This is a genomic window from Methylovulum miyakonense HT12 (assembly GCF_000384075.1).
GTDB classification, from domain to species: Bacteria; Pseudomonadota; Gammaproteobacteria; order Methylococcales; family Methylomonadaceae; genus Methylovulum; species Methylovulum miyakonense.
This window is the reverse complement of record NZ_KB913025.1, coordinates 925,685-983,355: the sequence shown is the minus strand read 5'-3', so window position 1 is coordinate 983,355 and position 57,671 is coordinate 925,685. Positions and strand designations below refer to the sequence as shown.

Annotated in this window: 58 protein-coding genes and 1 tRNA gene (2 of these 59 running past the window's edge); 28 read left to right on the top strand and 31 right to left on the bottom strand. The window is 50.1% G+C overall.

The genetic code is table 11. From position 1 onward, the window contains the following. The 25 genes from METMI_RS0105180 to METMI_RS0105040 all read right to left on the bottom strand — a co-directional run. Positions 1-459, bottom strand: the 5' portion of a protein-coding gene (locus METMI_RS0105180) for an exonuclease domain-containing protein (protein ID WP_083930176.1). 351 nt of this gene lie to the left of the window's left edge; the window shows 459 of its 810 coding nt (coding positions 1-459); it begins with the start codon at positions 457-459; its stop codon lies beyond the left edge, outside the window. 321 nt (positions 460-780) lie between these two features. Further along, entirely contained in the window at positions 781-5,511 is a 4,731-nt protein-coding gene (locus METMI_RS0105175; RefSeq protein WP_019865192.1) for a DNA polymerase, read from the bottom strand. 69 nt (positions 5,512-5,580) lie between these two features. Next, positions 5,581-6,405 carry a hypothetical protein gene (locus METMI_RS0105170; RefSeq protein WP_019865191.1) on the bottom strand — a complete coding sequence of 275 codons (825 nt, stop codon included), beginning with the start codon at positions 6,403-6,405 and terminating at the stop codon, positions 5,581-5,583. 125 nt (positions 6,406-6,530) lie between these two features. Then, complete coding sequence (locus tag METMI_RS0105165; RefSeq protein ID WP_019865190.1) at positions 6,531-7,154, bottom strand: TSCPD domain-containing protein; 624 nt, start codon at positions 7,152-7,154, stop codon at positions 6,531-6,533. A gap of 332 nt (positions 7,155-7,486) precedes the next feature. After that, positions 7,487-7,636, bottom strand: coding sequence for a hypothetical protein (locus METMI_RS26745; RefSeq protein ID WP_019865188.1), 150 nt, complete (start codon positions 7,634-7,636; stop codon positions 7,487-7,489). Between the two features lie 8 nt (positions 7,637-7,644). Further along, positions 7,645-9,327, bottom strand: a complete 1,683-nt coding sequence (locus METMI_RS0105150) for an SNF2-related protein (RefSeq protein WP_019865187.1) — start codon at positions 9,325-9,327, stop codon at positions 7,645-7,647. Next, the gene (locus METMI_RS0105145) at positions 9,324-12,185 is read right to left on the bottom strand and encodes a hypothetical protein (protein ID WP_156829770.1); all 2,862 of its coding nucleotides are present in this window, start codon (positions 12,183-12,185) and stop codon (positions 9,324-9,326) included. Before METMI_RS0105145 ends, METMI_RS0105150 begins: the two co-directional genes overlap by 4 nt. Before the next feature lie 158 nt (positions 12,186-12,343). Continuing rightward, on the bottom strand, positions 12,344-12,655 hold the full coding sequence (locus METMI_RS0105140) for a hypothetical protein (RefSeq protein ID WP_019865185.1): 312 nt from the start codon (positions 12,653-12,655) through the stop codon (positions 12,344-12,346). Next, positions 12,655-12,960 carry a hypothetical protein gene (locus tag METMI_RS0105135; protein ID WP_019865184.1) on the bottom strand — a complete coding sequence of 102 codons (306 nt, stop codon included), beginning with the start codon at positions 12,958-12,960 and terminating at the stop codon, positions 12,655-12,657. The genes METMI_RS0105140 and METMI_RS0105135 overlap by 1 nt, the downstream gene beginning before the upstream one ends. A 4-nt stretch (positions 12,961-12,964) precedes the next feature. Further along, positions 12,965-13,372: a hypothetical protein gene (locus tag METMI_RS0105130; RefSeq protein ID WP_019865183.1), complete on the bottom strand. Its 408-nt coding sequence runs from the start codon at positions 13,370-13,372 to the stop codon at positions 12,965-12,967. Then, positions 13,365-14,030, bottom strand: coding sequence for a hypothetical protein (locus METMI_RS0105125; RefSeq protein ID WP_051102302.1), 666 nt, complete (start codon positions 14,028-14,030; stop codon positions 13,365-13,367). The genes METMI_RS0105130 and METMI_RS0105125 overlap by 8 nt, the downstream gene beginning before the upstream one ends. An 86-nt stretch (positions 14,031-14,116) precedes the next feature. Next, entirely contained in the window at positions 14,117-15,745 is a 1,629-nt protein-coding gene (locus METMI_RS0105120) for a DUF4942 domain-containing protein (protein WP_029151492.1), read from the bottom strand. A 197-nt stretch (positions 15,746-15,942) separates the two neighbouring features. Beyond that, complete coding sequence (locus tag METMI_RS25285) at positions 15,943-16,317, bottom strand: hypothetical protein (protein WP_156829769.1); 375 nt, start codon at positions 16,315-16,317, stop codon at positions 15,943-15,945. Positions 16,318-17,072: 755 nt separating this feature from the next. Then, positions 17,073-19,121 (bottom strand): NAD-dependent DNA ligase LigA, encoded by a 2,049-nt coding sequence (gene ligA, locus METMI_RS23160; RefSeq protein ID WP_019865178.1) that lies wholly within the window; start codon positions 19,119-19,121, stop codon positions 17,073-17,075. A 130-nt stretch (positions 19,122-19,251) separates the two neighbouring features. Next, a complete protein-coding gene (locus tag METMI_RS0105100) occupies positions 19,252-19,470 on the bottom strand; it encodes a hypothetical protein (RefSeq protein ID WP_156829768.1) in 219 nt (72 codons plus the stop codon). A gap of 462 nt (positions 19,471-19,932) precedes the next feature. Next, complete coding sequence (locus METMI_RS0105095) at positions 19,933-20,871, bottom strand: DUF6745 domain-containing protein (RefSeq protein ID WP_156829767.1); 939 nt, start codon at positions 20,869-20,871, stop codon at positions 19,933-19,935. A 101-nt stretch (positions 20,872-20,972) separates the two neighbouring features. Further along, a complete protein-coding gene (locus METMI_RS0105090) occupies positions 20,973-21,173 on the bottom strand; it encodes a hypothetical protein (protein ID WP_019865175.1) in 201 nt (66 codons plus the stop codon). 438 nt (positions 21,174-21,611) lie between these two features. Next, positions 21,612-22,451: a DUF932 domain-containing protein gene (locus METMI_RS0105075; RefSeq protein ID WP_029151491.1), complete on the bottom strand. Its 840-nt coding sequence runs from the start codon at positions 22,449-22,451 to the stop codon at positions 21,612-21,614. A 280-nt stretch (positions 22,452-22,731) separates the two neighbouring features. Beyond that, a complete protein-coding gene (locus METMI_RS0105070) occupies positions 22,732-23,088 on the bottom strand; it encodes a hypothetical protein (protein ID WP_019865171.1) in 357 nt (118 codons plus the stop codon). Then, positions 23,075-23,395, bottom strand: coding sequence for a hypothetical protein (locus METMI_RS0105065; RefSeq protein ID WP_019865169.1), 321 nt, complete (start codon positions 23,393-23,395; stop codon positions 23,075-23,077). Before METMI_RS0105065 ends, METMI_RS0105070 begins: the two co-directional genes overlap by 14 nt. Before the next feature lie 52 nt (positions 23,396-23,447). Further along, positions 23,448-23,645: a hypothetical protein gene (locus METMI_RS0105060; protein ID WP_019865168.1), complete on the bottom strand. Its 198-nt coding sequence runs from the start codon at positions 23,643-23,645 to the stop codon at positions 23,448-23,450. Between the two features lie 148 nt (positions 23,646-23,793). Continuing rightward, positions 23,794-24,210 (bottom strand): tellurite resistance TerB family protein, encoded by a 417-nt coding sequence (locus tag METMI_RS0105055; protein WP_019865167.1) that lies wholly within the window; start codon positions 24,208-24,210, stop codon positions 23,794-23,796. Positions 24,211-24,482: 272 nt separating this feature from the next. Then, positions 24,483-24,911 carry a hypothetical protein gene (locus tag METMI_RS0105050; RefSeq protein ID WP_019865166.1) on the bottom strand — a complete coding sequence of 143 codons (429 nt, stop codon included), beginning with the start codon at positions 24,909-24,911 and terminating at the stop codon, positions 24,483-24,485. An 82-nt stretch (positions 24,912-24,993) separates the two neighbouring features. After that, complete coding sequence (locus METMI_RS26740) at positions 24,994-25,653, bottom strand: hypothetical protein (protein ID WP_156829766.1); 660 nt, start codon at positions 25,651-25,653, stop codon at positions 24,994-24,996. Positions 25,654-25,706: 53 nt separating this feature from the next. Next, complete coding sequence (locus METMI_RS0105040) at positions 25,707-26,000, bottom strand: hypothetical protein (RefSeq protein WP_019865164.1); 294 nt, start codon at positions 25,998-26,000, stop codon at positions 25,707-25,709. On the opposite strand from METMI_RS0105040, the gene METMI_RS0105035 reads away from it, so the two are divergent. Then, positions 25,999-26,469 (top strand): hypothetical protein, encoded by a 471-nt coding sequence (locus METMI_RS0105035; protein ID WP_019865163.1) that lies wholly within the window; start codon positions 25,999-26,001, stop codon positions 26,467-26,469. The two genes, METMI_RS0105040 and METMI_RS0105035, sit on opposite strands and share 2 nt — an antisense overlap. Positions 26,470-26,546: 77 nt before the next feature. Here METMI_RS0105035 and METMI_RS26735 read toward each other — a convergent pair. The 6 genes from METMI_RS26735 to METMI_RS0104995 all read right to left on the bottom strand — a co-directional run bounded on the left by METMI_RS26735 (position 26,547) and on the right by METMI_RS0104995 (position 32,027). Further along, positions 26,547-26,668, bottom strand: a tRNA-OTHER gene (locus METMI_RS26735). 18 nt (positions 26,669-26,686) lie between these two features. Then, the gene (locus METMI_RS0105030) at positions 26,687-28,288 is read right to left on the bottom strand and encodes a hypothetical protein (protein WP_019865162.1); all 1,602 of its coding nucleotides are present in this window, start codon (positions 28,286-28,288) and stop codon (positions 26,687-26,689) included. Between the two features lie 980 nt (positions 28,289-29,268). Continuing rightward, positions 29,269-29,526, bottom strand: coding sequence for a hypothetical protein (locus tag METMI_RS0105025; protein ID WP_019865161.1), 258 nt, complete (start codon positions 29,524-29,526; stop codon positions 29,269-29,271). A 1-nt stretch (position 29,527) separates the two neighbouring features. Beyond that, positions 29,528-29,659 carry a hypothetical protein gene (locus METMI_RS28115; protein ID WP_019865160.1) on the bottom strand — a complete coding sequence of 44 codons (132 nt, stop codon included), beginning with the start codon at positions 29,657-29,659 and terminating at the stop codon, positions 29,528-29,530. Positions 29,660-29,742: 83 nt separating this feature from the next. Beyond that, positions 29,743-30,327 (bottom strand): KilA-N domain-containing protein, encoded by a 585-nt coding sequence (locus METMI_RS25280; RefSeq protein WP_019865159.1) that lies wholly within the window; start codon positions 30,325-30,327, stop codon positions 29,743-29,745. Positions 30,328-31,202: 875 nt separating this feature from the next. Continuing rightward, positions 31,203-32,027 carry a hypothetical protein gene (locus tag METMI_RS0104995; protein WP_156829765.1) on the bottom strand — a complete coding sequence of 275 codons (825 nt, stop codon included), beginning with the start codon at positions 32,025-32,027 and terminating at the stop codon, positions 31,203-31,205. Between the two features lie 643 nt (positions 32,028-32,670). Here METMI_RS0104995 and METMI_RS0104990 point away from each other — a divergent pair. The 27 genes from METMI_RS0104990 to METMI_RS23140 all read left to right on the top strand — a co-directional run. Further along, the gene (locus tag METMI_RS0104990) at positions 32,671-33,000 is read left to right on the top strand and encodes a hypothetical protein (RefSeq protein WP_029151490.1); all 330 of its coding nucleotides are present in this window, start codon (positions 32,671-32,673) and stop codon (positions 32,998-33,000) included. Between the two features lie 142 nt (positions 33,001-33,142). Then, entirely contained in the window at positions 33,143-33,427 is a 285-nt protein-coding gene (locus METMI_RS0104985) for a hypothetical protein (protein ID WP_019865153.1), read from the top strand. A gap of 25 nt (positions 33,428-33,452) precedes the next feature. Beyond that, a complete protein-coding gene (locus METMI_RS0104980) occupies positions 33,453-34,163 on the top strand; it encodes a hypothetical protein (RefSeq protein ID WP_019865152.1) in 711 nt (236 codons plus the stop codon). 146 nt (positions 34,164-34,309) lie between these two features. Next, positions 34,310-34,744 carry a hypothetical protein gene (locus tag METMI_RS0104975; protein ID WP_019865151.1) on the top strand — a complete coding sequence of 145 codons (435 nt, stop codon included), beginning with the start codon at positions 34,310-34,312 and terminating at the stop codon, positions 34,742-34,744. After that, the gene (locus tag METMI_RS0104970; RefSeq protein WP_019865150.1) at positions 34,744-36,489 is read left to right on the top strand and encodes a phage terminase large subunit family protein; all 1,746 of its coding nucleotides are present in this window, start codon (positions 34,744-34,746) and stop codon (positions 36,487-36,489) included. The genes METMI_RS0104975 and METMI_RS0104970 overlap by 1 nt, the downstream gene beginning before the upstream one ends. 12 nt (positions 36,490-36,501) lie before the next feature. Continuing rightward, positions 36,502-36,732: a hypothetical protein gene (locus METMI_RS0104965; RefSeq protein WP_019865149.1), complete on the top strand. Its 231-nt coding sequence runs from the start codon at positions 36,502-36,504 to the stop codon at positions 36,730-36,732. Next, positions 36,729-36,941 carry a hypothetical protein gene (locus tag METMI_RS0104960; protein WP_019865148.1) on the top strand — a complete coding sequence of 71 codons (213 nt, stop codon included), beginning with the start codon at positions 36,729-36,731 and terminating at the stop codon, positions 36,939-36,941. The genes METMI_RS0104965 and METMI_RS0104960 overlap by 4 nt, the downstream gene beginning before the upstream one ends. A 141-nt stretch (positions 36,942-37,082) precedes the next feature. Further along, entirely contained in the window at positions 37,083-38,522 is a 1,440-nt protein-coding gene (locus METMI_RS0104955) for a hypothetical protein (RefSeq protein WP_232215183.1), read from the top strand. A 26-nt stretch (positions 38,523-38,548) separates the two neighbouring features. Beyond that, positions 38,549-39,178 (top strand): lysozyme family protein, encoded by a 630-nt coding sequence (locus METMI_RS25275; protein WP_019865146.1) that lies wholly within the window; start codon positions 38,549-38,551, stop codon positions 39,176-39,178. Between the two features lie 4 nt (positions 39,179-39,182). Further along, a complete protein-coding gene (locus tag METMI_RS0104945; RefSeq protein ID WP_019865145.1) occupies positions 39,183-39,452 on the top strand; it encodes a hypothetical protein in 270 nt (89 codons plus the stop codon). A 66-nt stretch (positions 39,453-39,518) separates the two neighbouring features. Further along, on the top strand, positions 39,519-40,925 hold the full coding sequence (locus tag METMI_RS0104940) for a S49 family peptidase (RefSeq protein ID WP_019865144.1): 1,407 nt from the start codon (positions 39,519-39,521) through the stop codon (positions 40,923-40,925). Between the two features lie 32 nt (positions 40,926-40,957). Then, on the top strand, positions 40,958-41,455 hold the full coding sequence (locus METMI_RS0104935; RefSeq protein ID WP_019865143.1) for a hypothetical protein: 498 nt from the start codon (positions 40,958-40,960) through the stop codon (positions 41,453-41,455). Between the two features lie 30 nt (positions 41,456-41,485). Then, positions 41,486-42,679 (top strand): hypothetical protein, encoded by a 1,194-nt coding sequence (locus tag METMI_RS0104930; protein ID WP_019865142.1) that lies wholly within the window; start codon positions 41,486-41,488, stop codon positions 42,677-42,679. 71 nt (positions 42,680-42,750) lie between these two features. After that, positions 42,751-43,023, top strand: coding sequence for a hypothetical protein (locus tag METMI_RS0104925; RefSeq protein ID WP_019865141.1), 273 nt, complete (start codon positions 42,751-42,753; stop codon positions 43,021-43,023). A 13-nt stretch (positions 43,024-43,036) separates the two neighbouring features. Further along, on the top strand, positions 43,037-43,573 hold the full coding sequence (locus METMI_RS0104920; protein WP_019865139.1) for a phage tail fiber protein: 537 nt from the start codon (positions 43,037-43,039) through the stop codon (positions 43,571-43,573). A 1-nt stretch (position 43,574) separates the two neighbouring features. Further along, positions 43,575-44,036 (top strand): hypothetical protein, encoded by a 462-nt coding sequence (locus METMI_RS0104915; protein ID WP_019865138.1) that lies wholly within the window; start codon positions 43,575-43,577, stop codon positions 44,034-44,036. A 1-nt stretch (position 44,037) separates the two neighbouring features. Beyond that, positions 44,038-44,763 carry a hypothetical protein gene (locus METMI_RS0104910; RefSeq protein ID WP_040572765.1) on the top strand — a complete coding sequence of 242 codons (726 nt, stop codon included), beginning with the start codon at positions 44,038-44,040 and terminating at the stop codon, positions 44,761-44,763. Next, complete coding sequence (locus tag METMI_RS0104905; protein ID WP_019865136.1) at positions 44,760-45,209, top strand: hypothetical protein; 450 nt, start codon at positions 44,760-44,762, stop codon at positions 45,207-45,209. Before METMI_RS0104910 ends, METMI_RS0104905 begins: the two co-directional genes overlap by 4 nt. A 1-nt stretch (position 45,210) precedes the next feature. Further along, positions 45,211-46,044: a hypothetical protein gene (locus METMI_RS0104900; protein WP_019865135.1), complete on the top strand. Its 834-nt coding sequence runs from the start codon at positions 45,211-45,213 to the stop codon at positions 46,042-46,044. A 60-nt stretch (positions 46,045-46,104) separates the two neighbouring features. Continuing rightward, on the top strand, positions 46,105-46,992 hold the full coding sequence (locus tag METMI_RS0104895) for a hypothetical protein (protein WP_019865134.1): 888 nt from the start codon (positions 46,105-46,107) through the stop codon (positions 46,990-46,992). A gap of 92 nt (positions 46,993-47,084) precedes the next feature. Continuing rightward, a complete protein-coding gene (locus tag METMI_RS0104890) occupies positions 47,085-47,615 on the top strand; it encodes a hypothetical protein (RefSeq protein WP_019865133.1) in 531 nt (176 codons plus the stop codon). 12 nt (positions 47,616-47,627) lie between these two features. Further along, the gene (locus tag METMI_RS0104885; protein ID WP_019865132.1) at positions 47,628-54,023 is read left to right on the top strand and encodes a phage tail tape measure protein; all 6,396 of its coding nucleotides are present in this window, start codon (positions 47,628-47,630) and stop codon (positions 54,021-54,023) included. Between the two features lie 68 nt (positions 54,024-54,091). Then, entirely contained in the window at positions 54,092-55,285 is a 1,194-nt protein-coding gene (locus METMI_RS0104880; RefSeq protein ID WP_019865131.1) for a hypothetical protein, read from the top strand. Then, positions 55,275-56,111 carry a phage BR0599 family protein gene (locus METMI_RS0104875; protein WP_019865130.1) on the top strand — a complete coding sequence of 279 codons (837 nt, stop codon included), beginning with the start codon at positions 55,275-55,277 and terminating at the stop codon, positions 56,109-56,111. Before METMI_RS0104880 ends, METMI_RS0104875 begins: the two co-directional genes overlap by 11 nt. Position 56,112: 1 nt before the next feature. Continuing rightward, positions 56,113-56,457 (top strand): hypothetical protein, encoded by a 345-nt coding sequence (locus METMI_RS0104870; protein ID WP_019865129.1) that lies wholly within the window; start codon positions 56,113-56,115, stop codon positions 56,455-56,457. After that, complete coding sequence (locus METMI_RS0104865; RefSeq protein WP_019865128.1) at positions 56,454-56,660, top strand: hypothetical protein; 207 nt, start codon at positions 56,454-56,456, stop codon at positions 56,658-56,660. Before METMI_RS0104870 ends, METMI_RS0104865 begins: the two co-directional genes overlap by 4 nt. Positions 56,661-56,688: 28 nt before the next feature. Continuing rightward, positions 56,689-57,671, top strand: partial view of a phage tail protein gene (locus tag METMI_RS23140; RefSeq protein ID WP_019865127.1) — the 5' portion only. The gene runs 1,255 nt beyond the window's last position; 983 of the gene's 2,238 nt are visible here — the first part of the coding sequence; it begins with the start codon at positions 56,689-56,691; its stop codon lies off the right edge, out of view.

The window sequence follows — 57,671 nt, the reverse complement described above, 5'->3', positions numbered from 1 at the left end:
GTTATCGGAATTAGGTGCCAACACCCTAGCCATACGGAGTGTGCAAAGAGATAGCGTGTCATCAGGGATGAACACATGCTTCTGCAAGAAATTCCAGTCGAATTTTGTATTATGGCCGCCAAGGATCAGCTGGGTTCCGGCAGCAAACTCGAAAAGTTCCGCCATAACTTCATTTAATAGATTTCGGGTTTTAGGCTTTCCAACTACGGCTTCGTTAGGTATGCCATGCTTCGCTATGGCCTCCTCAGGGATGTGCCGGCCAGGGTCGCAAAGGCTTTCAAATTCGACGATATTTTCGGGGTGGGTGCTTTTGATGGCGATACAGGCGAACTGGCAAACTTCGTCAACCGTTGGGTCAACGCCAGTCGTCTCCGTATCAAACACTACTAGAGTGTAGGGGATCGAGGTATCCATAATGTCTCCGGTTTGGTGTCCGGCATGGAAGGTGCTGTCAACCATGCCGGATAAGTGAGGCTACAATATAAGGTAAGTTGCGCGGATTGTCGATAAGGAATTTATGTCATTTATGCGTTTAGGCACGACAACAACGATTTTATCCCATACCTCACGGGCTTGCGGTTTTCCATCCATTTATCGGTTGACGGCCAGTAATGGATGCGCCTACTGCCCATACGGATAATTAAATGATACCCGTCTTTAAGGGATTCGAACGTAACGCCCCGCGACACCAGGATTTGGGTGTTAAGGGCTTTTGCTTCGGTACGCCGGTCCTTTTTGGATGTGTCCAATGGTTTACGTTGTGCTGATATAAATACCCCCTTAAGCGGCTACTTGTAATATTTGCTGTTTAAACCGTTCTTCATGCTCCGGTATATCCGTCACGTCATACAAGTCTTCAGGCACTTCCGCTAAGTGTTTGAGATCCCGTAAGTCATGGGTTTCGATATAGGAATCCGACCCATAATGAACCCACAACTGCCGTGGCACAGCAAAAGCCTTAGACATTGCCGATTCGATTTTTTCAGGTGTCGGGAACGCCCCGATTTCTACCTGCACCCCAAAGTTGATCCCCAAGGAAGGCTCAGCCAACATCGGCACCGCCATTCCTGGTATATCCCTGGTCATGATGCTGTGGACATTCATGATTAAGTCAACCGCATTGCTGCTGTGTACTGAGAACACCAACTCATCGTAGATCGGAGCTATAAGCACCGCACCAGTGCGTTGTGTTATGCCTTGCTGCCGGATAGCGGTCATCGTGCGCTTCAAGTTATCGGCACAAACTCCTTGGATAAGGTAGTTCACCACTTGGCGGCAGACAGATGCCCATAGCCCTTCGTCTTGGGTGGTAATCTGGTCGAACACATGGCGGCGGTTGCCGAAGGCAGTGGTGACAAACCCTTGCTGGCAGACGAGGTTGATGACGTTTTCACGCCAACGCTCAAACCCATGATACAGCGCTTTTTTATCTGCCAAATATTGTTTGGCCTCTGTGATAGGGCAAATTAACTGCCTGGCAAGCTTGCCGCTACCAATACCATAGGTGCCCCCGAAATTGATGGGTTTCGACGTAACACGCGCATCCTTAGCAGTCTTAGCTAGGGTTTTATCATCTCCAGATAACGCGGCCACCACATCATCGTATGCCCACTTCAACAGACCTGATGCGGTTTGGGTGTGGATGTCTTTCGTGCTTGTTTTAAGGAACCTAGACAATAGGGCTTCGCCCAGCAACGCCTCCACGTCGCCAGATATTACATGTTCGACATCCTTCCCAATATAACAATCCAGCATGGCTTCATCCATCGACAAGGCCGCCGCAATACGAAGCTCCTGCTGGCTCCAGTCTATTGACACAATCAGGTCGTGACCCAACTTTTCGTTAGGTAGGATGCAGTTACGAAACTTAACCCCGTCCCCTCGCTTAGGCCATTGTAGTGGGTTGGGGGACGAACCCGTAGGGCGTCTGGTTTCTGTCCCACAACTGTTAACCTGAGGGTGGATTAGCCCGTCAACGGGATGTTGCCATTTTGGATAAACGTCGTAAAACATGCTGATACGGGTTTGGCATTTTTTCGCCGCCATTAACGCTTCCAAGGCTTCTTTTTTCCAGGAATGGTCTGCACAGTCTTCCGCCAATGCCGTGACTATGGCATCTTCATTGGCTTGGATGGTGGGGGTTACCAGACCCAACGCCTTGCGGGTGTCGCTGATTTCGAAACCACGTAAACGGGCAGGCAAGTCAAACATGCCGTACAGCAGCGCTTTCATTTGCAGGGGGGAGTTAAGGTTCATTTCGAACCCGGTTGAGGACACTTTCACCTTCTCTCCCCTCAAGGTTTTTGCATATTCCTGCCATTCTTTATAGACCTGGTGGGCACGCCCTTCACCTTTAGCGAGTTTGGTTTTGGCGGTGTCGTTGTAAGCTACAGCAGGCACCAACAACCGTAAGAATGTGGCCGCTTCGGGAGAGTTGGACATGTAAGGCTTTGCCCAGTCAGAAACCAGTTGCTGTTTTTTCAAAAAATCGGCTAGCTTATAACCTTGCAACGCGTCGGTCCCAGCTTCCAGTTTTGGTATTCCCAGACCTTCCAGCAGGGGGTTGATGTCGGACGGGGTCATATCAATGGCGGCATCAACGGACGTTTCGACATACGGCTGATAGGTTACCAACCCTTCCAACTTCTTCCGCAGGGCAATAGATTTGGCGGAAATCTCACGGTCACGAACCAGCTCTGCCGGGTCGGCCAGGCCGTTAAATTTGCCCGCCTTGAAGTCGGTATTGACCCGCGCCACCACTTCTTCAACATCTTCCGAGTAGATACGGTCAACACCGGATTCGATGGTCTCTTCAGTTTGGTTTGCTACGATCAGCTCCCTGATCTTAACGATGGACTCATCCAAAGTTTTGCGGTCTTCAATGCCTTGCCGTTCCAATTCATCCCAATCCACCGACACCCCGGCGATGAACCCTTCCGAGATCATCTCAATAGGTTCCATTTCATTGGCCACACAGAAGTCAAACGTGCCTTCGATCTGCATGATCATTTTGTAGAAATCATATAAGTGGGCAGTGACTAGCGGGTCGTCTGCGCCGTATTGGAACACATGCTCGGCGGAGTAGTCGGACATCGTTTTGCCTTTGGCGATCACATCACCGTAATGGGTTTGTCTGTAGTTGAGGTGTAGTAATGCCCGGTCTTTTAAGCCTGCCGGTTGGTTTTCATCGACGTAGCTAGCCATCACCTTGGTGTCGTGGCAATTCGTCAGAAAGGCACCATTAAAATTGCAGCGGAGCACTGTATTTTCGAACATACAGTTTCCGGTAATATGTATCTTGCCTTTCGAACGCACCATAAACGCCCCAGAAGGTACAGAAAAACAAAATACTTTTCCGTTATGTGGCACCTCAACAGGGGTCTGCATTAATTTGGCTCGTGATCTTGGGTACAGTGTCCCTCTAAAGATGTTTTTACCGTTTAGTAGCCCATACCCCTTTTTATTCCCCCCCCATGAACCAGAACACCGCCACCCAGATATATGAGCCATTAATTGGATCGCGTCCACAGTCTCCACATCTATTGAATAAAAGTGAGCACCTTTCTTATATACAGAGCCTCCGTCCCAAAACTTAACCTCATCAAGGATATATTCTCTGGCCTTTATATCCAAAGACAGTACCAGAGTTTTTGTGTAACGTCGTTCTACCCCCAGTAAGCTTCTAAACTTACCTACCAAAGAGCTTGATTGTAGTGTTACACGCACCGACCCATCTGTTTCTTTAACTACAACAGTCTCGATCCCTGCCTCCCTACACAATTCTAGGAGCCGGTCTATCTTTCGTTGTTTTATGAAGTGAAACTTAATCTGCTTAGATCTGTTCACAGGGAAATGCCCATCGGCCCGTATCGCTTCCAATAGCCGAGCCTCGGCCTCCGTCAATTGAACAGAAGGGTGGTTGTATATGCCTGCTAGAGGGATGTATACAGTATTCGGATGATACTCAGATACTTGCTTACAAGGTTCCGCCTTCCACTTAGGGAAGCAGTGATTTGATTGGAAGTACATTCGATGCTCTGGTGTGTAGGTACAAGAGTGGTACAACGTGTCCCACTTCAAAAGAGTGTCAGCGTCCGCCTCTACTTTCTGTGTCGGATGGGCAAAAGACAACTCTCCTGTTGTACTATCCCATTGCATAATTTCTTGGCTGCAATTCGTGTCCTTTATACACGCCCAACCATCTCTAGTTAGAACCTCCACATCCCCAGGTAGGCAGTTTTGAATAGCTATAACTGATTCGTCCGGTATCACCCCCAGTAAATCCAGCAGCGTTTCCCGTGGCAAATTATTAGTGTCTGCATGGTCATACGACACATATATTGTGTGTTCGTAATTTCGCCCGAAGGTAAAACCCGACCCTGTCAATTTGGCAGATAGCATGTCAACAAATTCACGGCCTTTGGTTGCATCACGAAAAGGTTGGTGCTGTAGGTAATCCGTGGTCTCCCAGTCAACGGCGATGACTTCGGATTGTTTGAACGCACTTTCAAAACGAGACAATGGCGGCATGTTGTCCGCTGTAATCAGTGTTTTCGTTGGGAGTACCGGTTTTAGTTTTGGGTAGAGATACCCGCAACCATGTTCAGCCAAGATGCGGTTGACACGCTCTGGACTGGGCAGGCGCTTCGTCCAAATGATGTTATTGAACTTGGTGGTTTTACGCTCGCCGACCAGCTGCGGGGCCAGGTTGGCCAGATTCCAGCCTAGTTTCCACTCGTCACGGCGCTCAAACAAGGCCACCAAGGTTTTGTCCCCTGTTTGGTTGATGACTTCTTGTAAGGTGGCATAACCATCCTTACTAATAATTGAACACAATTCATCTAACCCATCCAATCCGTAGACTTCTGCTAGTTTGGCAAAGGCCACAGGCCCCACGCCTTTTACGCCGCCATAATTATCCGACGAATCCCCAACAATGGATTTCAGCAAGGCCACATGCCGTGGATGAACCGTCATCAACAGTTGCTTGCTGGATCCGCTGCAGTTATAAAGGGCGTACCCGTCGGTGTTGATTTGGGTTTTCAAAAAAACCAGGCAGTCGGGGGAGGACAGTTGCAGTAGGTCCTGGTCTACTGTGTAAATCATCTTAGGACCTGGTAATTTCTCTACCAGATAGGCCAGGATGTCATCCGCCTCAACTCCAGGGATTTCGGCAACCGGTATGCCCAGGCCTTTTAAAAGGTCAATAACGGCATTGACGCAATTGCTATGGTGGATTGACAGCTCCGGGTCTTTACCTGCCCGGTTGGCTTTGTATTCAGGATACAGTGCTTTACGGTATTCATTGCCGCCGTCTCTGACAGCAATAATATCGTTCAGGCGGGTTTCTTGTATGGTTGGCAGCAGGTACATCTCAATAAAATTATTGAGGCAGTGGCCAACGCTGTTGGCCTTTTCACCGCTGGGGAGTGTGATGGGTTCACGGTCGGTGCTGGCATTTAAGGCATGGATAACCATACCCCGTAAATCGAACAGGGTCTTGATGTTCATTAATTATCTCCGGTTAATGTAAAACTCCCCTACACCGTGCTGGGTGTAGGGGGTAGGGGTATCAGTGGGTTATAGCGCCTTGAAGTTCCAAGGATAGAACGACCCTTTATCATGTGGCACCGCTGCCCCAACGCTTGCCACCACCACTTTTTCCGACATATGTTCCTTCAGTTCCTGGGCTGTTTTCCATCCGGCTTTTGCTGCCATGATGTTTAGAACCCCTGTCAGGCGGCCACGGGATGTCGGCGCAATAGACCAGATACGCATTTCACCGTCGTACTCGACTCCCGGCTGGTCAACCACCACTAACACGTCTGTGTAACGGCGCTCTTCGAACGTTGTTCCAAATTGGGAAGAACCACCGCGTTTAACCATTTCTTCTTTCCAATCGGAAACCAGCCGGCCAGACGCAAGGCGAGTTTCGTCAATGCAAAACACCACGTCTTCCAGGTTTGTTCCTGGTTTATACGGGTCTGGGTATTTCGCAGTCATCACGATCTTCTCTGCGGAGGAGAGAAGCCGCCCGCGCATTTCCGTACCATAATCAAAATCATCCATGTCCTTGAAGTGGCCGTCATTCTTCAGGTTGATGATCGGAAATGTACGGGAGTCAACGATAAGGCCGTTGAAACCGGCCTCAGAGAAATCCCTCATCGTAAGATGCCCTCCCGACACAGGTTCTGCCGGTGGGGAAGTTGTGGCCACGGCTGTGTTAGTTGCAGGGACTTCGGCCAACTGTTGGGCTGGGGCTGATGATTCCAACGGCGCAAATGTTTCGAGCACCACAGGGTCCACGGTAGGGGTGTGTGTTGTAGTTTCCTGAACTGATGCGACAGGCACGGTTTCAGTTTCAGGTAAGGTTGTAACAGGTACTACAGGTTTTAATAAAGCCATTTTGTGTCTCCAGTTGTTAAAAAATTACGGTAAAGGATTAAATAACCCGTCCTTTGCGGGTGTGGTGTGCTGGGTTCAATTGTTACTAGCCTGGATTTGTTGTCTCCGGTTATTGTTTTGGGAATCTACCCACACTTGCTATCCCCGCAATTTAAGCAGGTTTGGCACCCGTCCATGACTGTTACAGCTTTCGCCATACATTTGTTACACAGTATCGCCGCCGGTAGAAACCCAGTTTGATTTAATTTCGTCCCAATAAACTGCATCCGTGCCGTATCCATTGGCTCCGGCTTAAGTCTGCCAATAGACTTTAAGTGGGTTTCAATCACTAACCCAATCTCCGCCACCAGTGACGGCATAAATACCCCGCCTTTTTTAAAGTACCCTCCTTTTGGGTCAAAGATGGCACGCAACTCCTCCACAAGGAAGCACACATCACCTCCTTTACGAAACACCGCCGAAATACCCCGCGTCAAGGCCAAAACCCATTGAAAATTTTCCATATTCTTAGAGTTCAGGAATATCTCGTAAGGGTGGAGCTCCTCTTGGGCGGTGCCTTGGTTCAAAACCATGTCGTTGATGGTGATGTACAACGCATGATCCGATTGCGGCGTTTTCACTTTGTAGGTGCTGCCCAGCAACACATCAGGCCGTTTCAGATCCTCGTGCATCTGCTGCACAGTTGGCAGAGGTTCAGCTGCTGTGGTTTTTACTTGGTAGCCGGTAATCTTTTTACCTATCTGTTCCATATAACTCCTTTATCAGTGGATCGTTGTGCTTATAAAATATCTCCGTGGTGTATTGGTCACGCAGAGACACTATGTGCCAGAAATGTTTATATGTAAGGTAGTAAGGGTGTTCGAATAAATACCCGGACAAGATACTCACATAGATCACCAACGTTGGGCCGTTGACATGATCTACACAGTAAACTCTGCCTTTCTCCACTCTGCCAATTGTCAATCGGGCAGTGGCTGCTTTACATACCCCATCTGAATACCGAACACCTGTTTTTAAATGCTCAAAGCACTTAACAATATCTCCAACTTCAATACCTAGAGGGTTGTCTTTTTCAGAAATGTTATTCATCAAAAACTACAGCTTCAATTTCTTCATCGGTCATGGCTTCTAACCTAGCCCAATCGGTTTTGTCTTCAATTTCGCACGTTGTGCCGTCAGGTAGTGTTTGACGGACAACCCCTCTGACTCTCGCAACTGTTATGATCCCCATATTAACTCCTACGCTAGTGAACCCTGTAGCCCTTGTTCCCCCAACAGCTCGGAGATCAAGGCTTTTTTGTCTTGCACAACTTCGTTGGCATTGCTTTCTTTACGGCATAAATCATTGCGCAGCTTAACTGCCACTGTGCCTGTCGGAACTAGCAAATAAATGTTAGTGGTTTCGGTTTGCCCAGATCGGTCGAGACGGGAGACTGCTTGGTCAAAAGCCCCTGGATGCGGACATATATCGGCAAAAATTGCGTAGGAACAGACGTGCTGGAACCCGTCCAACCCAACACCTCCACTTTTGGGGTTGGCGACTAGCGCCTTACATTTTGGATCCTTAATGAACGCAATTTTGGCCGCCTCCCGTTGGTTGTTGGTCACTGTGCCGTTGATAATGACGGGGTTACGGTGTTTGAGGTGTCCGGCTATTGCCGCCACGGACTCCTGATACCAGGCGAACACGATGATTTTCTGCTCCCCTATTGAATCTAATAAGTCGTCGATGGCTGTCAACATGGTGTTGTCTTTGATTGGTTTATCTGTAAATTGGTTTGGGCAGATCAAGATACGCTGAGAAAAGTTATATAGGCTTTGTTGTTGAGTGGCGTCTATCAAGCCGTCCCCTAACTCCAACACCCTTTCGCTTACCAATTTCTTGTACAAGGCACGGTGGGGTGGGCTTAATGTCACCGCCACCTCGGTTACCAGCCGCGTCGGCATATCGGGGAACGCTTGCTGCTTAGTGACACGCCGTCCTTTCGAATACAGTACCCGGTATAAGTGATCCAGGTTTTGGTATCCGATAACTTTTCTAAACTGGGTGTTTGGCAGCAACACGCAGTGCATAGACTCAAATGCCCTGACACTGCCGTACCGGGTAGGGTCTATCAGCTTAATCAGCCCGTATGCGTCCTCGACGTTGGTTTCGATGGGGCTGCCAGTGGCTAAGGTAAGGCCGTTACTGCCGTCCCCCAGGTCCGGTTGGACATAGTCACACACCGCTTGGTGGATCTTAGAAGCAGGGTTCTTGAGTTTATGAGCCTCATCACATACTAGGAAGCTATAGCCTAAGCCTTTTAGTGCGGCGCCTTTTAAATTGAGCGCGGTGACTTCCCCCCCTTGAAAATATTGGTAAGGGTTTCCCGCTACGGCTTGGTCTTGTTGGAATCGCCGCCAGTCCGAAGGTTTTATTTTCAAACCCGCATCTTTGTACGCTTTTTTAAAGCGGCTCACATCCTGCCGGTCATATTCGTTTCCTAAGAAGGTCTCGTACGACATGACCACAACGTCCGGCCAACCTGCGGCGTTGAACGCAGAGATCTGTTTCTGGCGTGTATGCCGCTCCCCATTTACCATCCCGAAACGGACGAAGTCCTGCACCCCTGGAAAATCCCTGGCAAACGAGTTAAAAAACTGCACGACCAAAGCAGGTGGCATAATGGCAACGCCTTTGTTACCGGCACCCACCAGCCACAGCATATACGCCTGCAGCTGTAAGGTCTTACCGGTCCCGCAGTCGTCATAGTTCGCCGCCCTTGGCAGATTGGTGGCCAGGTGGTTTAAGCCTGTGACTTGGTATCGGCGTGGGGCGTAGTTGGGGTTGCCGGACGGTGCCACCGCAACTGCGTGTGCCCAGTCAGGGTAGTCCGTGATCAAAGCGGCTTCGAAGAAAGCGGCCAAGGAGTGTTGGATCATTCCTCAAACCTCCCACAATCATGGTCCCGGCCTTCCAGCTTCGGCACATTGACCTTCACCCACGACAGCACAGGTCCTCCCATCACTGACCCGCGCCGCTCCTTCCCAAGGAAATATTCCTCGTGCTGCATGGCTTGCTCCAACGCCTCAGCGGAGTTGAATTCAGGGTTCTGGCCAAGCCATCGGCATGTGACTAAATACACCGTGAAACACGCGCCCATCTGTAGGTATAAAACGTCCTGGTCGCGTATATAGTGGAGACCTTTACGTAGGCATGGCCTATCTTGGCTATCCAATTTCGCCGCCGCCTGGCCCAGGCGTTCGAAAAATATGTCGATTTCATTGCGGTTCTTCTGGGTATGGATACCTTCCATATTGGAGGTGAACCAACCCCATGTCTCCGTATGGATTGAGTCAAGTTTCTTAGCCACTTCTTCTGAGCCGCCACACCTGTCCACCACCTCGGACATATACGTCAAGCCTGTAAAAACCCAGGTATACATATTGCGGATACGGCTATCAAGCATGTCCGACATTTTTTCATGTACATCAGTGAACATCCCCATCACGGGTTCTTCAGCCAGATAGAGGGCATCCAGCATAATGATGCGGGCGATGGCAAACAAGTTTTGCCATTCGTTGGGGTTGTTGTTCAACGCGGTGAAATTACGGCCATATTCGCGTACGCGGTGTAGATTCTTGTTCAGTTTGACGATGATTGACCGGTTCCAAATTTCCGGCTCGTCCACTTCACAAGTGGACAAGAACGCCATTGGCGACGTGACCTTTTCGTGAATTATGCCGGCGCCATGTTCCCCGGCCACTGTTTTACCTTTGATCGTACCAGTCTGGACAGTGGACTGTTGGGAGCTGGCTTTGAGGATCTCCCGGATTGCTATCCATTTCTGGAAAGGTAACTTAGGTTTAGTGCATTCATCTAACACCCTAACTACGGATGTCGAACTGGTCCCTGCCATCCGCATTGGTACAGGCGTCATCCCTGAAACTACCGGAGGGGTGTTGGTGAGGTAATCCGCTGAACTGAGGGCAGCAAACAATGCTACGGTTTTGGTCTTACCAGCCCCTGACACCCCTTCTACGTTGAGGAGCGGGAACTCTTTTACATTCTGAAAAATATACTCACGCACTTGGGCGGCTATGACCCACCCCAACAACATCCCCACTACTTTCGGTTCGGAGCACCCTAACAAGTGCAGCATGGTTTTATTATACTCAGGGGTGAACCGGCGAGGGCTTTGCCGGTGCTCATGTTTTGCCATCCATTCCACATCCCCGATTAGGCGGAGAGTGCTAGTAAGCCCTGAGGAAGATATTGACCAGCCCGGCTCTACCCAGACTGTCTCTGTTTCAGGGGTGTCCGAACCATCAGGGATAAAAGAATGTCGGCGCAAGCCGACCGAATTTGTTGGTTTCATACCGTTCATACCTTCAGTCAAGTTGCAGATGTAAGTTTTTATCTGCATCACATCGTTGTCGTTAACCACCATCCACATCGGTTTTAAAACCCCGAATGTGGACTTAAACTCCTTCGCGCTCTCGAAAGCGTCACGCCTAAACTCCACGTCCTGGCTCCACCTGCCGTTCATGTGGATGGAGGCGACGCCACTTGTCCAAGCTTCTGAACTACGCCCCCGCAACCCTTTCGGGACATTGAAGTTTTGGATATCCAGAATGAAGTTGGTCAGTTTTCGGGGTTCCCCGTCCCGGTTTGTGATGCTGTAGCCAGCATCCGTAGCCAATACCCTGGACAAGGTCGCCGAGTCGGCTTCTCGTTTCTGATAAATAGGGCAGGATCCGCAAGCACCCTTCATATCCACGGAGGAGCGCATGGCGCCGCAAGAAAACGGCGTGTTCTTTGTCGATGGGGCTACTTGGATCGTTAAGTGACGCTCCCTCTTTTCCGGGGTGTCATAAGAGGAAGAATGCCCGTTTCTGGCAAAGTCTTTCACCATTAGGCCCTGTGTATCCGCAGGTACGGAAGCAGCCCGTAGATAGATGGCCAGTTGCATGGCCAGTCGGTTGTAGTTAACCTCTGGATTGACCTTTTCCCAGTTGACAAGGCGGGATATACATTCAGGGTGTTGGTCGGTACCGAACTCAGCAAGGTCTTCATCCGCTAATCCGGTGACGGTCGTGTCTTCTTTATAGTTTTCAACCTGGGCTTTTGCCAAGTTGAACATCGACATCAAAGGTATGGAAGTTGCCAGGGCAGGGTGTTTCAGCAGAGGTCGAGGGGCAGCAACAAGCTGCTGGTATCTGTCATAGGTCATCAATGCCATGTCCCTGACTGACACCTCGACTTTGTAGGTGCCCTCAGGACGCCTCTTATTGGGAATCCTGACCGTGTGTCCACGGCCTTGGGCATAAAGGCTTTTGTCTATGCCGGTCGCCCCGGTGTCGATCTCGATCCGGTTGACCATTTCCTTATAAATTAAAGGCAGGCCACGGATCATAGCCTTGCCGGAGTGGATTAGCTTGGCCGGGATGACGATATGGAATCCTTTTTTCCCTGATGCCCAGATAGTCAACTGGGCCGGATCACAGCGTTCGGCAAACCACTCGATAATTTGATTAGCTGATTTTATGGAGGCTTCAATGGCCGGCACCAATTCTGCTTCCGTGTCTGACGATTTTCCATGGTCAATATCAATGACCAGATCCCCGAAGTAGCGGAGCTTGGAGATTTCGGTGACACCATCTTCAATGGGGGAGTCCACACACCACGGCACCATGTGCATGGCGGATGTCCTGGCGATTTCTTCTGCTTCGGATTCCAGGCAAACGTGCCATTTCGCCGGCCCTTCGGCGACGGTTCGATAATATCGGTAGGCAGCCACAGCCTACCCCTTAAAAATTCTAGGTGTCCATGTTTGGAGATTTGAAAGGCAATAAGGACTTATTGCCCATAGCTGGGCTGATGGGTGTGTCATGTTCGTCTCCGGTATGTGATCCCCAGTGTGTGCTGCACCGGGGATCAATAGATTACTTTAAAAACTCAGGGAGTGGAATAGTACGCATGAAGTAATTGTATGGCCAACTCGTTGTACCGTCGAGACTTGTCCGGGTCCAGATAATCCGCGTACTGTATAACCTCCTGATATGTAAACTCAATGTCATAATGGCTGGAGTTTACAGCATGGTTGAATTTACCCAACAAAAACCGGGCGGCCAGGGTGTCTTTGGTGACCAGGAGCGCGATGCCGATGCCTTTTGAAAGTTGCTCCAGGGTGTAGGTTCTGGGATTCCCTGACGGCTGGGTTTTATCGTCAGGCGGTCGGTTTGGAAAAAGGGGTATGATTTTGGCCATCAAGTCTCCTCGCTAATTTCAACTTCATGATCGGTGTCTATTATGTCAAAACGGACTACCGGGTTAAATTCCCGCACCAAAGCTTTACGGGTAGCTTTTCCCACACATTCAATATCTTCTATAGTACCTTCAGAAATAGCTATTTGAATTCCTATGTAAGACAGTAGGCTATGTTCGCGGGTGGCGTGGGAATCTAAGGCAAACATATTCTGCTCAAACTCATTCAACTCTGCCGGAGTAAAGATGTTGTCGTCAACGGTTACTTCTATCATTGTTGTTGTGATGACGGTTAAGGTTGCTTTCATATATTTACCACCTTTGGTTTCTACGCCACCAAGGTTTGGTGGGTCTAGGTTTTAATAACACTTGTGACACATCAAGTTTAGATAATTCATTACACGTTGCAAAGGACGTTTGTGGAAACCATTCCGCAACCAAACCCATATCCACTGGAGCCACCGTATAAGGCAACTCGTGCTGGTTGTTGTATAACCAGCCCCAGGCTTCTACCATAATCACTTTTTTGTTACCGACAGGTGCATCGATTAGCTTCAAGTATCGGCGGATGTACCCTATCGGTAGTTCCCCTATAATTGCCGAAGCTCTCACCAAGCCCGGCATAAGTTTAGGCAATATGTTCAAGTCACGTATACGTTCTTGGTCATACGTTTGTGTTAACAAAAGTAACACATCTTGTTCTCCAGAATCTTCACCCATACACCCTCCCGAAATTTCTAAATCCCACCCCATGCACATTGATAACGACATCCGAAGTATCGCCGCCACGGCACAGGCCACAGTTATAGCAGGTCATTTTCTTACCGGCTTCCTCAGAAGCCGGGCAGGTAACTTCTCCGGGCAGTTTTGAGTCGTCAGCTTTTTTAACACGTAAAGTCGCCCACCCTAAAGCCTTAGCTTCTTCCCGATCCTGCTCACTGTCACAGGAGGCCATCATAAACTGCTTAAGGTCTTGGTCACAAGTCCGCCACTGGTGAGTGTAGCCAGTGGTCATGATGGCGCGTTTGCGAATATCGGCAATCACCTCAGTAGGAATCGCCGCCGGGTCACCATACGCTCCAAGGCGAACCGCCCGGTTTTTGAATATGTGCTTTTTGATTTTCTTCAGGTTGGGTTTGGATTTGTATATTTGATACGGTGCGCGGGCGACGGTGACGTAACATGACCGCCCTTTGCCTTCACTCCCTCGTAACGGGCAATTGCCACAGATAGAAACGTCTTCGTTGAAGCGCATTGCATCTAAAGGGTTAACATCTGACCTCAATATCCACGTCTGTAACATGGGGCCAGTTTTGGAGTTGCGGGACGGTTGCTCCGTCCCGGTGAGAACCATGAAGATGGGCTTTCCATCAAGCATGGATGGGCCTTCGTACAATAGATACGACATTGTTGTGGGTCTCCGGTGGGGTGGTTACCAACCCTGTGCTGAGGGTTGGTGTGGGTTTACTTCTTTACTGCTTTCATTAAGGCTACTGACACGCCAGCTCCGTCAAAGGCGTTGTCGATGCGTTCAGACCATGTGATATGGAATCCCGGCAGAATATCTTTGCCAATGTAACTTGCAGGCATAATGGCAACCAGGATGCCATCCTCAGTCAGCCAAGTCGAGGCGTGCTTAACATGTGCTAAAGCACGTCCTTCACTGAACGGAGGGTTCATGATGATTCGCGGCCAAGGTTTAAACAATCTATGGTCATATTTCATGGTCAAAAAGTCTTTGCACAACGTCATATACCCTTTGGCCTTCAGCACTTCGCAACGCAGCTCCGATATTTCCACACAGTCTACTTTGTCGTTGGGGATACGCTCGGCGATCACGTCAGCAATCGCCCCCAGGCCAGCTTCAGGCTCCAGACACTTCATATCCGGTTCCAGCTCCGCCATATCCACCAAACGTTCTGCCAACCACTTAGGGGTAGGGTAGAATTGATGTGACTTGTCGTCCGGTAAACAACCACGGATGATAATTTCTTGGATAATGTCTCTGGCGTTGTAGTCGAACCAAATTTCGCCGTTGCTTTGCACAACACCACCAATAGCTTCTAAAGCAGCTTTTGCTGCAGACAGTGTGGTTGGGTGTTCTTTGGATGTGTATTTAAAACAAAATGAGTGAATTCTTTTAAGGTATTTCTGATGATCCGAGCCGACACGTTGGTAGTTGGATTCATCGAAATAAGTCCCTTCATATAACATCTCCCGTACGTCAGTCGATATTGGCTGCTGGATAAGGCGATACTCTTTAGGTCTGGATTCCGGCTTGGTGCGGAATTTAGATGGGATAGCAGCGGGGTAGAGGCTGGCCAGAACCGCATTCAATCGCCACGCCATGTCAGGGTGGACTTCCAAATGTGCTGTGCCTTTCTTGAATACTTTGATTCTCAAAGCACCTCCATCAAGCTCTACCCATTCGCCAGGGGTGTTCTTTATCCGGTCAATCAGCCTACCGGTGATATGGCCGGACGGGTCTTCCAGACCCATAAACTTCGCCACAATACAACGGAGATCGTGAATGTATCCGGCTTTGTTATACTCGACCGTGCCGTAAGAGCTGATGACGTTTTCAATAATCATCCGTTTGTTGAACCCTTCCGGGGTGTTGGTTACGTGACTTTTCGACAATGCCCGGAACACCCCGTCAACCCGCTCGGAAAAGAACTGGGACCGCATTAAAATTAAATCCATGAGGGTGGCACGCACCGTATCTTCAACAAAATCCGGCGTGGTCATTTCGTGGATTTGTGTATTCCACTCCTCCCTACGTTTTTGTGGCATGAAATCCAACACATCAGTCAAAGCTAATGCTTGTGACCAATAAGCCGAATTAAGGGATGCCACTGCGCCAACAGGATTAAACAATGTGGATGGAGCTACGCTGATATATCGTTCTCCTTTGAGGTTGCCACTCGTGAAGTAGTGGAATACTGAGCTGAGACCATCCAGAACTATATTAGAAACCGATTCAAGTTGAACTCGGTCTCGTTGGTACTTGCTAATTAGCGCATTGATTGCGTCAGTTGATACAGGGGCGAAAAATTGCTCGACTTCGTCGGTAATCAGTTGGGATATTGTCATAGGTATGTCTCCGGTTAGATTGGCCACCATTTTTGTGCTGAAAAATGGTGACCATGGGGTTACTGTTCTTCGATTAAAACTTCGGACTTAGACGGTAAAGTGACAGGTTCTTGCGCATACTTGTGCCGATTGGGATGGTTCAGGTTTGGGTACACGTCAAAGGCATTGAGGGTGTGGTGCGCCCATAAAATCTCCTTCTAAAGGCAGTCAACAGCCAATACCTGCTTGTTAGGCAGGAATAGGGTGTAGTTGGATTCTTGGATTGGCACCCCTCCTCGTTTAAAGGAAGTGTGGGTTTGTGGGTTGTAAGTGACACGGTCACACCCCCAGGGGCGGTTTGTTACAGGGGTGCAGTCTACAAAATACCCAGTAACACCGGCATGGACATTCTTATGTCCGGTACGTATGACGCGCTGGCGGCCTTTTTCGTTGACGACGAACTGGCAGTTGGCTAAACAGAAAAAGGTCAAGTGGGCGGTGACTTTGCGGGTAGTCTGGTCACGGACGGACCAGAGCTGTTTGTGTAAGTTCCAATACACAAACACTTTGTTTGTGGTTAATGTGGTAAACATGGCCATACCTCTATCAATCTGGGGTAGGTGTAGAGAAACCCCAAACACTAGCTCGGTATCCTGGTTGTATGCGATAAAATCCAGACCGTGCCTTTATCGTAGCATGTTCTCCTTTGGTATGTGTTATCTTAGCTCCGCGTCTACAATACAACACACCAGAAGTGTCTTTAAAAACATCCCCTGTAACTTTGTGCGTTTCTCGTATCACCACTGCATCTTCTACAGGTGTTGCCGTGGCGGGTATGCTGATGATAGGGATTAGTGCAACATCTCCTTGTCGGATAATGTCTTTGATGTCGTCGATATGACACTGCCATATTTTTGATAGTACATAATCGACACAGTATTGTGGGTTGGACATAGCTAATTTTGAACGGCATGGGCTATCTACAGCGTGTGCAAACACCTCCCCACTTTCTATCCTACCCAAAAGGTAATAATCTTTCCGTACTCTATTAAACCGCCGAGGGTGGAACTGACATTCTCGGACCTGTACAACAGCTAGTTGTTCAAGTTCGTTGAACCCATACACTGCTATGTTAATAGAGGATCCGCGATTCTTTTTGTCTGCTGCTATACCTGTCTCCCAGCAGCCCTTTCTCTCAGCGTCCATTAACAAAGTCTGGACAAATTGAGGGGGGTTAAGAATACTTCCATAGCTGTTTCTTTGTACGTCGGTCATTGGTTGTCTCCGGTATGTTGGCAACCACCTTTTGTGCTGAAAGGTGGTTGCTGTTGGTTAAATTATTTCTATATTAAGTGAGTCCCATCCCCTCAAACTCACTTTCAGTTAAAACAGACACCCCCAAGCTTTTAGCGGTATCCAGTTTGCTACCTGCCGCTTCCCCTGCCAAAACGTAGTTGGTTTTTTTGGACACAGATCCGGCTACCTTGGCTCCTAACCCTTCTAGCAGGTCTTTGAAGTGGTCGCGGGGTTTGGAAAGTGTGCCGGTGATTACCCAGGTTTGGCCTTTCAGAGGTTGTGGGCGGTCAGCAGACGCTTCTGTCCAAATTACACCCGCACGGATGATTGCGCCAATTTCGAGACGGTTGGCTGTGTTACCGAAGAACTCGACTAAGCTGGTAGCTGTCGCCGTGCCGACATCTTCCACTGTGAGAAAATCCGCCCATTCAGCTTGTCGGATGTTATCCAACGTACCAAAGTGCTTGACCAAGGCTTTGGCGGTGCTTTCTCCTACGTCCGAGATACCCAAGGCGGCGATGAAAGTGTGGAGCTTGGTTTGTTTGGAAGCTTCGATGGCCTTGATGATTTTGTCAGCCACTTTCCAAGAGCAACCTTCCACATCAGCGATGTCGATGCTATTTAAGAGGTAGATGTCTGATATGGTTTTAATTCGGCCTAATCCGTACAGCTTTTCGATTAACGAATCCCCAAGACCAACAATATTCATCCGGTCACGGGAAACGTAATACTGCATTTTGGCCACAGCCTGGGCGGAGCAGCTAAAACTATTGGTGCAGCGGATGGCAACTTGTCCGGTAATTTGTTTTACAGCAGATTTACAACAAGGGCATTCGGTTGGTTTGTTTATTGGTGGGCGATCTGCACATAATGCCAACCGTTTTCCGTTCACTTCGGTAGGTGTTATGGATGTATCCGCTGGTCTGGACACGCCAGTAATCTGTGGAATCACATCCCCAGCCCTTTGAACATACACATGGTCTCCGATGTGCACACCCAAACGAACTATCTCGTCCCAGTTATGAAGTGTGGCATTGCTGACCGTCACGCCGCCGACAAAGACAGGATCCAATCGAGCCACAGGGGTGATGACCCCCGTACGTCCTACTTGCCAATCCACGCCAAGCAGTTTAGTGGTGGCTTTTTCGGCGGGGAATTTACGGGCAACCGCCCAGTTTGGTGATCGGCCTGTGAAACCGAGTTGGCGTTGGTGTTCTAAGTTTGCCAATTTATAAACAATCCCATCTGTCTCCACAGGAAGCAAGTCCCTGAACTCTTCATGGCAGTTGTAGTTAATTTCCATGCTTTCAAATAAGCATATGGAAGTATCTTGATTTGGGATTGCAGCAAACCCCAAGTCAACCAAGCATGCCTGAATGTCCTGATATGAATTCACAAACGGAAAATACCCAAAAAATCCTGGCATATCGCCTAAACCATAGGGGATAAACTCCAGCCCACGACCAGCCGCAACTTTGGAGTCCATTTGGCGAATCGTACCTGCTGCAGCATTGCGAGGGTTGACGAAAGTTTTCTTGCCCTCTGCTTCGAGTTCAGCATTGACCCTTACAAATTCCGCCTTAGGCATAAACACTTCCCCACGCACTTCCAGCACTTCTGGAGGGTTGTCAGTATCCAATTTCAAAGGCACTGAGGGCAGTGTACGAATATTATGAGTTACATCTTCTCCAGCCTCTCCATCCCCTCTAGTTGAGGCGGTCACTAATATGCCGTTCTCATACCGCAACTCTATGGCCAACCCATCCAATTTAGGTTCACTGATAATCACCAAATCTTCTGGGAGCACCCCTAACTTTTCCGCCGCCCGCTCAAAGAATTTGACGGTATCTTCCACAGAAAATGTATTGTCCAAGGACAGCATCGGCACAGTGTGTTTAACTTTCTTGAACTCGCCAATAGGAGTTTCGCCGACCCGCTGTGTAGGTGAGTATGGAACGACCAATTCAGGCTGTTCGGTTTCCATTTGTTTGAGTTGGGCATATGCCGTGTCATATTCGTGGTCAGGGACGGTGGGGTTGTCGTCGATATGGTATTGGCGACTTAATTTGTTGACATAGTTAACCAGCTGTAGGTAGGTCATTGTTTTCTCCGGTTTTAAAATAAGCCGCCAGTGCTGTGGCGGCTGTTATTCTTGAATGTCAGTTGGGTCTGTGGTGTACACGTCCGGCGGGTTTTGGCTATTTGGATAGCTTGGGCAGGGGTTGGAGTGCTCATAATGGAAGCTCCAACACTGTGGTTATGATTTCTTCCGCTGAACTTCTAACCAGTTCAGACACCTGTAAAACTGTCAGGTCATCGAAACCGTTAAATGACTCGATGTCCGGGTAGTTCTCTTCTAACCAATCGGAAAAAAAGGTGTCGGTTTCGACACAGTTGCAGATGTCGTTAATGAAACAGTCCTTCAGCTCTTCCGAGTGTAGTGGACTCATATCAATGACAGGGATACTAGCGGCGGCGTGCCACGCCCGGCGGCGTGCACAGGTTTCATCTATGGTAATCATTGTAGGTCTCCGGTGAGTGCCCCAACCTCAAGTGCTGTTGAAGTTGGGGTTGTTAAGAGGTATTAATCTTCGACGCGCCGCCAACCTTGTGGCGTGTATTCGCGTTGGCGGCGGATCTCGTAGACTCCAGCAGGGATCTGGATGGCTTCGTGGGTGTCAAATGTCCGTAGGTGTTCGAGTATGGTTTCAACTTAATCGCACGATTCAACCACTTTTAAGTAACTAATCATTAGGTCGCCTGTGGTGAATAAGGTGACGTTTGGATTATCTGCAATAACATGATTGTGGCCAGTTTCCCATCTTTTGGTTCAATTTTCGTTAAACCTTCCGGTAATTTTTAAATTCGACGAATTAATAAATCGCCTTGGGCTGCCATTTGTGTAAATGTTTTCATGTTCTAACCTCTACTATATAGTTGTTGATTTGGTCATCCAGACCGTATGTCCAGGCGGACGCTTGCATGGCGGTTTTCATCTCTGGCGGAACAGGTAAACAAAAATGTCTCCCTGTGCCGCAAAGCACCTTCAAGAATTTTTCGGCCCCTGAGTCAGGCAAATCCACCTCCAACAATTGCCCAATCATGGGATCACTATCCGTATCAATAACTGTTGGGTTCAATTGTGATAACACTTTATCCCAACCTATTATTTCAGCGGCGCACCGGCGTTGTTCCACATTCTCCCATGTCAAGGCAGTCACTGGATCAATACTCCCTTTGTCCATAATCCAATTTTCAGGAACGGTCACTCCATGCCAATAATACAATGACCATCCGTCACGGTATTGTATCGCTGGAGTGTTTTCTGAGTGCAATCTTCCTTCATTATCAAGTTTTAATAAGCATGGTTTTTGTGACACAACGAATACATCCGAATGCCACCATGTCCACCCTGGAATAGTGCTAAGTTTTTCCAGGATATCCAATCTGTCTATCTCAATCCCGCAAATATCCCTGAAAAACGTTGCAAACGCCGGAAATCCTGAATAGATATTAGACAGGTAGTAATTATTAAAACTGTCCTGTAATAACTTTTGTAAGCTATCACTCCCGACAGAGGCCGGGACAGAGTCCAGGACAGAGGCCCGGACAGAGGCCCGGACAGAGTCCAGGACAGAGTCCTGGACAGAGTCAGGGAAGTTACTTATAATTAAATATCCAATAACCCCCGCGTAGTGTGCAGCCAAAGGGCTATCGACTTTTATTGATAATTTTGGTTTTGGTTGCCCTGCCAACTCATATGCCTTATGGGCGTATAAAATAGCTTCGTCTAGGTCTGATTTTTCTGTTGAAAGTCCGATTTGTACCCATTTGTCAGCCCATTTAGGCATGGCCTCCATTTGTTCTGGGGGTTAGCTTTTCAATTTTTGGCATTTTTACCTCCACCTTATATATATGTGTGAACAACATGTAAAAGTCGTTCTGCTGTTTATTAATCCCAGATGGCCACAGCCAGTTGCGGCTCTCCGGGGTCTTCCGATAATGCCTCCACAGCCGCCAAATACGCTTCCTCAGGTGTGGTACCGGTACCTGAAATCGTCACCGTGAATTCAAATTGCGATTCCACATCCCGTAGCTTGTTGATGATGCCCTGGGCTTCGGCTATGTATTCGTCATCGTAATTTTCTTGCAACAGTAGATGGCACTACTACAACCCCTGACGAAACAACGCAGATTATCGGCTCCCCACTTTGGCGGCCTGATCGAACTTCCCACTCTCCGGGATGTATGTCTCCTAATAATTCTTTTAATGCATGGATCTCATCAGCCATTGCTGCCCCCTTTAGTAAAAAATTTGTAACAAGCCCAGCCAATGAAACCCACTTTGGCGGCGGTAAACACGGTGGCGGTCACGCCCATCAAAAACAGTAAAATATCCATCACATGCTCCTAATCTTGTCGATCATAGTCACCGGCTGCGGTATGGCCTCACACCGCACCCACTTGTCCCAATGTTGGGTCTTCAAGATGTTTTCGGCCTCGTCCTTTGTCATAGGACGACTGGAAACTTTCTTGATGATCCTGCCTGTTACCCTATCTTCTATGCAAGGGTAGTAGAGGACTTCCACGGTCATGCCGCCTCCAGTTGCTTGTGTTTCAGGCCAGTCATGCTTTCCGCCAACATCCACAAGGCCTGGTTCAGCTTTGTGGCTTCCGGGATGTTGTTCATGGCACGGGTGGTCGTGCGCTTACCGGCCTTGGTTTTGGCTGGCACCCCGCCACGGATCAGGCTTTCCTGCACCACGTTAAAGGTGTTCCACAGGGATGGTTCGCGTTGCGCCATCCGGCGGGTTGATAGCAGGAGACTGGGTTCGAACGGTTCGTCCCCTTGGTCATAGCGGAGGGCCATGGCGCTGTTGGCAAATGCCCGGCGCTCGTAATCCGACAAGGTTATTGACTTCATCTCATCCTTGCTTTGGTCAACCTTCTCGAACTCCTGCAAAATGGTGTAGGAACCTTCAATGACGCCTTCCACAATATTGCCACGGTGTGGCACCCGGATATTGGACACAAGATCCCCGATAAACAGGCCGTTGGCGCAGACGAAATTCAGGACGCCGGCCATCATTTGGTAGGAGCTTGTACCGTCATGGGAGTTTAAGAGGACAACCTCATTGACGTCTGTCTTGCCGATATGGTCGGCATGGCGTAAGCGGACGATGTGGCGGGTAAAATCGGTACGGGTTTCATCCCGTGTCCCGGACTGCGCCACATAGAACGGCTGGAAGCCTTCTTTACGTAACCTGTCTATGACCTGGATGGTAGGCACATAGGTGTACCCCTTAGAACGGGACTCATGCTTATCAGCCGCCAAGATACTGGGGGCGTATTTCATGATCGGGTCGTCGGTGATGGGGTGTATTGATTGGAGTGAGCTGGTCACCTTCATTGAGCGTGCGTATCTTTTCATGGTTTTGTCTCCGGTTTTGGTTGTGTGCTACCCCTGTGCTGAGGGGTTTTGATTACATTAATTCGCTTAATAAAGCGTGGTGAAGATAATTCACTCGGTCAGGGTTTACCTCTACTTTTCGAGTTCCGAATATGAAACTGCCGCCAGGGTGGTCTATAAGAAACCCATCCCTGTCATTACAATCTTCGGTGTCATAGTCCTGTACAAATACGGTGACGTTGTCGCTATCTGACAACACCCCCCTGGACTACACCCCCTTCCACAACTACTACAATTTTTGTCATGTTAGGTCTCCCACATCTATACCGTACTTGGCCAGCGCAGCTTTGCGGATGTTAATTTGTTGGTGCAAGAGCGCAACAATGTTGTGTCCAGAAACAGGGACCCCTAACGCTTTACTGGATGGTGAGTTTTCGTAGTAAACAATTAATGATATGGTGGCCTTTTTAACACCAGGACTTGAAACTTCTTCCAAGCACCGTCGCAGTTGCAACATCTCTGCGTTAATTACACTTATCTCTGCCAGGTCTTTTAAAGACAGACGAATCTGCATAGGGTTCTTATAATCCTGTTCCACCACTCCGCTCATACCAAAAGTTGGATTAGGTGCCCGTCTATCTTCATCAAATTCCTGCATGGCTACCACCAATATACTGTCGTGCGAATGTTTCGGCGATGTACTTCTTCGCCCCTTTGTGGTCTTGACCGGCCACCAAAACTTCCACGCCGTGAAACGTGGCGCGGAGTTTAACTGGCCAGTTACGGTTGTGGTACTGGACTGACAACACCACATGCAGCTGGTTGGCAGACAGAAGGCGGATATTTTTTAAATCCGTGCCTGTCGTCGCTGGGAGCAACAGCTCTATTATTTGCTTCTTGGAATCGGTAGAGCCGGTGGCCTTCCAAGAACTGTACAGCTTTACGAGTTCCGATAATTTCCCCATAACTGTCTCCGGTTAACAGTCCAAAGCAGGTGCTGCTGCGATGGCTGTCTGGTTATTGGCAGGTTCTTATGCTGCCGTCTGTGTTATAGGCGGCAGTGATGCCGCCCCGTCGTGTTTCCAAATAGGTGACACCCCCTTGGCAAGTCTCTTGGGTGGTTTTGATATTCCCAGAAGCTGGGTAGCCGTGCGTGGCTGCTAGCCATGTCACATAGACGGCCACAGCCAGTAAGGCGATTTTAACGATGGTCATACTTATCCCCTAGGTTGTGTCCATCCCTGGACGTTAAAGTCATTTGAATTTCAAGGCAATAAAGTCCCGTATCCGGTTAAGGCGTGTCGCGATGAAATAAATCCCTACACACGCCAGCAGGAACTCAGCCGATGCAATGACCCACATATCAGGCCAAACCGTATTCTTCTAAGGATTGGCCAAGGATGTCGGCCAGTTCTTTGATCACGGCCAGCTCTTTGGCATCAACCTCGCCATCGGCCTTTGCTACGGACAACACATTCAGGAACACTTCAGTGCAGTGGTCTGGAGTATCGGAAACCTGGCGGATTTCTTTGACCAAACGGGACTTACCTAAGTCAAAGTCTGCATCCAACTGCTTTTCATAAGCAGTCTGCACCGATGTGATTTCGCTTTTGAACACGTCGAGGGACGGGTTGTTTTTCAACAATTTGCCGATCTTTTCGCGCTCGGCCTTGCCGATGTCACCGCCTGCGGCGGCAACCAGCAACACCCCTGCAACGACGGCCTCAAAGAGCTGTCGGTTTTGTAATTTCTTGCCATTTTTGAGTAAGTTTTTGAACATTAGTTTTCTGTCTCCGGTTAGCGATTAAAAGTAACGCTACAGGCCATCAGCCAGTTTTTGTCCCAGTTCTTCAATCTCGTCCTCGTCTAGGAACGCGGCAGCACATCTTTTAAAATCTGCCCAGTTTCCCCCTAGAAAAGAGTTGATGGCTTGTTGTTCTGATTCGGTTAATTACATAAATATCTCCTATGTTAAGTTATCGGTGTTTCCCACCCCATAACCCACTCGAACAAATGAATGGGTTATAGGCTGGTCAGGAGACCGGCAAGGCCTTACTTTTTGATTTTTGGCAACGGGAACGGCAGTGATGTGTCGCACTTCCCATCCTGGGACGCATAGCTTCGCTGCTTGAAGTCCACGTCCGCCATGCAACCGATGGCTTCCGAAACAGTGGAGCATTTCAAGGCTGTCACCGATTTTGTATTCCCTGCAACCAATGTCAGGTCAATACTGGCCCAGCCGTCACCTTGCGGGCAGTTGTCTTTCTGCGCGGAATCACCACGGGCGGAAACCGAGTATTCGGCGTATTCGGGATGCGTGGCGCGGAAAGAGGCGGCATTGTAGGTGGAGTTGTCGTTGGCCTGCATACGGGCGGACTCAAGCGTGGCGAAATCGACGCTGGGGCTGGGGTTGCCGCAGGCCGCGAGAAACAGGGTTACGGCGGTGATTAAAATACAGAGGATGTTGTGGGTTCGTTTCATAAGTTTGTCTCCGGTTTGTTAAATTGAAATGGTGGCTAATCCACCCCACAAACCCCTCGTGCCGGAAGGGTTTGTAGGCTGATTAGCTGGCGGCTGCCTCCAACTCGGCGTAAGTCGTGCGGCCATCCGCTTCGTCAACCGTCACTAGCTCCCAATCTTTTTCGGTTTCTAAGAGATTGGTGGGATTACCTACATGGGTGCAGGACGAACAGGGTGGGTTCAAGTGGCAGCTGCATCCGCGTCCGTTTTTATTGAATTTCAGATATTGGGTTTCTGCTTCTTCAGTTAGCACCTTGACTTTCCGCCGGTCCCAGTCCTTTGTTACAGCAACATCTAAGACGGCTATTGCGATAATCGCCGCCACCGCCGAATCCCACCCGCCCAACGCCTTTCCCACTTCCCGGATAAAACTGCCATGCTTGTCAAAATCCACCCCCAACTTGGCCAATATGCCGACCAGGACCTTATATGCGACTTCGGCATAAAGGGACCTTGAGACCGTGGCGGCCAACAGCAGGGAGCGGTTTATAAGTGCGGAAGGTTGCTGGCGATTGATCCCAATAGCCTGGTCCAGGTTTTTTCGGATAAACGGTTCCGTGAACGCCTTCAGTTCCTCGCAGGAATATAAGGCCGCTTCAAGGTCTTTACGGTCTGTCGTTATCGGGCCAAAGTCCAACATCTGTACGCAAGCGCAGATGATTGTCTTGACGAGGTTTCCCTCGTTGATGGGGATTTGTCGCATGGGTGTCTCCGGTCTTTAAACAAAGGGAGCCATCCGTGGCGGGGAATAAGGGACTACTTGCCTGCGTCCCTGTTTGAAGCGATGTGGATGCGGTTGCCGACGAGGACACCGAAAAAGGTGACGATTTCGGTGGTGTTGCTTACCAAGTCGGGCGGCACGTCCAGCTGGATATCGAACCATGAGCAGATTAGTTTGGCGGCCAGGACGAACAGGTTGAGGATGACCACCAATGCACAGGTAAGGCTTGCCCGGTCCGCCCAGATGTTCGGGTCCTCAAGCTGTTTCTCCGCCTGCTGCGCTTCGGTGATCTTACGCACCAATTCTGCCGCCGCACTGATCCTATCCATGGCCACTATCCTTATTTTAAAATTTCCAAGTGTGCTGCCTTGGCCTGCTTTGCTGGGAACAAAGCCAGAAACCTCTCGCAACGGGAAGGTTCTGGGTTTGTTCGGGCCTGCGGCAATTGGAACCCAACAACCACAAGCCCAAACCAAAATATGTGAACCACCACGCAACAACTACGAAAACCGTGGCGGGGTAAATATTACCCATTTGACTTATATTGAAAATACACCATCGTCGTTATATACTTTTTGTTATTTATTACAAAATGTAGTATTTATTATGGTACACATCAAAAAACCAACTGTTGTGCCCACTAACGTGGAGGCCGCGCTAGCGAAAGCGGTGGAGGCGTGGGTGTCCGGGGATAAAAAATATTTCGAGGATTTGGATAAATCCTCGGAAATTGCAGAAGGGAGGAGAAATTTGCTGGTGGTGTTGGAGGGGGGCAAGGGCCTGCTTAAAAGGCATTGAGGTTGGATCTTGGTAAAAAATCGAATGCACCCAGAATCCATCCGCAACAGGCCTACATCTCCGGTTATATTTAAAAATGGCCGCGACAGGGTTCGAACCTGCGTTTCGGCGGTCTGGTGTCCTAGGCCGCTAGACGATTAAGTCGGATTCGAACCGACGTTTCCAAGTACCCATGCCCTAACCACTAGACGACGCGGCCATTTCTAAATATAGCGCTTCACCCCACCCCCTCCAAGACAACAAACGTATGGGACCCGTCAACCAGCAACGGCGCCCCGTCGAAAACGGTGTAATCGTAGCCTTTTATGGGGTCGTCGTACAGGTCGCACGGCACCATGTCCGGCCTCGGTGCCACCACCCCTTCCGGCCACATGGCCATGTTCCGGCCATAGTTCGTGGCGGCAACCAAGGAGTCCAATATCCCCTGGTACTTGTCGGATTCCCTGATTTCTGCAGGGATGAACAGAGGGTCCAAGTCGATCAGGGTTTCGTGTTCGTAGTGATCCAAAGTCGCCCAATATTGGTAGGTGTTGTAATCCAGCCCCTGCCTGTCCGCATAATCCAGCAATGGCTTAAGCGAAGCGGCCACTTGTTCGTTGCCCCGTGAATGCAAGTGGCACAGCAACGGGTGCCTATGCAGCTGCGACAGCGGCAGGGGGTTAAGCCCCCACTCGGACAGCTTTTCCAACAGGCTGTCGCAGAGGTCGGTGTTCCTGCCCACAAACGACGCCTTGAACTTACGGCACAGGGCGGACAGAAAATAGACGTGCTGCGCCCGGTTCAACGTCCTGAAATCGCTGATCTGCAACACGCACCGGAACCCTATGTCGAAAAACGCAAAGTTCAGGAACTTGACAAACCCGTCCTGGGTGCCTGACGGCCCGTCAAGACGGTCTATGGCCTGTTTGTTATGCATCAGGCACAGGTATTCGTTCTGGGACTTCAGGAAGCGGCGGTCTACCACCTCATTGACATGTGCCTTCGACGACCGGCAGAACTCTTGGGTGTAGGCAGGGGCTTCAAGTTCCATTTCCTCCTCTTCGGTGAGGGTGTCGGCGTTGTCCGTTGGCGTGAACGGGTCTGGCTCCCTGCCGTCCTTGAACGCGTCAATGATGTAGCGGGTTTTGATGTAAGGTTCCCACCACTCCTCCTGGTGTTTGGTTGCAGTTTTGTAAGGCAATTCCTTTTTGATTTCCGGTACGGGGGCGGACAGGCCTGTCTCATCCAGCAGGGCGAAATGCCACGCCAACAGCTCCGGCGTCGGCTCGTCGGCCTGGCACATCATCAGCAGCTGGGCGGACCGGTAGTTGTCCCCGATTAAAGGGTCGTCGAGGTTGTTCGCCTTTAGCCAATCCATGACAACCTTCAGGGCGGGCGTGGACGGGTTTACGCCTGGGACTGGGTTTAGTTTGGGTTTTGGGCGCTTGGCAGGCAGAGACTTATCGGTCGTGATGAATTCCCCAGGCGGCGGGGTCCCGTGCTTTTGTGACAGGTATGCCGCCATCCGCATGGACAGGTGTTCCTCGACCTGCGGCATCACCAAGTCCATCGCCTCCAGCACCCACATCCTGCACAAGCGCGGCAGACCCATCTCCATCGGCATCTCTTCCGTGCTTTGGTAGCTCAGGCCATAAATGACCTGGGCATCCGTGACCGGGCTGTTCCGGCGTCGTCTTTTTTGGTACCGGTCACGGATCACAAATTCAGCCCGTTGGGGGTCTTCCGGGGAGACAATGGCGGCCCACTCCATAATGTTACGGGTATGTCCGTTTGCCGTCAGCAGGATGGAAGGTGCTCTTCCTTTAAAAGTTTTTGACATATTTCAATACCTTTTTAAGACTCTATAAAACTGTGATTATACATTATTAGAGCTATAACAGTGAAACACTTATAAATGAACAATAATATAGCACTAATAATATGTCCGTCATTAGTGCTAAAATAGTGGTCACTACTAGAAACCTATACAGAAAGCTACATCTCTTCGTTTTTGACATTTTGTAGCTTGCGTTTTGCAAGTGTATAAAACGAAGAGATGTCGCTTTCCGGGGTTTTCATAATAGTGACTACTACTTTAGCACTAATGAAACACCTGTTTTTTGGGGTTTTCATTAGTGTTTTACTATTTTAACACTAATAATAAGCAGAAAAAGTGTGTTTTTCAAGGTGTAAAATTGCATCTTTTTCTTGACATAATACCCAAAAATTGGTAAACTGCGCATGCAGTTTACTGAATTTGGCCTCGGAAAGGGTACTTTACGGGGCTTTTTTATGCCTTGCGGGTGGTGTTTTCGTGGGCGTTTTTGGCAGATTTATTGTTGTTTGTTTGGTTTACAATAAATGTTAAAGGTGGGGTTTTGGGTGGGTTTTGGTTTTTTATGGCGCTGTCGGTTGATAATCCGCTGGCATTATTAGTGTTTTTGTCGATTTCCTTTGTTAGAGTCCCTATATCTCAGTTTTTCAGGGTGAGGGTTATATAGTTGAGGTAACAACAAAATCGCAACCCCGACCCCTATGAAAAAAATACATAGGGCCACTAACAAAGCAAAATGACAAAAAACACTAATAAACAATAAAAATATACTAAATAATAGTTATATTAGTATTTATAGTTGATCTTTATCTTCTGTAAGTTACATTTTGTTGATTTCTACAGAAAGTAGTTTATACTTTTCACTGCTTGACAACAGTGTCGGGGTCCCGTCTCTGGTGCCCGAACACTGCAAAGCTGGGAGTTTCCGCAGAGGCAGCCCCTACCCGTGCTGGGTGTACGCTGCTACCAACCTGCGGAAACAAACACTACCGCTTGGCCCTGTTGTCCCACCCGAACGCCCGCTCCTCACCAGTCGCCAGCATAACCGCCTTTAAACGCCGTTTTTCGGCCATTTCAGCCACTTTAGCCACTTGCCCTTCTGTCAGCCCCAGGTCACGCAGGACGTGCTTGAACTCACCCCTAAGCCACCCGTACTGGAACCCCAGCGCCCTTGGCCCCGCCTGCCCTGCGGCCACGTCGTCGCACGCCTCCACCAGCGCCTCTATCTCTTCATAAGCCCCCATGTCAGCCCCCGACAAACGCCAGCGCCATCACCGACGCGATGAAAACGATGCTGAAGAAATACAGGGCTGCCTTCAGGCGGTTTTCAGCCCTCAGCACTTTCAGCTCATCGTTAGGGATCGCCATTCTTTTCATAAGGTTACCTCCGCTACTGCCTATATGGCAGGCATAAAAAGCCCCGTGGCCTATTGGCGCCGGGGCTAAGGCACAGTGACAGGCTACTTTCTGCCCATCTGCCGTATGGTTTCATGCAACAGGTTGATTTGTTTGCGTAATTCTTCGACGACAATGAGTTTGCTGTGGGCAAAGTTATAATTTCCCTGTGACAGCGCCAATATCCGCCGGTATTCCATATCATGCCTGTCGGTCCGCTCCGTCATTGACACCAGCGCCCGCTGCAGCGCGGCCACGTTATCGCCACATTCATCAGGGACTACCGTCCCCGCCTGTATCAAAGCGTCGTAAGCCCTTAATACGTGGAGGAAAAACACCGGCGACACCCACGTCGCGTAAGCATAGACCAGCTCCCTGCAGACGAAGGTGCCTTGTTGGGAACTGACCCCACCTTGAATAACTGTAAGTATTTGATTTTGTTCCGTTGCTCGAATATGAGAAACGGCTGAAATCAATGACTTAGCGTTTCCGGCCTCCGCCTCCAAAACGGCCACCAGTTCGATGGCCTGTTGGGTGCGCAGCCAGTTGGCAGGTTTGTGGCGTTCCTCGCCCCCGCCGGCCTTGTGCAAATCGTTCAGGCAATAAAGGCCGTCCGCCTCCGTGATGCCTACATTTCTGATAGTTAACATAGTTTTTTCCTTTGTCTCATAAAAAAGGGCGCAGGTGCGCCCAGGGTATGCCGTCCCCAATCTATTCCCGCAAACCCCCACTGAGGCAGGCGGCGTGCTGGCAGGTGCTTTTGAAACACCTTCCTTGCGGTATTGACACGGCGCCCCCGCCATACATGGCGGGGTTTTTGAATGTTACATTTGGTCGTTTACAACATTTTGTTGACTTACATAAAAACCTCCGTTACTATTTGCCCGCATCTAAAAATCGGTGTCTCCGGTTGAAAGTGCAGGGCCTCCGCCCTTACGGACGCGACCTCTGCCCGTGCTGGGACATGTTGCTACCTATGACGTAAGGGAAGGCGGGGTTCTTTCCAGTTATTTTCCCCACCCCCTGACCGTCAAAAACGCCAGCCAAAACAGCACCGCCACCGCAAGGTGGACAATTTCATACAGTTCCATAAAATCACCTGCTAAATTTCGGGCGTAAAAACGCCAGGTTGGAAGATTCTTTCACGCGCCTAACCGTAAAGCTCTTCCAGCAAATCCTGCATGGCGGGCACGTCGGACAAGGCCGGGTCAGGCATTTCATCGGCCAGTGTTTCCAGATATTCAATAATCGCTTCTGACATAAATAATTCCTTGGTTGGAAAATTTCCTCACGCGCTAACGTGAGGGGATCTGTTTTGTCTGTGCGGCAGGCCATACAAACGCCAGCCGCAGCACGGGAGGGCGTTGGCGTTGGCGTTATGTGCGGGCACAAAAAAGCCGCCTAGGCAGGGTGTGCGCACGGCGGCTTTTAGGGAAGCACAAAAACCCGTGCTATCCGAAGATGGCACGGGGTGGGCTGAGGTTGCCCGCGCCATATCCAATGGCGCGGCATGTTATGTGGCGGTTTAGCTGTTTGCCGCTCTTTTTATGTCGCTTTCTAATGCCAGCAAGGTTTTTAGTTCTGCATTCTCGTTTTGCAGCTCTGTTACCAAACCTAATAATTCACGGTTTTTAGTGGTCAGTGTGGCGTTTTCTTGCTTGGTGGCTATAAACTCAGCTTCCATAGCGTGCAGGCGTGCAAGCTCCTTTTCTTGCTCTTCAATCTTGAATGATTGTTTATCGGCTTGCACCTTCAAGGTGTCAAGCTGTTTCAATTCAGCTTCCAATTGTTCAGCTTTGGCTAAGGTGTCACCAGCTTTGGCAAGCTTGCTTTCAGCAAGGCGTTTATCTTTTAACGCCTTTTCTTTGTTTTGGCGTTCTGTTTCCGCCAGTGCCTTGTATTGGTCGGCTTGGTTTGCCTTATCTTGCAAGGTTTCGCGTTTTTTCTCGCTGGAAGCCGCATTGCTTGCCTTGTCCTGTTCTTTTTTGCTATCACGCGCCTTAAGTTCCTGAGCTGTTAATAGTAGTGCCGCGTCACGCTTGCCTAGGACAATCTGTCCTAGTTTATTTGATGTAAACTTATGGGGAATTCTACCCTCACAAACAGACACCCATTCTTTTAAAAGGCCTTTTTCAGATTTTAACGCGTCGGCCATAGCAGCGGCACGGTCAAATTTTCCTTGATACTTTTCATCGTTGCTGTTTGCCAGTGCAATAATGTCGGCCAACAATGCGGGCATTTCGGCAATAATAGCGGCTTTCTTTTTTGTGATTGTACCTAGTTGGGTACGGTATCCTTTGATTCTAGTATCAACGGCTTTAGCAGTGTTTTGTATGTCAGTAGTTTTCATGGTTGCACCTTTGCCCATTGTGGGCGGTATGGTTAAGGCAAATATTTGCCTGTTTTGGGTTTTGTACCTGTTGCGTCATTACCCTATTGTGTAAGATAATCACGCAACGGTTTATAAGACTCTATGGGCAAGTGTCCTACATTGCTGGTATGGCTACACTTTGCTAGTGTGTAGCTGATTTACTTCGTTATGGCATGGCATAGGCACGGTTAAACCGTAACTTATGGCGGTACTATAATGAGGCAATCACCTGCTTAGGTCACAGTGCCTAAGCCTATCTGATAAGAGCGGGTAGGGCGATGTGTCGCAACATGCAACCCTTACGGCAAATAATAAAGCACATGCCGTGCCACATTGTGATTTACCTTATAAATCAATGACTTAGCTCTAACGCCACCCTCAGCGGCTTACCCTGATGTGACAAAAGTGTTATACAAAATTGTCACATTGTGACAAAAATTGTCACATGGGGTGTGAGGAGGGTTGCCATGCCGCCAACCCCGGCCATCCCGATTACACCGGGGGTTTGGGGAGGTGCAGTAGGTCCCTCGGACAATTTTTTACGATTTTCCAGCCAGGGGTTGACATCTGAGACAAATTTTGACAGTATTTGAGAAACTTCAATAACTGGTTCGGAACCGAAATGGAAACGCAAAAATCTTTGGCAATAGCCACCGGGGTTAACCCATCCACGTTTAGGACGAGAGTGCAGCGCACCGGGTCGGTGGAGTCGGCATTGGCGTTTTCCCCTAAATTGACATTAAACTTCCCAATAAACGGCATTGACCTTACCTTGGACGAGTGGTGCCATTATTTAGGTGTATCACACCAAGCCATATACAAAACAGCCCGTAAACGTAACCTGACCTCGCTCCAGGAACTCCAACGCCGGTTCAAAGAACAACCACAACTGTTCCCTTCTCATCTGCTCAACCCTAAACATCTTCGCTATTCTGAAGTAAAAGCCAAATAACCCAGAGGCTACTATGAGTTTCAGTAAGATACGCAAGGAGCTTAAAGCGTTAGCATAGACCCTATACAAAGTAGTTAAGGCTAACAATCTTCGTGGACTCACAACAGCTGACGGCATACCTCACCCATGTGTACAGGAAGTTGTGTATTCTTGGTTTGCTGTAGTGGCTCCAAATACCAAATTTACAGATGGTCACGTAGTTGAGGTTTTGGATTATCTGACCACCCGGATTGAAGAAGAAGCAAACCCAACCAAAAGCCATATGGCAAGTTTACAGATGGAAGATGAAGAATTTGACGTTAGACGGAATGTCGCCAATGTTGGGTATTACCAGAGGGGACGGGATTACCAATGGGAGCGGGACGATTTAGAGCCTGGACATTGGGAAGATCACATATCTACGCCGGACTGGCGCATGGATGATTAAACACACACCATAGAGGAACCACCACATGCTAATAAAACCACTGCTTGCCATAACCCTCCTGGTTGCCCTACAAGGCTGCGGAACCACGGCAAAATTTGTCTACCCCGCAGACGTTAAGGACGTAAGGCATATCGGCGACACGTTCCTCCCGCAAAGCAAGGTGGCGGTGACCCCCTTCAAAGAGAAACGCGGGGATGAGAACCAATCCGGCACATATTGGCTTTATCTGATACCGTTGATGCCTTATGGCTATGGCACATACCAGCGCCCTGAGGCCGCCAGGATGTTCAACACCATCTCCGAATTCGAGTTCAATGTCAGCGAAGACCTCGCCAAGGCCTCCGTTTACAGCCTGAAAGAGGCCGGCGTGTTCCAGGATGTGTTCTTCACGTTCGGAGGCGATAAGGACAAGGCGGACTATCTGCTGGAAGGTGAGGTTTTATCCACCGACTACGAGGGAAAGCTATGGACTTATGGACTGTCCGTGCAAGGGCCGCTGTTATGGTTGGTGGGGCTGCCAGTAGGCACGTCGAAAAACGTATTGGATATTGGTTTGAAACTCACAAACCTGCACACTAACGCCGTTGTCTGGCATAAGGAATACAAAAAGGACACCGACATCACGCAAGGACTTTATTACAAAGACGGTTATGACGCCCGTGGATACACATACCTTATGCAGGACATTATGAACGAGGCCGTGGAAGACATCAGGCAAGCCATTTCCCGCAAATAACTGACATTTTGTCGTTTACCCGCCTAACACCTATCCCCACACCCCTTCTCCCGCTACATTAGCCGCTAACGGACCGGCCCAGATGGCCAACAACCTGCACGGATCGCGGGGCACATGGACGTAACAATCACCCAATAGGCACGGATATGGCCTTCGAAGACACCGCGGTAGGGGTCCCGCCAATGGAATTGGCGGAATTTCTGATAAAACGCCGCTCTTACCTGCCAAAAGAAGTCAGGCAATACCTGCAGGACAATTTCTCAGCACCAAGCGACAGCCAAATAGGCAACGGCTCCGATTTTGACCTCCACGAGGAGATCATGAGCCAGATCAAGGCCGCCAAAGCTTTGAGAAGCCAGGCCATACCTGACAACGGCGCCCAAATACCCGACATCCGCGAGGCGAAAGAAGCCTTGACGGCCTCTACGTCTCTGATCAAGACCCTCCAGACGACCCTTGAGAAAATTTACAACCAGGACAGGGTAAGAACCCTCCAACAAGTCCTGGTCGAGACCCTCAAAGAGGTTGACCCGGCAATACAAGCCCGGTTTCTGTCGCTCCTGAAGGAGCGGTTCAAATAATGCACCAGTTATATGAGGAATTTATCGCCCAAGTGGAGGACGCGCTAGACCGCCAGTCTTCCCTTGGGCGTTTGTCTTTTTGGCTGGAGAAGAACACCAGGCTATCAGGCCGCCCATACTCCCTTAAAGGCCACGAGGCGCACCGGGCCATCCTGGACAGCAGGCACAACAATTCGGTCACGATCAAGCCGTCACAGATCGGCCTGACCGAGCTGACGGCGAGGCTGGTGCTAGGGTTTCTGTCAGTGGAGCAGGACGTGGTGGCCATGTACCTTCTGCCTACGGTCGGGGAGTCGCAACGTTTCACCAAATCCCGTGTTGACCCGGTCATCCGAACGTCCCCCTACCTGAAATCCATTCTGGTGGCGGGGTCGGATTCGTCTTCGTTCAAGCAGATTGGCAGTTCCCAGCTGGTCACCGGAGGCACGCACGGCAGGGCTATCATCTCGGTCCCGACTGACTTGCTGGTCATAGACGAACTGGATTTTTGTAACAGCGAAAACGTGGCGACGGCGGAGTCGCGGCTGACCCATAGCCGGTTTGTCGATGAAGAGACCGGGACACGGGGGATCAAACGGAAACTGAGCACGCCGACGGCGGTGGGTATTGGGGTAGATTACCTGTATTCCCAATCTAACCAGTTCAAGCGCCTGGTGAAGTGCAAACACTGCGCGTCCCATTTTTGGCCGCAGTTCTACAAACACGTTGTCGTGCCCGGATGGGACAGGCCGATGGATGAGATGTCATATCTGGATGCGACGTTGCTGGAGTCAAAAGGGCTTTTGGCAGGGGCGCAGTTGCTGTGTGAATATTGTTACAAACCGATCACAAAAGAAAACCTCGGCCCCGACTACCGGGAATGGGTGGCGGAGTTCCCTTCCGTCACCATGCAGGAAGGGTTCCACTTAAGCCCGTTGGATTTCCCTGAGTACCACACGCCGCTGAGTATCATCCATAAGCTGATCTCCTACAAAAACAACCTTAACCACTTCAAAAACTTTGTGCTGGGGCTGGCGCATTCCGACTCGTCTAACTCCATCCTTGACGAGAAAGTTAAGGAAAACATTTCGGTAAGGCCGGTGCCGCCGGACTTGGCCCAGGCTTTAGGAATTACCGGCTGCGTGGCGGGGTTGGACGTGGGCAAGGTTAGCTGGCTGCTGATCGGCAAACGGAACTACAGCACCGGTAAGCTGGACGTGTTGTGGGCTGAACAGATACGGTTGGAAGGGAACGAGGACGATGACCTGAAAGTGAAGGTCACTTTACGCCTGCGCCAATATGGGGTGATCAAGCTGGTGTCGGACGGGATGCCTTACACCCCCTCCATCATGGCGATACAAAGCGCCAGGCCGGAAGGTTGGGTGCTGCCCAATTTCTATACGCTGACCGATAACAGGCTGCCTCTTTATATCGTGGACGAGAAGGAGTGGGTGGTTAAATCGAACCGCACCAAAACCCTTAACCTGTTTGCCAAAAAGGTGAACCATGGGGACATACAGTGGCCGGCGATGGACGAGATGGAGGCGGTCAGGAAGCATTTCCAAGGGATGAAACGGATTGATAGGTTATTGGAAGTGGGTAGTAAGAAAGAGGAAGAATCCAATTGGGTAAAATCAGGGGAAGACCATTATTTCCACGCAGGTAATTACCTGTCGATGGCGGATGATATTTTAGGGGAGGAGTATGTCGGATGGGTGCCGGTGCCGACGATACATCAGATACGGGTCGGCACAGTTTCTCAATAAGAGGCAATTAAAATGCCGGCAACAACTGAAACAGTGGTGGAATATGTGGGGGCTGGCAAGGTGTTTAAGGTTTTGGCGGGTGCCGTGCTTGCTTTGTTCAATGTGTTGGCTAACGCGCTTTTGGTTTGGATTCTGGTCATGTTAGGTTTGTCCCAGATACCGGGGACAGGTATCACCACCAGTGTGCTAATTGGAGGCAAGGTTTTAATCGGGGAGCCGGAAAAGACTTCCGGTAAGCTATGAAATTTACAGAAGGGGTGATGGAGGACGGGGCGGTTATCCTGAACAACGGGGAGCCGATGGCGGTTGAGGAGGTTGTGGCGATGCTGAACCTCTACCGGAAAACGTTGAAAGCCACAGTCGAGGAGTTGGAATCATGGAACCTTTCCCACGGCGACAAGCGGACGGCGAAGGTGATCGTTAAGGGCAAGTCGGCCTTGAGTTACATATAAGGCTTTAACGCCAGGAAAATGTTGATATAATCAACTCACCAAACCCTATGACACGGATGTCAAATGGCTGCCAACAACAAGAGAAGTCCCAAAACTAAACCCCAAGGGTCTGCCCAGGCATCCCCAGCCACGGCGCCGCTTGTGTTGCCCCGGAAGTTGGTTGCCGGTATCCAGACAGTGGATTTGTCCACCAACAGGGGTGTGGATATCCCGTTGCCGGACGCCGCCCCGTTCTACTTCAACACCAGCATCCAATCCATCCGTGCGTCGGCCAACGCGTATGAGGCCATACGCGCCCTGGTCAAAATTTCCCCTGATGTATCCATGGCTGTCGTGTCCTACGTCCGGCTGGCCAATACGGAACTGCGGTTCAAAGTGTTCGATATGGGGCAGCAGCTCTCGGACGACGGGTCAAAACTCCTGCTTAGCATCCTCACCAACCTTACCCATCTAAACGACTACAGCTACGGCTATGACGACCGGCAGCCGTTATCCAGTGTCTCTGAGACCATGCTGAATGAGATCCTGCTGACCGGGGCGTGTGCGATGGAATTGGTATTGGATAAAGTGCGGCTGCCTTTCCGTCTGCAGCCTGTGTCCCCGTCCAAATTGCGCTGGCGGATTAGCCCGGTTGATACCGGCAACGGCACCAACCACAAAATCATCCCGTGGCAGCAACTGCAAGGCGCCACGGTGATACTGGACATCCCCACATTCTTCTCTGCTCGTCTTGACCACGACGTCACGGTCACATATCCTAAACCCCCACTGGAATCCGCCCTGAATGCGGCAGTTTTTAACGCCGAAGTGCTTGAGGACATCCGCCGGGCGGTGCGCCGCTCCGGGCATAGCCGCCTGGTGGTGACCCTTAACACCGAAATGGTGATGAAGGCCATGCCGACGGAGGCGCGGGGGGATTTCAATAAGCAGAAGGAGTGGATGGACTCTGTGCGTAGTGCCTTGGAAACCCAGATAGCAGGGCTTAACCCTGAATCTGGTTTGGTGCTCTGGGACACGGCAGAAGTGGACTACCTAAATTCGCAGATAGGTGCGTCTGGAGATTACGGCCCCTTGATGGACATAGTGGATGGCCAATCTTCCACAGCCTTACATACCCCATTATCTATCCTAGGAAAGCGCACTACCGGCGGATCACAAAGCATCTCCAGTTCCGAGTCGCTACTGTTCTTGAAACATGTGGAAGGGATACGCAAACCTGTTGAGGCCGTATGGGCTAGGGCATTGACACTGGCTTTGAGGTTATATGGGTTCGAAGGATATGTAGAGGCGAAATACGATCCGGTCAACCTACGTCCTGAGGATGAGCTGGAAGCTTTCAAACAGATGAAACAAGCACGGATCCTTGAACTGTTGTCGTTAGGGTTTAAGACCGATCAGGAAGCGGCCCAAGACCTAAACACAGGCCTTCGTGCCCCTGGTGCCCCGCCTTTGTCTGGCACCATGTTCTATGAAAAGGGAAAACAGGCTATGGATCCAAAAGCGGTCGCCAATGGCGGCGACCCCACCAGACGCGCACTAACCGGAGACGCCCCCCAAAAATCCGGCGGGGCTTCGCAATAACACCCACCAAGTCAATGGAGTGACTTATGATCGCAAAAAATATTGAGACGGCCATTATAAACCAGGCCAGGTTGGCCGGGTTTAGGACCAGGTACCTGGTTGGCATCGCTATGCAGGAAAGTTCAGGCAGAATGGATGCCACCCGGTTTGAAAAGGATTACCAGTGGTTATGGGATGTGGCTAAAAACCAACCTTTCAAAGAGGCCGAGCCTAAGCCAACCAAAACCAAGAAAACCACGGCAGTTGCCATGGCAGAATCTTTCGAACCCCTGGAACACATACCACCTTCTGCGGAGTTTGAGGAGGCACTGGAACCTGTAACCGCTAAATTGCCGAGGGGTTTTACTGGAGTTCCAGGAGTTACAACAGATTCGGAGGAGTTTGAAGGACAGAAGACTTCCTGGGGACCTATGCAGGTTATGGGAGCGGTTGCCCGCGAATATGGTTTTCGGGGAGAATTCCAAGATTTATGTGGGGTTCCTGGAATCATCTATGGTGTTAGGCATTTTGTTAACCTCCATAGGCAATTTTCTGCTTCGCACGGCATTGACGGGGTTATATCTGCCTACAATGCCGGCACCCCTACCGACGCCAACGAACACTATGTTGCCAATGTAAAAAAATACGCGGCGGACTATGAAAACTCACGGAGGTAACCCTATGACATTGGACGACGATACGCTATGGGGGTGGGCGGGAACCGTGTTGGTAGTGCTGGGGACTATTGTGCTGGCGGGAATTAAGATGGCACTAAATAAGCTTGAATCCCATGACACCCGTATTGCCGTGTTAGAGCGGGATACGGTACATAAGGAACAACATAACCGCGACATCTCCGAAATCTACACAAAAATAGATAATGGCTTTTCCCACGTAGGACAAAGGTTAGACGGCCTGTTTAACCTGCTGATAGACAAACTACCAAAATAATTTGTATTGTCACCGCAGATGGTTATAATTAATTAACCTTATTGGCAGGATGCCGAAGAGAAAAACATGGAAGCTACGCACTGGCTAGGAAGCCTACAGCAGTACAACGACTACGTCGCCAGGCAAGAGGGCTTAAATGCCGCCTTATTGTCAGGCAGCATCACGTCAGATAGCCTCTCCTCCGACCCCCCTGAGTATTTCACCTTGTTCGGCAATGTTGCCGTCATCGACGTCACTGGTGTATTGACCAATGATGACTCCTGGCGCACTTGGTATTTTGGCGACACGTCGTATAATCAAATCCGCCGCGCACTTTTCGAAGCGTATGCCCACACTGATGCCGCCTCCTGTGTCATAAACTTTGACACAGGAGGCGGCACGCCTAACGGCCTCTCCGACCTTGGCAACCTTATCCGGCAACTGACTTCAATGGGATTCCCTATTGATGGGTACACCGGAGGCCACGCCACGTCCGCAGGCTATTGGGCCATGTCTTCCTGCCGTAACTTATATGCAGGGGAAGTGGCCACTGTCGGAAGCATCGGCGTCATTACGATACACAAAGACTACTCGGAAAACCTCCGCCAAAATGGCGTCAAACCAACGGTTATCCGTTCAGGGGATAAGAAAGCCCTAGGAACCCCTTATGAGAAGCTTAGCGACGAAGCCAAGGCGCAAATCCAAGAGCACTCTGATGTGCTGCACCGGGTGTTCTCAGACCGGGTTGCCCAGTATCGCGGTATATCTTCAGATTTTGTCTGGACAAATTGGGCTAACGGGCAAACGTGGGTAGGGCAACAAGCTAAGGACGCTGGGTTGGTGGACGACGTGACAACCCTGGATGGGTTGATCGCTACGCTGCAATCACAATTAGACAAAAAATCAAATGGTAAGGAAACCACATATATGAGCAAAATACCCAGACCCGCTATGACGGAACAACAGCAAGCCGCCCTTTTGGCAGGGGCGGACCCTGCTGTTGTCCTAGGCACTGAAGCGGCAGCCGCATTGGCTGCCGAAACCGCCGCCGAATCTTCTCTGGAAGACTCCCAAACAGAAAATACGGAGTCTGCCTTGGTTGTCGGCACTATTGGGGAATCAGAGGTCGTCACCTTCTTAAAAGCTGAATTGGCCGCTAAAGACAGCAAGATTCTGGAACTGACTTCGCAGCTGGCTGAAGCCTCTAATGCCGTCGCCAAATTTGAGGCGACCCACCAGCCGATGAAAGACATAATCCACCTCAGCTTACAAAAAATGCAAGTCGCAATGGGCGGCACACCTATCGACATGTCCGAACTGCCCGCCGAAACCCTGTTAGCCCAACACGCTAAAACTACCACCACTTTTATGAGCAAATTCAAAGTGGGCGGAGTGGCGGCGGTAGAGTCCGAGGAAACTGACGAATCGTCTGGCCCCCCAGTTCTCGACCAAGCCCGTCTGCAACAAAACAGCTTCAATAAACGACGTAACTAAACACAAACAACATAAGACATGGAGGTCTTAACATGACAGCTTTCACACGAAAGGTCACCGTACCCAATCCCAACATTATCTCCGATGCACTAGGTTCCGGTTCGGATACTTGGTTGTCAGCGAAGGATGTCGGCAAAGCCGTGAAATTGGGTGCCGCATCACATGTATTGGCGACTGCCGGTGCCGATATTGACGGGTTTGTTAATTCAATTGAACCATACACCGTAAACAATGGCTACGCCTTTGGAGGAATCCTCACGGAAGGCCGCGTGGAGGCCCTTGTCGGCGCCAACCAAGGGGCCACAGCTATGGCTGTCGGTGATTATGTCGTCGCCGATACCCAGTTGGCGCTTGGCACGGCCAGCAGCGCACAGCAATGGGCAAGCCCTCCCGGAACCGCCCCGTCCAACCCCACCGGGCCAAATGCCCAGGTGAAGACTGGCAGCCCGGCCAAAAAGTTTTGGCGGTGTATTGCCATCATTAGCGGCACAGGTGCCGCAGGCAGTTTAGTCATCTTGGAACGCGACTAATTTAAACACTCTCGATAAGGAAATCGAACCATGACACAAAAAGTATTTGTTAGGGACAGAAACGGGCAAGCCCATGACGTCACCCTGAGTGTGGAAATGTACAAGGAAGCTTTTGATAAAGGCCTTACCCTTCCGCAATTTATCAACCAACAATATGACACCGATGCCGAGAAATACGGCCAAGCCTTCCAACAAGTCATGACCTCTGCCGGCCTGGCACTACACCGTGACGATGCCCGTGGTTTGCCTGCCTCACGTATGGTGGATGTATTGGAAGGCGCCCCTATGATGGGCATCGTCCGTCCTGACGGCAGCCAGGCTCTGACTGTGGCAGGACGCCTGTTGTTCCCTGCCGTCATCCTGCAGTGGATCGAGTCCGAACTGATGTCAGATTGGGCAACCTACGAAGGGGTCTACAACCGTATGGTTGCATTGACCTCATCTGCGGACAGCCCGCGTGTAGATCAGCCGATCATCAACTTGACTGCGCCCCGTGATTCCTTGGCACAACCTATTGCCCAAGGTGCACCACCCACGGCGATGGTGTCCATCTCCATCTCCGACAAGTCATACCGTATCCCTACGAAATCTATTGGTTTCGAGATCAGTGATGAAGCGTCCAAAGTCACCACCATTGATATGGTGGGAATGACTTTGCAACAACAAATCATTGGCCAACGTATAGGCCTGATTAACCAATACCTGTCCGCTATGATCAATGGCGACACCGACATGGGTATTGGCACGTTGACTGGGGAGGCCGTGACTGTTTATGACAGCTCGATTGCTGCCGCAGGCACTATGACCAATAAAGCCTGGGTCAAGTGGCTCCGTAAAGATTGGACAAAACTGACCATTGACTGGGTCATTTGCGACATTGATACCTATCTGGCCATCGAAAACCGCACTGGCCGTCCGGTGATTGTCGGCGACGCAGGCAATGACATCCGTTTGACCTCAATCCCAACAGCTGCTAACCCTGGTATCCCTAATGCCGTCAACTTCTTCATCGTTGACACGGCGTTGGTCGGGGCCAACACCTTGATTGGTATCGACAGCCGTAAGGCCATCCACAAGATGATCTATGTCGGTGGAGCCTATTCGGCGGTCGAGCAATATGTCATGCGCCGTACTACGGCGATGCGTTTCGACTTTGCCGAAATGTCCACCCGCCTGATGCAAAACGACGACGGCTGGAAAAAACTGACTTTAACCACTTCCTAGTAACCATCTCCTGGAAGAATCCACTTTAAGGTGCCTTAATTGGCACCTCTTTTTAGATTGAGGACATTATTATGGCATTAGCGAAGAGAGATACGGATGCGCCACCCACTACAGACACACAACAATCTGTAGATATCCTGGATCCCTCACTCCAAGATCAGGTTGACTTACCTCCAAAAGCCTTGAAGAGTTCCACATTCATCCGTGTGGACGGCCCGTATGCGCTGTCTGAGCCACGTACAGGGCAACGCTTTAACCCCGGCCAAATCACCGAAGTGTCGGAGATCACTGAATGGATCCAATGCAATATCGACGCAGGTGTGATAACCCACCTAGAACCTTAAAACAAGGATAGTTATGAAAACTCAAATCAAACTCATCTGCCGAGTATTATTCTCGGTTGCCTTACTTGCCTGTGCTGTCATCCCCATTAGCTCGCCGGCAGCTGGCTTGTCCAATTACTTTAACAATAAGGTGTTGGATTATGTATACCGAGGGCAGACCTTCACAGCCCCTACGGTCGCATGTGTGGCACTCACCACATCCACCCCAACCGCCGCAAGCACTGGGGCAACCATTTCCGAAGCGTCTTATACCGGATACGCACGAGGGCAGCTAAACCCGTCAGCCAGTAACTGGTCAGGTACTGGTGGTGAAACCTCCGGTGCAAGTACGGGAACCACAGGCACCGTGAAAAACAACGTGGCCATTACAATAGGCTCCGCCCCCAGTTCCGGCCCCACTACAGTCACCAGCTTCGCCATTCTGGATTCATGTACGGTAGGTGCTGGTAATGTCCTTGCCTTTGCTGCCTTGACGGCAAATAAGACAATAAACTCCGGGGACTCCGCCCCTGTGTTTGCCATCAATGCCCTGACAGTGCATCTTCAATAACATGGATATCATTTACACCACAGCAGCCCGTATTCTAGGGGTGGCAGGTCTGTCATCGGAAGACGTCTCCGATACTTTCTTGGCCGACCTTGAATTGAACCGGGTGTTGTCCGTCGAACTGTTTACATGGTTACCCAACCACGCAGACATTTATCTGCAGGATACAGAATCGACAACCGCCCAACTTCGTAACAATTCTGATTGCTTGGTGCTGTGGTGTAGTTATTACGGGGCAGCTAGGGTGCTGGATGCCGCCCTGATCGTAAAATCCAGAGAGACGGACGGTAAAAATGCTTTCGAGCGTTTTAGCTCCACGGACCTGATGAAATTGGCGGACGCCGCACGTAAACAGGCCGGAGTATACCGGCAGGCGTTGTTGACGGCTTTGGATACAGAATCGGCTCCCACCCCGATGGCGGTATTGTCTGCTGTTGCGCCTTCATACGACCCGGTGACCGGGTAATATGGGTATCAAACACGCCGCCAACCGTTTCCTGAGGACTCCAGTCAACGCATTGGCCAGTAGCTTACTTGTTTCTAACCTAACGGCGGGAGATATGCTTGGTGACAGCACCGTTGTAGGTGACCTCACCAGTTCCAGTGATCTATTTGGACACGTATCTGGGGAAAGTTCAATAACTGGCACCAGCTGGGTAGAAATAACCAAAGGTGCACTGCTTGCCAATGACCGCACCCTCTCCGGTTCCGATGTGTCTGGGAAATTACGCACACTATTGACTGACCCAGCCAAACCAATCCCTGACTCCGTATCTGTGATCAAATTCGATGATGACATATATCTGGTCGGATCTTCAAATACAGACCGCTCCGAAAATCCTTACAGCATATCGACACTGGTTCGCCGGGCATACTTCACTTGCTCCATTATTGGCTTGTCTTTTGGGTTCGCTGCTTCCGGGGTGAAAATAAACCCCACCCGCGAAGTGAAAGCCACCACCTATTGTGATAAAGAGCCTGCCGCCGTGGATAGTTCAGGAGAAGTCCCGGCTACCGAGTTCGTAGATGAAATCATTATCATGCCCAAAGGCGTGTCTATCGACACATCCTATGAGTTGCATATCCAAGATAACACCAGTGATTTGATTTATGACATTCAAGAAGTCTGGCAATATTTCGGTATGACCTATTGCCGGGGTATTTGTAGACGGACAGCGATAAACCCACTATGACAACTACATTCGATGTCGCGGTTAAATCGACGATTGACAAGGTGCTATCAGATTTGGCAATGGCCAGCGGTTGGATATTCTTTGACCTCGACGGGGCATACCTGACCCCCGATATTGGGGAATCCAAAGCCCCGGCCATTGTGGTCAGTTTCCCAGGGATAACCCCAAACCCACGGGATCCTTATTACGCTGTGGTGTTTGAGGCGGGTGCCCGTACGTCCGATGACCCTGCCCAGTATATTGCTAAAACTATTCTAGGCACAATTTCAGAAGTGTTGGACATCCATAAAGGGATTCCCGTTTATGATTACAGCGGCGCCGTGGCTGGGGATGTAAAATTAGGGGAGTTGATTCCAATTTCCCGTATTCCCACTCCGTCCCGTTTTGACCAAATATCTGGCCTCAACATGTATCAGCTGGTGGCCTTGTGCCAGAGGTTTGTCTGATATGGCAAAGGTCACGTTCACACAAGGCCGGCGCCAGTTCCAACAGAACAACCTGCTATCTGCTAGTGCTAAACAATCCCTGTCGCAAAAGGTAAAGCAGTCTATTAAAGCGTATGGCATTGATGAATCTAGGTTGGATAAACTAGCCAAAGAGAAGCGAACCGAGGTGGTGAATACGGCGATAGGTTTCTTTTCGGCAGCTGTCAATGGCGCAGTGGAATTGGTGAATAACAGTACGGTTCCAGCCCAATACCAAGAACCCCCTTTGGTACCTGGCCGTAAGGCGTTTGCCAGGAAACATAAAGTCCAAGCACGGGGGGCTTATAACAGGGGCACAGTCTCAGTTTCCGTGGTGCATAAGATATCCGTTTTAAGTAAATCGACTAAAGGCTCCAGCAACGTATTGATTAGTTTTCCGGTGACATGGAAAAAGCTGACAAAGCGTTATTTTATGAGGTTACCTAGGTCAGCAAGATTTTTTAAAAAGCGTACCGAAAACAAATCTGCCCGTCTTGCCTTTAATTCCGTGGCTGCTTCCTGGCAACGCCGTCTGAGGTCCACAGCATCCTACCAAAAAGGCAAGATGACCTGGAAACATGACGGGTATGACCTGGTCACCACCTTTACGATAAACTACCCGTCACTAGGGCAATTTGACTTCATCCGGGTGGCGTTTTTACATGGTCTGAAGCGTACATCAACCTTCCCAAACGGAAGGCCGGACAACACTGGCGCCAATGGCATCGTTTACGCCGAACATTTCCGCCCGTTAGTCCGCCCGTATGCGGTGGAAGTGGGTCGGCAATTTAAAAGAGCACTTGAAAAGCTAGACTAATAGCCTTAAGCTATCAATGTTAAAAGGATTTATTAACAACCAATACCCATGGAGGGGAATATGGCCATAGGCTCACCTAAAACCGCGAAAGCGTTCATCGGCACTTGTGAAGTCAGGGTTGGTACCTTGGCGCAGGCCGGTCTCTTAACTTCAGACCACTCAGTCGGCTATGTCGATAACGTCAAATTGGATATCCAATCAGACACTGCCGACCTTAAGGCGGGTTTCGCCCCTGTCCTATTCGACTCCGCCGTAACCAGCACCGTCACCGGCTTTACCGGGACCCTTCAAGAGTCCAGCCGCCGCAACTTAAATTTATTGATGTCAAACGGCGTCGCCGATTATGACGCCCTATCCACGGATGTGGGTGGCACAGTGGCCAACACTTCCCTAACTATTGGGGATAACACAGGCCTCCACCTCGTCGGCCCTTCCGGTTTCACTTTGGCTGCCGGGGATATGATTGTCATGTACCAAGTGGACGACCCTAGCCGCATGTGTATCTGCTCAGTTGACACATTCACCGCGCCGGTGTCACCTGCTGTGTATGCTGTGATTGATGTCTCTGCAGACACCCCGTTCGTCGGCCCGGCCAGCGGCAGTGTCGCCTTCGCGGCTGGTTCCACCGTAAAATGGTACAAGGCGAAAGTCACTTCCGGCGGCCATGATGTCTATGTGCCCTCTTACTACTCCATGCAGTTGATCCAACTTAACCGCCCCACAGGCCGTCCAGTGGTGTTCAATTTCTGGAAAAACTTCATTGTGCCTTCTCTGTCACTTACTTTGGGCGCTAGTGACTGGTCCAAGTTTGATATGCAGGTTAAATCTTTGCGTCCGTATGATTTGGATTATACTGACGCAGCCAGCGCGTTGTATCACGTTCGTGACCGTATCGCCTCGCGGCCAATCTTCGAAGTGTTGGACATCCCTGACGCCGTATCCGTATAACCCCACCCACCCACATAAGAAAAGGCCTCTTCGGAGGCCTTTTTTATTGTCTGGTGATATACTTACACAAAGGATATTCACTAGGACACGGCATGTCTATTTTCCACCAGATACACTTCACCCATAGGTTTCCGGTGCCTTTATTGGCACTAGAACACCTCGAAACCTTAAGCAAAGCAGTGCCCCTACCTGAGGCCATCGTTGCCACGCTGATACATTGTTGCGACCGTAAACCGCCGACCGAAGAGGATATGGATTACTTTTTGGAGCGGGTTAAGGAGTTGGATAAGCCCAAGGAAAAGTCCACCAACAAAAACCCCCAAGGTAAGTCGTTAGGTACCTCCTTTAACAAATTCCTTTCTAAACTTCCAGCCGACCGGGTGCTGGTGATGGCATGTGGGTGGGATATAGCCAAAGCGGACCACCTTTATTCCACTGTCGATGCGTCTATAGCGGTGCAGGTTATTGAAGATTATTTATCGCTACAGCAAGAGTCAAATACTTTTCTGTATGAAGCGGTGTTGTATGGTTTTGGAGGCAAATATGACGGGGATGAAGGCGGATCAGAAGATTTAGACCTTACCGGAGCCTCGGCGGCTGATATTAGTGCGTTATTTAGGTAAAAGGAGTTTACCGTGGCAGACATCAAACTAGAAACAATTGTCGATTATGTCTTGAAGGCCGGCAAAGTCGAAAATGAGGCCGACTTCCATAAATCTATGAACCAAGTCATCAGTGCCTTGATTCACAAAATGGACGCGCCAACCGCTGCCTTTGATTTGCCAGTTGAACTGAAGGATATAAAACTCAACAAGACCGACATCAACAAACTGAAGAAACGGCTGACGTCTGAGATTGCGAAAATCGACGAACAACTTGCCGATAATATTGGCAAATCAGACCAAACCAGCAAATCGTTACGTAAACGGCAAGCCGCTGTGAAGTCTCTGTTTGAAGATTTCAATGATGCCTTGGAGAAGATACCGACAATAAAAGTTACGCCAAAAACCAAGCAGGATATGCAGAGGGTTTTGTCCGATCCTTTTGAAATAGATAAAATCCTTAAAGAACGCAATGGGTCAAAGCGGGCGGAAAACTTAAGGGCATACACTCAATATATCAATGATTATAAAAAAGAAATCTCAGATATACACCGTAGGGCTTCGGAAGGTGTAAAAGTCGTCACAGGTGCTGGCGGGACTTTTCAGATCATCAAACCTGAAAAGCTATCCCTACCGGGGTTTGGTAGCGTATCCCAAATACTCAGTAATCAAATGGCAGCAGCTACTAAAGCCATGCAGCCATCTGAGATTGATAAGCGGGAGAAAGCATCCACTCAAAAATCTGCTATTGATTCCGAGAAAGAAGCGGACCGGCTTCGCCAGCTGAACTATGCCGCCCGGAAGCGGATGGCCGCCGACGAGGCTAAAGTATCGACGGCTGCAGAAAAGGAAGCGGACCGGCTTCGCCAGCTGAACTATGCCGCCCGGAAGCGGATGGCCGCCGAACAGCGTAAGGATGAACAGAAACAGCGGGAGGTGGCCGCAACCGCCCTTTTAGGTAGTATATCCGACCAAGCCGTACATCGGGTAGGTGGGTTTTCACCTTCCCAACTACTATCCCTGCAACCACATGAACAAGCGGCTGTTTCTGATAGCCTGACCGCACAGATTAAGAATATTAAAGCAGCCCGTAAGGATTTGCTGCAAGAGATGGCAGGCAAAAACCCCGCCTCCGCTGATTTCAAGCTGCTCAATGACGAATACAAAAAACTTGGCGGCAGGCTACCAGAGCTTCAGCAAGGCTTGAAATTTGTTAATAGTGAGATGCGTGGGCTTGCCGGGTTCACCCATCAGGCAGCCATCGCCACACAGCAATTCCTACGTTATGCTGTCCTCTATGGGGCGGGATATAAACTATTGTCCGGCGTTGGATCCTTGTTTTCAGACACCACCGGATTAGATAAAGCCCTGCACGCCATCCAGGCCATCTCGCAAGCCAGCAAGAACGAGATGGCTATAGTCGAAGAGGCGATTAAAGGCGTATCCGAGGCCAGCCAATTCTCTACGTCCGAGATTGCCCAGGCGGCACAAGTGTTGGCACAAGCGGGTATTCAGATCAATAACCTGCCCAGCATCCTTTCTACGGTCTCGAAATTGGCGTCAACCACGTCAGCAGACCTTAAGACCTCTTCGGAAGTGTTGACATCCCTCAGCGAGGCGTTTGACAAAACTGAACCGATGCAAATGGCCGCCTTGGCGGATCGACTGGCGCAAGCCGTCAACGTGTCCAAACTGACTACGGAAGGGCTGCGCACCATCATCTCTTTGAGTGCGTCTACCGCCAAGCTGACCGGGGTATCCGATACCCAATTGCTGGCTTCTGCGGCTGTGCTGTCTAATAGAGGTGTAAAGGACTCCACCATCGCCACCGGTTTACGGGAGATGATGGTCGAGTTGTTCTCCCCGGATGCCAAGTTGATGTCTTTCTTGAAAGACCGGTATGCCAAAATTGGTGAAGGGCTTATATCGGAAGCCCAGATTCGTGCAAAATACCAAAGCTTTACGAAATCCGATGACCCTATCCAGTCCGTATTGCTGGAATTGAAACGCCTTGGTGTTGCTGGGGTGGCCCGTAATGACTTTAACCGGGTCACTGAAACACGCGCACAAAACGTCTTGCTGCCATTATTAGATTCACTCGACAAGCGCATCGAAAATATCGCCCAAATTTCCCAATCAGGCGCGATTGACCGTGGGGCTGCCACTAACATGGAGGCGGTCAGTAACGCCCTCAGCGGCCTTGAATCTTCCGCTGTGTCACTTAACCACGAGTTAATAAGTGGTTTTTTCCCTACCATAGTTGATATCACTAAAACGCTAAAGTCTTTACTGGAGGCTGCCCGGCAAAATGTCATACAAGCCAATGGCGAGTCGTCAGGGTCTACCCAGAGGTCATTAATATTCGGCGCTGTGGCCGGGGGGTTGGCTTATGCTAAAACCTCCGGTGGATTTATCAAAAGAGGTGCGGCGGCGTTAGGCGTAGGGTCTGCTGCTTCCGGTGCGGATACATTATCCCACACCCAAGGTGACACCGGGGATAATTTGGCCATGGCCGGAGAGGCTGCCTTGTATGCTGCTGCCTTATCTTCCTTGGCCGGGAAAACAGGGGATGTGGCCAAGAAAGGGGTGGTAGTCTGGAGAGACCTTTATGCAGGTATTCAGTTGTTCGCCGAAGCCCCTTTATTGTTTCTAAAGCAAATCCCGATAATCAGGGCAATAGCTGTGGCTGCTGCCGCAGCCGCAACGCTTTATGGCACATACCAGTTATTCAAAGGCCAAGGAGACCCACAGGCCAGGCTTCAGGCAGCCACTAAGCAAATGGCTGACCAACAAAAACAGATTGACGAGCATACGACAGCGTATGCGTCGTTCTCTTCCTCTACCAAGGATGGACAGGCCGCCATTGTTGATGAGGCTCGCAAAGATTTTACTGAAGCAAAGGAGAAAATTGCAAAACAATTGGGCGTCGCTACTCTTTCTGACGAGATCATAAAAGAGGTCACCAAACTGGGTACAGAAGGGGTAGAGTCTGGATCCCCTGCCCAGAAGGAAGTCCTGGAGAGGTTGCGTAAGCTGATCGACGTTTCCGATGAGAAAGTGAAATCCCTTTCGGAAGCCGGACAAAGTGTGGCCGCCAGCCAGGCCATTATTGCCAGCAAGACGGAGCAACAATTACGGGAGATTAATGAGGCTATTAATTCTGCTGATCCGAGTGCTGTCCAAAAATCCATATTAGCCACCTATAACAAATTGTCTGAGGAAGAAAAACAGCTAATCACGACCACCAAAGCTGTAACCCCTGAAAATTTTGAAAAGGTATCCAGTGCTTTAGCTAAAGCTTACCAACTGGTTTTTGAAGATGCCCCCAATCAAATGGCGGACATGCTAAACAACAAAGTTGATGCGATGGCGGCTGCCTGGACCAACCTGGAAGGTGTGGACTCCGCCGGGTTTGACCGTCTAATACTATCTATCCGTGCCACATCGGCTGCAGCCGCCACGGCTACCGAACAAGTTATTGAAAACAACATTTCTGCTTTGGAAGCCGCCAAACGGAAGCTTGAAGGGGATATGTCGCACAGCCCTGCCAGCAACTCCTCTGGCTTTGTCACCCCTGTCAGCAAAGAAGAAAAAGCGGCACAAGAAAAACGCCATGTGCTGTTGACATTTCTGGACGAACAGATCAACGAAGCCCGTACTGATTTAGAAACTAAAAAGACTCAAACAGAGAAGGAACGTAAGGACAAAGAAATAGCTGACAAACTCGCCAAAGAAAAAATGGCGAGGGAGTCCGAGTTTAGCTCCGCCACTAGCAAAGCGGGACAGGCTCAGTATATCGGTGACCTAGCTAACAATAGCAAAGAAGCTATGCTGGAGGAGGAGCTAAAGAAGGCTAAGGAAACCCGCAACCTGGCCCGCGAAAAAGCCATACAGGCGGAATTGCTGGCTATTAAGCAACAGGAGTCAGAGAGGGATTTGGCCACAAAAGTGGCGCACTTTGAAGAGCTTTTTGATAAAAGCGGCCAAACTGCTGTCCAGTTGGACGGGTTAAAGAACCTGCCTGTCGATGAACGGGCAAAACTGTACACAGACCCCAAGGAACAGGTTTACAACCAAGTATCAATATCATCGGCAGAGTTGAAGGCAGCACTGGCTGATGTGGTTAAGGCATATACCTCTTCAACTATCACCCTGCCTGGGGACACTTCCGCGTCGTTGGCTGGTATTGACCGGCAGCAACAGGAAAAAGACCTGAATCTACAACAGGCGCTTATTCAGGCCAAACTGGATGACGTTAATCGCCAAGTGCAATTGGCGAAACTGGAAAATACATTAGACCAGCAAGCCGTGCAGCTGGCTAATGAGCAGTACGGGTTGAAACTGGAATCTATCAATGTTGACCGGGCCTTGGCATCACTGCACTTTGAGGATTCCAAAGTCGTAGAAGCCCAGTTAGCCGCTAAGCGGAAAACGGCGGAGGATGAACGCAAAATATTACTGGAGGATGCTAACCGGCTTCGTCTTGAGAAGGAGAAAGCGTCCTTAGGGAAAGAGTTTAGGGCCGCCAATAAGGCCGTCGAATTTGCTGTTGCGTCAGGTAACCTCAAAGGTTTGGGAGCTTTACAAAAGGATAGGGATGCGTTGGCATTTAGACGGCTCGAAAATGAGCTGGCTACGATGATTGCCCAGAGGTCTCTGCCCGATGACATAACCGCTAGGAAGGATGATGGTGTCAGCAATATACGTAACCAGCACTACAAAGAACAGGCCGACACTTCAGCAAAATATCTGGATAACCTAAACAAGGAGTTTCAGTCCAGTAAGCGGTTCACTCTTTTTACTGATGAACAAAAAGGTTTCCGCCAAGCCACCGGCAGGGATATGACCAGCCGGCAAGTCTTGGCTGAATCGCAAGGGCAGTTATCCGTCGCCGAAACCCACAAACAAGCAATAGAACAAGTCATCAAAGCCCAGGAAGAGGCCAAGGCTTTGGCGACTACGGAAGAAGGGGTGGCGTTATTCACTCAACGCCTGGAAGAGTCCCACAAGCAATTAGACCAAGTTAACCTGACTATCGGGGAATATAAAGGCCGTATCGCCACGTTGACTGCCACATTTATGGATGGGGTTAGAGCAATCAGCGATTCTGGGGTGCTTGCTGAGTTTGAAAAACTCAACCCTGGTTTCACCGAAGTTAGGCAACAGCTGGAATCTCATTTGGCAGGTACGTTAGACGGGATCACCAGTGTTGTGGGGGATTTCATCGCCAACGGTTTCACCGCCGTAAAAGACCTACAAGCTTTGTCATCCGCTCTGCAGAATGTGGCCCAGGCCCAAGGCAATTACCAGTCAACGGTATCAAACCGGGCTAATTTACTCTACCCAATTGAGGCCTCGCCTTCTTTTGCCAAAGAAAGCCAAGCCGTCCAGACATTGATTATCCAACAAGCGACCACCGCACAGAAAGCGGCGGAAGCTGCCGCCGCGCAACAGGTGGCCATTGCCAAAGCCCAGCAGGCTCAAGTCTTACGGGAGAATTCACTCGGCGGGCAGTTGTCGAAGTTTTTCTCCGACTCTACCAAAAGTATCATCTCCACGTTGGTACGGGATTTCTTGGGGCAGGGCATCAAGAACCTCCTGGGATTCAGCGAACAGAAAAACCAATACGACATCGCCGGAAACCTGAAGGTCACTATTGCCGACGGCCTCCCATCTGTTACAGCCGTCGCCTCCGGTACCCAGTCAGCCGATACCGGCGGGATACGCAATGCCATTTCTTCCTGGTTTTCAGGTCGGGCAACCCCTTCCGGCACCTCCGTCTCCGTCCCTCAAGGTATGGGGGGTGTCACAGGAGGGGTATCAACAAACACCTCCAGCAACGCCGACGGCTTTTTAGGTTATCTGGGGTTCACGAAGTCAGCAGCATCCATGGCAGGGTCTGCTTTGTCAATAGGCACCAGCCTGTTGTCTATTGGTACCACGCTGTCTTCATATTTTGACAGCGTAGACAATTATGACGCCGTCCTGAAAGCAGCCACAGCCCATAACAACGACGCCCCGGTGCTGCCGACAAGCGACCCCACGCTGTTGTCGCCATCCGGCACCGATACTAAGTATGGGGCTTTGGCCGGGTATTTGTCCGCCGACAAATATAAACCCATCCTAGATCAAGCAGCCACTATCCTGGCCGCCGGCTCATTGGTTCAAAATACAGCCGGGGCGGCCCAGTTCGTCAATAGCTCACCCATCAGCACAAAGCAAAGCTTGTCCGGCATGTCCGTGCAAAACAATAACTCCGTCAATAATTACAACGGATCCGAACCTGCAGCCCCACAAGTTAATGTCCGGGTCATTAATGCCGTGGATCCGTCAGTTGTCCACGACTATATGTCCAGCTCACAAGGGGAGAAAGTGATCCTTAACACCATCCACAACAACTCTTCAAGTATCAGGGAAACATTACGCTAGTGTGTTTATCCAGGTAGTTTGGTAAACTACCCAAACCCAGGATGGGTCGTCAGTAAAAAGGATTTTACATGTATAAAAGCAGTGGGCCGGAATATACAATAAACGGAAAGACCATCGAGGTTTTCCCGTTCTGGCCAAACTACAAGCGCGATTTCATCGAACGATGGGAATGGAAAACATCCGTCCTTACCTCATTCAATGGTGATGAACAGCGTGCCGCCATACGCCAATATCCCCGCCGCTCCTTCGAATACCAAGTATTTGCCCAAGGCTCTGACAAAGCCGCCCTAAACCACTTCCTTCAGGCTGGAGCCTCCACACTATATGGAGTTCCTGATTGGAACTGGGGTGAGATGCTCCAACCTACCACAACCCAAGACCTCTCCTATTATCTGCCTATTTCCACTACTGGCTTTATTGCCGATGGTTATATAGTTGGGTTCATAGACCCTACCCTTTATGAATTAAGGAAGGTCGTTGCAATCGACGGGGCAGGGGTTCAACTAGACGGCGCAGTTGATTGGCCTCCTGGCACATTAGTCCATCCAGTTATCCCTGCCCTATTGAACAAAGAGCAAGCAGTTGTGCACACAACTGGCCTATTAGCCGAACCTATTATCTCGTTCAACTGTCTGCCATCCCTATCCCCGTTCGACGCGTCTGACACACCTTATCCGGTCTACGCTGGGTTCTATGTGCTTGAGCAGCCCTTCGAGCAAGGCCAAAGCACAACCTTAGACTACGTTTACAAAACGGACACATTGGACAATGGGGTCGGATCGCCCTGGGTCGATATTGAAAGCTACAGCCCCGGTATAGCGCAACCTAAGCAATGGTTCCTGAATGGCCATGACGCCATTACCAACTTTCTCCGTTTCTCTCACTTCTGTGCCGGAAGGTTAAAACCTTTTTGGGTGCCGTCAGGGACGTGGGACGCCGAAATAGTGTCGATAACAGGCACATCCATTGTCATCACGGATTCGGCGTATGCCCGTTTGGTGCCTAATAAGCCCCATCGCCAACACCTCCGCATCACCTCCGCGTTCAGCACTTATTATCGAAAAATCGTAAGTTCGGCAAGTGGTGGAGATCTGGAAACTTTGACACTTGATACATCGCTGCCAATAACGGCTTCTGAAGTTACCGGTTTTTCGTTCCTGTGGTTAGTCAGGTTCGATGCCGACCGAATTGAAGTGGCATATATGCACGCGTCATTAGCTAAGGCCGTTACTCCTGTAAGGACACTAAACCATGACATTTAATGCGTTAGAAGTCAGCAGTTACGATAGCGAACCTTACCATTTATATGAGTTCAGCAACGGGTTTATGACGTGGCGGTATACAAGCTCTGAATATTTGGTCAACCAATTCTCCGAGGTGTTTGTCCCCGAACAAATTTCCCATACCGAGATCGGTGGCACCACGGAACTGAATAAACAGGTGTTAAAAGTCACTGTACCCCGTAGCAATGACATTGCCCAGATGTTTCAGTTTTACCCGCCCACAGGGGTGGTTCTCCTGACAATCTGGGAATGCCACCACGGCGACAGCGAAGTTGTGGTTGTCTGGATTGGACGGGTACGGACTACCGAGTATATGGGGGCGCATGTGGAAATACAGTGCGAACCCATTTCGACGTCCATGAGGCGGCTGGGCTTGCGCCGCATATTCCAGCGCCAATGCCCGCACATCCTCTACGGCCAGGACGAAGGCGGGTGTCTTGTAGACCCTGAAGCGTTTAAGGTCATAGCCACCGTCTCCAGCGTCAGTGGTTTAGTCATCGCGGTCTCCGGCATGTTGACAGCCAACAGCTTCAATGGCGGGATGATGTCATGGACATCCTCGATAGGCCTCCAGTATCGGTTCATCACGTCCAACGACGCCACCACCCTTTCGGTTAATTTTCCTTTCATGCCGCCCGGAGACACTTACGGAAGAGATTTGGAAGTCGGCACCTCAATTAATCTCTATCCCGGCTGTAATCATACGCTGACCGACTGCATTGAAAAATTCAATAACTTGGACAATTACGGCGGGCAACCCTTCATGCCGTTAGACAATCCATTCAATGGGGCGACGTTGTACTGATATGAAAATATTACTTAATTTCGTTTTTAGCTGTGTTTTTTGGTACGGGGTCTATTTAGGGCACCCAACCACCACCTTGGCCGCAGATTTCGGCATCAGTGAGATCATCGCCTTAATATTGATGATCGTGGCAACGGTCATCTCAACAGTATTCAGACCCCGCCCCATACCGCCTGCCGCTGCCAGCCTTTCCGATTTCCAAGTGCCGACCGCAGGGGAAGGCAGGGCTATCCCAGAGGTGATCGGCACTGTCCGTATCAAAGGGCCTAACGTCGTCTGGTACGGCAACCCGTATACGGACCCGATTCCCGCACCGGGTGGAGGGTCGTCAGGAGGTGGGTCGTGACCGTAACTATTCAAGATGTAAGGGCACTAAATTACTGCTCCAGAGGGGCTAGGGAATTTTGCGAAAAGAAAGGGTTGTCGTGGGATAAGCTGCTCCGGGAGGGGCTGACTTATGAAGAATTAAGGGCCGGAGGCGAGGATGCCATGGTCGAAAGGTTGATACAACAAGCGGAGCAACGGAATGCCATCGAAAGCGGGGGGTAATATTATCGGGTACAGGTACTACTTAGGTATGCACCTGGTTATTGCCCGAAAGATCGACGCGCTACTAGGCATCACGGTCGGTGACCGGATTTTGTACGGCTGGGACAACACATCAACAGGGGTTCCGGTGGACCAGTTGCCTGTTAACTTCGGGGCTTCTTTCGCCGCTGAAACCCCAACCTCTGGGTATGCCGGATTCACCACAGTTGGATTACAGTCATCGGTCGATTTTGAAGTCGATAAGATGGAGCTTTTCGGCGGGGACATGCGCGAAGGAGGGGTTAGAGGCACGGTTGGCCTTCGCTTAGGGGAAGCCACCCAAGTCAAAGACCCGTACCTGCAGACCCAATTCGGGGATTTCACCCCGGCATTCCGTGGCGTCGTGTCCCTGATTCTCAAGCGGGTTTATATTGGGGTAAACCCATATTTAAAGAATTGGGCATTCCTGGTTCGCCGTATCCCCCAAAGCGACTGGATGCCAGATTATGCTTCCATCGTTGCTCCTGACCACCACATAGACGCAAACCCTGCACATACATTGCGGTGGCTGATAACTGATTCCAAGAACATGGGGTACTCCACTACCAAGGTGGACGCAACTTCTTTCGAGTATGCGGCAATCACGCTGTTCAACGAAGGATTCGGGTTATCCTTCCTTTGGGACCGGCAATCTTCTATTGAGGAGTTTATCCAAAAAATCCTGAACCATATCAACGGGGTCTTGGTTGTTTCACGGACTACCGGAAAATTTGAGCTTACATTATTAAGGGCGGACTACACGGTCGGGGATCTGCCAATATTCGACGAAGCAAATATCATCAGTGTCGATAGTTACCAACGTGCGTCCTGGAGTGAAACCGTCAATGAAGTGACTGTCCGGTACACAGACCGGTTTACCGGCAATACCCACGGTGTGACGGTACAGGACATCGCCAATATCCAGGTACAACAATCCGTGGTCAATACCGCATCCGATTACCCCGGTATCACTAACGGGGATCTCGCCGCCAG

Bases quoted from the DNA above. Each gene is read 5' to 3' on its own strand.
- METMI_RS0105065 (WP_019865169.1), bottom strand. From the start codon at position 23,395: ATGGGGAAATTATCGGAACTCGTAAAGCTGTACAGTTCTTGGAAGGCC.
- METMI_RS0104980 (WP_019865152.1), top strand. From the start codon at position 33,453: ATGCTAATAAAACCACTGCTTGCCATAACCCTCCTGGTTGCCCTACAA.
- METMI_RS0105025 (WP_019865161.1), bottom strand. From the start codon at position 29,526: ATGGGGGCTTATGAAGAGATAGAGGCGCTGGTGGAGGCGTGCGACGAC.
- METMI_RS0104945 (WP_019865145.1), top strand. From the start codon at position 39,183: ATGACATTGGACGACGATACGCTATGGGGGTGGGCGGGAACCGTGTTG.
- METMI_RS25280 (WP_019865159.1), bottom strand. From the start codon at position 30,327: ATGTTAACTATCAGAAATGTAGGCATCACGGAGGCGGACGGCCTTTAT.
- METMI_RS25285 (WP_156829769.1), bottom strand. From the start codon at position 16,317: ATGTTTACCACATTAACCACAAACAAAGTGTTTGTGTATTGGAACTTA.
- METMI_RS0104970 (WP_019865150.1), top strand. From the start codon at position 34,744: ATGCACCAGTTATATGAGGAATTTATCGCCCAAGTGGAGGACGCGCTA.
- METMI_RS0105150 (WP_019865187.1), bottom strand. From the start codon at position 9,327: ATGATCCAACACTCCTTGGCCGCTTTCTTCGAAGCCGCTTTGATCACG.
- METMI_RS0104940 (WP_019865144.1), top strand. From the start codon at position 39,519: ATGGAAGCTACGCACTGGCTAGGAAGCCTACAGCAGTACAACGACTAC.
- METMI_RS25275 (WP_019865146.1), top strand. From the start codon at position 38,549: ATGATCGCAAAAAATATTGAGACGGCCATTATAAACCAGGCCAGGTTG.
- METMI_RS0105140 (WP_019865185.1), bottom strand. From the start codon at position 12,655: ATGGCCAAAATCATACCCCTTTTTCCAAACCGACCGCCTGACGATAAA.
- METMI_RS0104915 (WP_019865138.1), top strand. From the start codon at position 43,575: ATGGATATCATTTACACCACAGCAGCCCGTATTCTAGGGGTGGCAGGT.
- METMI_RS0104895 (WP_019865134.1), top strand. From the start codon at position 46,105: ATGGCCATAGGCTCACCTAAAACCGCGAAAGCGTTCATCGGCACTTGT.
- METMI_RS0104935 (WP_019865143.1), top strand. From the start codon at position 40,958: ATGACAGCTTTCACACGAAAGGTCACCGTACCCAATCCCAACATTATC.
- METMI_RS0105070 (WP_019865171.1), bottom strand. From the start codon at position 23,088: ATGCAGGAATTTGATGAAGATAGACGGGCACCTAATCCAACTTTTGGT.
- METMI_RS0104960 (WP_019865148.1), top strand. From the start codon at position 36,729: ATGAAATTTACAGAAGGGGTGATGGAGGACGGGGCGGTTATCCTGAAC.
- METMI_RS0105095 (WP_156829767.1), bottom strand. From the start codon at position 20,871: ATGCCTAAATGGGCTGACAAATGGGTACAAATCGGACTTTCAACAGAA.
- METMI_RS0104870 (WP_019865129.1), top strand. From the start codon at position 56,113: ATGAAAATATTACTTAATTTCGTTTTTAGCTGTGTTTTTTGGTACGGG.
- METMI_RS0104905 (WP_019865136.1), top strand. From the start codon at position 44,760: ATGACAACTACATTCGATGTCGCGGTTAAATCGACGATTGACAAGGTG.
- METMI_RS0104890 (WP_019865133.1), top strand. From the start codon at position 47,085: ATGTCTATTTTCCACCAGATACACTTCACCCATAGGTTTCCGGTGCCT.
- ligA (WP_019865178.1), bottom strand. From the start codon at position 19,121: ATGACCTACCTACAGCTGGTTAACTATGTCAACAAATTAAGTCGCCAA.
- METMI_RS0105165 (WP_019865190.1), bottom strand. From the start codon at position 7,154: ATGGAACAGATAGGTAAAAAGATTACCGGCTACCAAGTAAAAACCACA.
- METMI_RS0105075 (WP_029151491.1), bottom strand. From the start codon at position 22,451: ATGAAAAGATACGCACGCTCAATGAAGGTGACCAGCTCACTCCAATCA.
- METMI_RS0104910 (WP_040572765.1), top strand. From the start codon at position 44,038: ATGGGTATCAAACACGCCGCCAACCGTTTCCTGAGGACTCCAGTCAAC.
- METMI_RS0104900 (WP_019865135.1), top strand. From the start codon at position 45,211: ATGGCAAAGGTCACGTTCACACAAGGCCGGCGCCAGTTCCAACAGAAC.
- METMI_RS0105125 (WP_051102302.1), bottom strand. From the start codon at position 14,030: ATGCTTGATGGAAAGCCCATCTTCATGGTTCTCACCGGGACGGAGCAA.
- METMI_RS0105040 (WP_019865164.1), bottom strand. From the start codon at position 26,000: ATGGATAGGATCAGTGCGGCGGCAGAATTGGTGCGTAAGATCACCGAA.
- METMI_RS0104990 (WP_029151490.1), top strand. From the start codon at position 32,671: ATGGAAACGCAAAAATCTTTGGCAATAGCCACCGGGGTTAACCCATCC.
- METMI_RS0104925 (WP_019865141.1), top strand. From the start codon at position 42,751: ATGGCATTAGCGAAGAGAGATACGGATGCGCCACCCACTACAGACACA.
- METMI_RS26745 (WP_019865188.1), bottom strand. From the start codon at position 7,636: ATGGGGATCATAACAGTTGCGAGAGTCAGAGGGGTTGTCCGTCAAACA.
- METMI_RS0104995 (WP_156829765.1), bottom strand. From the start codon at position 32,027: ATGAAAACTACTGACATACAAAACACTGCTAAAGCCGTTGATACTAGA.
- METMI_RS0105120 (WP_029151492.1), bottom strand. From the start codon at position 15,745: ATGACAATATCCCAACTGATTACCGACGAAGTCGAGCAATTTTTCGCC.
- METMI_RS0105050 (WP_019865166.1), bottom strand. From the start codon at position 24,911: ATGAAACGAACCCACAACATCCTCTGTATTTTAATCACCGCCGTAACC.
- METMI_RS0104920 (WP_019865139.1), top strand. From the start codon at position 43,037: ATGAAAACTCAAATCAAACTCATCTGCCGAGTATTATTCTCGGTTGCC.
- METMI_RS0104975 (WP_019865151.1), top strand. From the start codon at position 34,310: ATGGCCTTCGAAGACACCGCGGTAGGGGTCCCGCCAATGGAATTGGCG.
- METMI_RS0105100 (WP_156829768.1), bottom strand. From the start codon at position 19,470: ATGAGTCCACTACACTCGGAAGAGCTGAAGGACTGTTTCATTAACGAC.
- METMI_RS28115 (WP_019865160.1), bottom strand. From the start codon at position 29,659: ATGAAAAGAATGGCGATCCCTAACGATGAGCTGAAAGTGCTGAGGGCT.
- METMI_RS0104965 (WP_019865149.1), top strand. From the start codon at position 36,502: ATGCCGGCAACAACTGAAACAGTGGTGGAATATGTGGGGGCTGGCAAG.
- METMI_RS0105130 (WP_019865183.1), bottom strand. From the start codon at position 13,372: ATGGGTGAAGATTCTGGAGAACAAGATGTGTTACTTTTGTTAACACAA.
- METMI_RS0105035 (WP_019865163.1), top strand. From the start codon at position 25,999: ATGGCCACTATCCTTATTTTAAAATTTCCAAGTGTGCTGCCTTGGCCT.
- METMI_RS0105135 (WP_019865184.1), bottom strand. From the start codon at position 12,960: ATGAAAGCAACCTTAACCGTCATCACAACAACAATGATAGAAGTAACC.
- METMI_RS0104875 (WP_019865130.1), top strand. From the start codon at position 55,275: ATGACATTTAATGCGTTAGAAGTCAGCAGTTACGATAGCGAACCTTAC.
- METMI_RS0105175 (WP_019865192.1), bottom strand. From the start codon at position 5,511: ATGAACATCAAGACCCTGTTCGATTTACGGGGTATGGTTATCCATGCC.
- METMI_RS0105030 (WP_019865162.1), bottom strand. From the start codon at position 28,288: ATGTCAAAAACTTTTAAAGGAAGAGCACCTTCCATCCTGCTGACGGCA.
- METMI_RS0105060 (WP_019865168.1), bottom strand. From the start codon at position 23,645: ATGACCATCGTTAAAATCGCCTTACTGGCTGTGGCCGTCTATGTGACA.
- METMI_RS0104880 (WP_019865131.1), top strand. From the start codon at position 54,092: ATGTATAAAAGCAGTGGGCCGGAATATACAATAAACGGAAAGACCATC.
- METMI_RS0105170 (WP_019865191.1), bottom strand. From the start codon at position 6,405: ATGGCTTTATTAAAACCTGTAGTACCTGTTACAACCTTACCTGAAACT.
- METMI_RS26740 (WP_156829766.1), bottom strand. From the start codon at position 25,653: ATGCGACAAATCCCCATCAACGAGGGAAACCTCGTCAAGACAATCATC.
- METMI_RS0105055 (WP_019865167.1), bottom strand. From the start codon at position 24,210: ATGTTCAAAAACTTACTCAAAAATGGCAAGAAATTACAAAACCGACAG.
- METMI_RS0104930 (WP_019865142.1), top strand. From the start codon at position 41,486: ATGACACAAAAAGTATTTGTTAGGGACAGAAACGGGCAAGCCCATGAC.